The sequence below is a fragment of the Nocardia neocaledoniensis genome (assembly GCF_003182135.1).
Lineage (GTDB): Bacteria > Actinomycetota > Actinomycetes > Mycobacteriales > Mycobacteriaceae > Nocardia > Nocardia neocaledoniensis.
Genome location: NZ_QGTL01000002.1, coordinates 225,557 through 283,227, shown reverse-complemented (window position 1 = coordinate 283,227; position 57,671 = coordinate 225,557). Strand labels below are relative to the sequence as shown.

At 68.6% G+C, this 57,671-nt stretch carries 53 protein-coding genes and 1 tRNA gene (2 of these 54 running past the window's edge); 23 read left to right on the top strand and 31 right to left on the bottom strand.

All coding sequences use genetic code 11. The features are described 5' to 3' along the window. Both DFR69_RS05630 and DFR69_RS05625 read left to right on the top strand, forming a co-directional pair. Nucleotides 1-1,037: the 3' portion of an aryl-sulfate sulfotransferase gene (locus DFR69_RS05630; protein WP_110036368.1), read on the top strand. The gene continues 67 nt to the left of window position 1, outside the view; the window shows 1,037 of its 1,104 coding nt (coding positions 68-1,104); its start codon lies off the left edge, out of view; the stop codon is at nt 1,035-1,037. Next, nucleotides 1,025-2,329, top strand: coding sequence for a uracil-xanthine permease family protein (locus DFR69_RS05625; RefSeq protein WP_110036367.1), 1,305 nt, complete (start codon nt 1,025-1,027; stop codon nt 2,327-2,329). Before DFR69_RS05630 ends, DFR69_RS05625 begins: the two co-directional genes overlap by 13 nt. Here DFR69_RS05625 and DFR69_RS05620 read toward each other — a convergent pair. The 3 genes from DFR69_RS05620 to DFR69_RS05610 all read right to left on the bottom strand — a co-directional run bounded on the left by DFR69_RS05620 (nt 2,326) and on the right by DFR69_RS05610 (nt 6,205). Then, complete coding sequence (locus tag DFR69_RS05620; RefSeq protein ID WP_110036366.1) at nt 2,326-3,678, bottom strand: ABC1 kinase family protein; 1,353 nt, start codon at nt 3,676-3,678, stop codon at nt 2,326-2,328. The two genes, DFR69_RS05625 and DFR69_RS05620, sit on opposite strands and share 4 nt — an antisense overlap. A 43-nt stretch (nt 3,679-3,721) precedes the next feature. After that, the gene (locus DFR69_RS05615) at nt 3,722-4,594 is read right to left on the bottom strand and encodes a TOMM precursor leader peptide-binding protein (RefSeq protein WP_110036365.1); all 873 of its coding nucleotides are present in this window, start codon (nt 4,592-4,594) and stop codon (nt 3,722-3,724) included. A gap of 201 nt (nt 4,595-4,795) precedes the next feature. Further along, a complete protein-coding gene (locus tag DFR69_RS05610; protein ID WP_110036364.1) occupies nt 4,796-6,205 on the bottom strand; it encodes a zinc-dependent metalloprotease in 1,410 nt (469 codons plus the stop codon). 128 nt (nt 6,206-6,333) lie between these two features. On the opposite strand from DFR69_RS05610, the gene DFR69_RS05605 reads away from it, so the two are divergent. Beyond that, on the top strand, nt 6,334-7,359 hold the full coding sequence (locus DFR69_RS05605) for a YlbL family protein (RefSeq protein WP_110036363.1): 1,026 nt from the start codon (nt 6,334-6,336) through the stop codon (nt 7,357-7,359). Here the strand turns inward: DFR69_RS05605 and DFR69_RS05600 are convergent, their stop codons facing one another. Beyond that, nucleotides 7,360-7,938: a PPA1309 family protein gene (locus tag DFR69_RS05600; RefSeq protein ID WP_110036362.1), complete on the bottom strand. Its 579-nt coding sequence runs from the start codon at nt 7,936-7,938 to the stop codon at nt 7,360-7,362. It lies immediately after the preceding gene. Between the two features lie 159 nt (nt 7,939-8,097). Here DFR69_RS05600 and DFR69_RS05595 point away from each other — a divergent pair, with 159 nt between their 5' ends. Continuing rightward, nucleotides 8,098-11,079 (top strand): UPF0182 family protein, encoded by a 2,982-nt coding sequence (locus DFR69_RS05595; RefSeq protein WP_110036835.1) that lies wholly within the window; start codon nt 8,098-8,100, stop codon nt 11,077-11,079. 69 nt (nt 11,080-11,148) lie between these two features. Here DFR69_RS05595 and DFR69_RS05590 read toward each other — a convergent pair whose 3' ends face one another. After that, entirely contained in the window at nt 11,149-11,685 is a 537-nt protein-coding gene (locus tag DFR69_RS05590; RefSeq protein ID WP_110036361.1) for a transglycosylase family protein, read from the bottom strand. 363 nt (nt 11,686-12,048) lie between these two features. On the opposite strand from DFR69_RS05590, the gene DFR69_RS05585 reads away from it, so the two are divergent. Then, nucleotides 12,049-12,122 (top strand) — tRNA-Met (locus tag DFR69_RS05585). Nucleotides 12,123-12,169: 47 nt separating this feature from the next. Here DFR69_RS05585 and DFR69_RS05580 read toward each other — a convergent pair. From DFR69_RS05580 to DFR69_RS05560, 5 genes are all read right to left on the bottom strand, one after another. Then, nucleotides 12,170-12,427, bottom strand: a complete 258-nt coding sequence (locus DFR69_RS05580) for an HPr family phosphocarrier protein (RefSeq protein ID WP_110036360.1) — start codon at nt 12,425-12,427, stop codon at nt 12,170-12,172. A gap of 27 nt (nt 12,428-12,454) precedes the next feature. Beyond that, nucleotides 12,455-14,809: a PTS fructose transporter subunit IIABC gene (locus tag DFR69_RS05575; protein WP_110036359.1), complete on the bottom strand. Its 2,355-nt coding sequence runs from the start codon at nt 14,807-14,809 to the stop codon at nt 12,455-12,457. A 324-nt stretch (nt 14,810-15,133) separates the two neighbouring features. After that, complete coding sequence (locus DFR69_RS05570) at nt 15,134-16,120, bottom strand: 1-phosphofructokinase family hexose kinase (RefSeq protein WP_110036358.1); 987 nt, start codon at nt 16,118-16,120, stop codon at nt 15,134-15,136. Continuing rightward, entirely contained in the window at nt 16,117-16,884 is a 768-nt protein-coding gene (locus DFR69_RS05565) for a DeoR/GlpR family DNA-binding transcription regulator (RefSeq protein WP_110036357.1), read from the bottom strand. The genes DFR69_RS05570 and DFR69_RS05565 overlap by 4 nt, the downstream gene beginning before the upstream one ends. 249 nt (nt 16,885-17,133) lie before the next feature. Further along, nucleotides 17,134-17,358: a hypothetical protein gene (locus DFR69_RS05560; protein WP_146229202.1), complete on the bottom strand. Its 225-nt coding sequence runs from the start codon at nt 17,356-17,358 to the stop codon at nt 17,134-17,136. A gap of 104 nt (nt 17,359-17,462) precedes the next feature. On the opposite strand from DFR69_RS05560, the gene DFR69_RS05555 reads away from it, so the two are divergent. Together DFR69_RS05555 and DFR69_RS05550 are read left to right on the top strand one after the other, a co-directional pair. Continuing rightward, nucleotides 17,463-18,638 (top strand): alpha-hydroxy-acid oxidizing protein, encoded by a 1,176-nt coding sequence (locus DFR69_RS05555; RefSeq protein WP_110036355.1) that lies wholly within the window; start codon nt 17,463-17,465, stop codon nt 18,636-18,638. Between the two features lie 133 nt (nt 18,639-18,771). After that, nucleotides 18,772-19,536, top strand: a complete 765-nt coding sequence (locus DFR69_RS05550) for a DUF6319 family protein (protein ID WP_110036834.1) — start codon at nt 18,772-18,774, stop codon at nt 19,534-19,536. Nucleotides 19,537-19,557: 21 nt separating this feature from the next. Here DFR69_RS05550 and DFR69_RS05545 read toward each other — a convergent pair whose 3' ends face one another. Continuing rightward, on the bottom strand, nt 19,558-21,051 hold the full coding sequence (locus DFR69_RS05545) for a GGDEF domain-containing protein (protein WP_110036354.1): 1,494 nt from the start codon (nt 21,049-21,051) through the stop codon (nt 19,558-19,560). A 209-nt stretch (nt 21,052-21,260) separates the two neighbouring features. Between DFR69_RS05545 and galK the strand changes: the two genes are divergently transcribed. The 4 genes from galK to DFR69_RS05525 all read left to right on the top strand — a co-directional run bounded on the left by galK (nt 21,261) and on the right by DFR69_RS05525 (nt 25,523). After that, entirely contained in the window at nt 21,261-22,382 is a 1,122-nt protein-coding gene (gene galK, locus DFR69_RS05540; protein ID WP_110036353.1) for a galactokinase, read from the top strand. A 151-nt stretch (nt 22,383-22,533) separates the two neighbouring features. Further along, a complete protein-coding gene (locus tag DFR69_RS05535) occupies nt 22,534-24,252 on the top strand; it encodes a sodium:solute symporter family protein (RefSeq protein ID WP_110036352.1) in 1,719 nt (572 codons plus the stop codon). A 12-nt stretch (nt 24,253-24,264) separates the two neighbouring features. Continuing rightward, nucleotides 24,265-24,513, top strand: coding sequence for a hypothetical protein (locus DFR69_RS05530; protein WP_110036351.1), 249 nt, complete (start codon nt 24,265-24,267; stop codon nt 24,511-24,513). A gap of 44 nt (nt 24,514-24,557) precedes the next feature. Next, nucleotides 24,558-25,523, top strand: a complete 966-nt coding sequence (locus tag DFR69_RS05525; RefSeq protein ID WP_110036350.1) for a quinone oxidoreductase family protein — start codon at nt 24,558-24,560, stop codon at nt 25,521-25,523. 10 nt (nt 25,524-25,533) lie between these two features. On the opposite strand, the gene DFR69_RS05520 is transcribed toward DFR69_RS05525, so the two are convergent. Both DFR69_RS05520 and DFR69_RS05515 read right to left on the bottom strand, forming a co-directional pair. Then, the gene (locus DFR69_RS05520) at nt 25,534-27,114 is read right to left on the bottom strand and encodes an alkaline phosphatase D family protein (RefSeq protein ID WP_110036349.1); all 1,581 of its coding nucleotides are present in this window, start codon (nt 27,112-27,114) and stop codon (nt 25,534-25,536) included. A 7-nt stretch (nt 27,115-27,121) separates the two neighbouring features. Further along, complete coding sequence (locus tag DFR69_RS05515; protein WP_110036348.1) at nt 27,122-28,618, bottom strand: PepSY-associated TM helix domain-containing protein; 1,497 nt, start codon at nt 28,616-28,618, stop codon at nt 27,122-27,124. On the opposite strand from DFR69_RS05515, the gene DFR69_RS34760 reads away from it, so the two are divergent. Next, nucleotides 28,608-29,111 (top strand): hypothetical protein, encoded by a 504-nt coding sequence (locus tag DFR69_RS34760; protein WP_186817567.1) that lies wholly within the window; start codon nt 28,608-28,610, stop codon nt 29,109-29,111. The genes DFR69_RS05515 and DFR69_RS34760 overlap by 11 nt on opposite strands. Before the next feature lie 71 nt (nt 29,112-29,182). Here DFR69_RS34760 and DFR69_RS05505 read toward each other — a convergent pair whose 3' ends face one another. From DFR69_RS05505 to DFR69_RS05470, 8 genes are all read right to left on the bottom strand, one after another. Then, a complete protein-coding gene (locus tag DFR69_RS05505) occupies nt 29,183-29,743 on the bottom strand; it encodes a hypothetical protein (RefSeq protein WP_110036346.1) in 561 nt (186 codons plus the stop codon). Nucleotides 29,744-29,783: 40 nt separating this feature from the next. Beyond that, nucleotides 29,784-31,442 (bottom strand): acyl-CoA synthetase, encoded by a 1,659-nt coding sequence (locus tag DFR69_RS05500; RefSeq protein WP_110036345.1) that lies wholly within the window; start codon nt 31,440-31,442, stop codon nt 29,784-29,786. A gap of 104 nt (nt 31,443-31,546) precedes the next feature. Next, nucleotides 31,547-33,172 carry an acyl-CoA synthetase gene (locus DFR69_RS05495; protein WP_110036344.1) on the bottom strand — a complete coding sequence of 542 codons (1,626 nt, stop codon included), beginning with the start codon at nt 33,170-33,172 and terminating at the stop codon, nt 31,547-31,549. Nucleotides 33,173-33,268: 96 nt separating this feature from the next. Next, a complete protein-coding gene (locus DFR69_RS05490) occupies nt 33,269-33,769 on the bottom strand; it encodes an ArsR/SmtB family transcription factor (RefSeq protein ID WP_110036343.1) in 501 nt (166 codons plus the stop codon). 97 nt (nt 33,770-33,866) lie between these two features. Beyond that, entirely contained in the window at nt 33,867-34,502 is a 636-nt protein-coding gene (locus tag DFR69_RS05485; protein ID WP_110036342.1) for a hypothetical protein, read from the bottom strand. A gap of 104 nt (nt 34,503-34,606) precedes the next feature. Continuing rightward, the gene (locus tag DFR69_RS05480) at nt 34,607-34,984 is read right to left on the bottom strand and encodes a PIN domain-containing protein (protein ID WP_110036341.1); all 378 of its coding nucleotides are present in this window, start codon (nt 34,982-34,984) and stop codon (nt 34,607-34,609) included. Further along, on the bottom strand, nt 34,981-35,295 hold the full coding sequence (locus DFR69_RS05475; RefSeq protein ID WP_110036340.1) for a type II toxin-antitoxin system Phd/YefM family antitoxin: 315 nt from the start codon (nt 35,293-35,295) through the stop codon (nt 34,981-34,983). The genes DFR69_RS05480 and DFR69_RS05475 overlap by 4 nt, the downstream gene beginning before the upstream one ends. 39 nt (nt 35,296-35,334) lie before the next feature. Further along, entirely contained in the window at nt 35,335-36,321 is a 987-nt protein-coding gene (locus DFR69_RS05470; protein ID WP_110036339.1) for an AurF N-oxygenase family protein, read from the bottom strand. A gap of 178 nt (nt 36,322-36,499) precedes the next feature. On the opposite strand from DFR69_RS05470, the gene DFR69_RS05465 reads away from it, so the two are divergent. The 5 genes from DFR69_RS05465 (at nt 36,500) to DFR69_RS33840 (ending at nt 42,260) form a co-directional block, all read left to right on the top strand. Next, on the top strand, nt 36,500-37,462 hold the full coding sequence (locus tag DFR69_RS05465; RefSeq protein WP_110036338.1) for a DUF5996 family protein: 963 nt from the start codon (nt 36,500-36,502) through the stop codon (nt 37,460-37,462). Nucleotides 37,463-37,833: 371 nt separating this feature from the next. Beyond that, entirely contained in the window at nt 37,834-38,229 is a 396-nt protein-coding gene (locus tag DFR69_RS05460) for a hypothetical protein (RefSeq protein ID WP_208643913.1), read from the top strand. Between the two features lie 1,164 nt (nt 38,230-39,393). Then, the gene (locus DFR69_RS05455; protein WP_110036337.1) at nt 39,394-39,708 is read left to right on the top strand and encodes an HNH endonuclease signature motif containing protein; all 315 of its coding nucleotides are present in this window, start codon (nt 39,394-39,396) and stop codon (nt 39,706-39,708) included. Between the two features lie 48 nt (nt 39,709-39,756). Then, on the top strand, nt 39,757-40,797 hold the full coding sequence (locus tag DFR69_RS33845) for a hypothetical protein (protein ID WP_146229201.1): 1,041 nt from the start codon (nt 39,757-39,759) through the stop codon (nt 40,795-40,797). 560 nt (nt 40,798-41,357) lie between these two features. Then, nucleotides 41,358-42,260, top strand: coding sequence for a hypothetical protein (locus DFR69_RS33840; RefSeq protein ID WP_146229200.1), 903 nt, complete (start codon nt 41,358-41,360; stop codon nt 42,258-42,260). 388 nt (nt 42,261-42,648) lie between these two features. Here DFR69_RS33840 and DFR69_RS33835 read toward each other — a convergent pair whose 3' ends face one another. Further along, nucleotides 42,649-43,593: a HEPN domain-containing protein gene (locus tag DFR69_RS33835; RefSeq protein ID WP_146229199.1), complete on the bottom strand. Its 945-nt coding sequence runs from the start codon at nt 43,591-43,593 to the stop codon at nt 42,649-42,651. 945 nt (nt 43,594-44,538) lie between these two features. On the opposite strand from DFR69_RS33835, the gene DFR69_RS35065 reads away from it, so the two are divergent. After that, nucleotides 44,539-44,883, top strand: a complete 345-nt coding sequence (locus tag DFR69_RS35065; protein ID WP_244198104.1) for a tyrosine-type recombinase/integrase — start codon at nt 44,539-44,541, stop codon at nt 44,881-44,883. Between the two features lie 93 nt (nt 44,884-44,976). Here DFR69_RS35065 and DFR69_RS05445 read toward each other — a convergent pair whose 3' ends face one another. Further along, nucleotides 44,977-46,194 (bottom strand): acyl-CoA dehydrogenase family protein, encoded by a 1,218-nt coding sequence (locus tag DFR69_RS05445; RefSeq protein ID WP_110036335.1) that lies wholly within the window; start codon nt 46,192-46,194, stop codon nt 44,977-44,979. Between the two features lie 32 nt (nt 46,195-46,226). Next, nucleotides 46,227-47,621, bottom strand: a complete 1,395-nt coding sequence (locus DFR69_RS05440) for an acyl-CoA dehydrogenase family protein (RefSeq protein ID WP_110036334.1) — start codon at nt 47,619-47,621, stop codon at nt 46,227-46,229. A gap of 130 nt (nt 47,622-47,751) precedes the next feature. On the opposite strand from DFR69_RS05440, the gene DFR69_RS05435 reads away from it, so the two are divergent. Next, on the top strand, nt 47,752-49,170 hold the full coding sequence (locus DFR69_RS05435; RefSeq protein ID WP_110036333.1) for a glycosyltransferase family 39 protein: 1,419 nt from the start codon (nt 47,752-47,754) through the stop codon (nt 49,168-49,170). Between the two features lie 87 nt (nt 49,171-49,257). Here DFR69_RS05435 and DFR69_RS05430 read toward each other — a convergent pair whose 3' ends face one another. After that, entirely contained in the window at nt 49,258-50,019 is a 762-nt protein-coding gene (locus tag DFR69_RS05430) for an alpha/beta fold hydrolase (RefSeq protein WP_110036332.1), read from the bottom strand. 60 nt (nt 50,020-50,079) lie between these two features. Here DFR69_RS05430 and DFR69_RS05425 point away from each other — a divergent pair, with 60 nt between their 5' ends. Further along, complete coding sequence (locus DFR69_RS05425; protein WP_110036331.1) at nt 50,080-50,445, top strand: MerR family transcriptional regulator; 366 nt, start codon at nt 50,080-50,082, stop codon at nt 50,443-50,445. Nucleotides 50,446-50,479: 34 nt separating this feature from the next. Here the strand turns inward: DFR69_RS05425 and ftsX are convergent, their stop codons facing one another. From ftsX to DFR69_RS05400, 6 genes are all read right to left on the bottom strand, one after another. Next, the gene (ftsX, locus tag DFR69_RS05420; RefSeq protein ID WP_110036330.1) at nt 50,480-51,382 is read right to left on the bottom strand and encodes a permease-like cell division protein FtsX; all 903 of its coding nucleotides are present in this window, start codon (nt 51,380-51,382) and stop codon (nt 50,480-50,482) included. Beyond that, nucleotides 51,382-52,071, bottom strand: coding sequence for a cell division ATP-binding protein FtsE (gene ftsE, locus DFR69_RS05415; protein ID WP_110036329.1), 690 nt, complete (start codon nt 52,069-52,071; stop codon nt 51,382-51,384). The genes ftsX and ftsE overlap by 1 nt, the downstream gene beginning before the upstream one ends. Before the next feature lie 71 nt (nt 52,072-52,142). Further along, nucleotides 52,143-52,328 carry an Rv3103c transmembrane domain-containing protein gene (locus DFR69_RS33830; protein WP_146229198.1) on the bottom strand — a complete coding sequence of 62 codons (186 nt, stop codon included), beginning with the start codon at nt 52,326-52,328 and terminating at the stop codon, nt 52,143-52,145. Next, on the bottom strand, nt 52,315-53,172 hold the full coding sequence (locus DFR69_RS05410; protein WP_110036328.1) for a mechanosensitive ion channel family protein: 858 nt from the start codon (nt 53,170-53,172) through the stop codon (nt 52,315-52,317). Before DFR69_RS05410 ends, DFR69_RS33830 begins: the two co-directional genes overlap by 14 nt. Before the next feature lie 140 nt (nt 53,173-53,312). After that, nucleotides 53,313-54,431 (bottom strand): peptide chain release factor 2, encoded by a 1,119-nt coding sequence (gene prfB / locus DFR69_RS05405; protein ID WP_110036832.1) that lies wholly within the window; start codon nt 54,429-54,431, stop codon nt 53,313-53,315. Between the two features lie 53 nt (nt 54,432-54,484). Next, the gene (locus DFR69_RS05400) at nt 54,485-55,342 is read right to left on the bottom strand and encodes a helix-turn-helix transcriptional regulator (RefSeq protein WP_110036327.1); all 858 of its coding nucleotides are present in this window, start codon (nt 55,340-55,342) and stop codon (nt 54,485-54,487) included. 138 nt (nt 55,343-55,480) lie between these two features. Here DFR69_RS05400 and DFR69_RS05395 point away from each other — a divergent pair, with 138 nt between their 5' ends. From DFR69_RS05395 to recQ, 3 genes are all read left to right on the top strand, one after another. After that, nucleotides 55,481-56,071: an NADPH-dependent FMN reductase gene (locus DFR69_RS05395; RefSeq protein ID WP_110036326.1), complete on the top strand. Its 591-nt coding sequence runs from the start codon at nt 55,481-55,483 to the stop codon at nt 56,069-56,071. Nucleotides 56,072-56,275: 204 nt separating this feature from the next. Continuing rightward, a complete protein-coding gene (gene hisN, locus DFR69_RS05390) occupies nt 56,276-57,061 on the top strand; it encodes a histidinol-phosphatase (RefSeq protein WP_110036325.1) in 786 nt (261 codons plus the stop codon). 96 nt (nt 57,062-57,157) lie between these two features. Further along, on the top strand, nt 57,158-57,671 hold the 5' portion of the coding sequence (gene recQ / locus DFR69_RS05385; RefSeq protein ID WP_222596500.1) for a DNA helicase RecQ. 1,478 nt of this gene lie beyond the right edge of the window; the window shows 514 of its 1,992 coding nt (coding positions 1-514); it begins with the start codon at nt 57,158-57,160; the stop codon falls past the right edge of the window.

Below are 57,671 nucleotides of genomic sequence, written 5' to 3'. Positions count from 1 at the left end.
CGGGCTACACCCTCTACGCGCCGCTGGCCGGGAACGGCCGGGTCGACCTCGTCGCGCTCGACGGTACGATCGCGCACCAGTGGCAGTTGCCGTACCGGCCCGGCCGCCACGCGCGCATCCTCGCGGACGGCAGCCTCGCCTACAACGGCACGACACTGGCGCGCGAACCCCTGTTCGCCATGTGGCGCAAGTACTCCGGCGGCTCGATGGCGCGCTACGACCACGCCGGCGCGCAACTCAGCGAGTTCCGCGACGACCTGCAGCACCACGACGCGCACCACTACGACGACGGCAGCGTGCTCTACGCCGCCGTCCAGGCCCTCACCGGCGCCGACGCCGCGCGCATCCAGGGCGGAGTGCCCGGCACCGAAGCCGACGGCGTCGTGTGGTCGGACGTGATCCGCGAGGTCGGACCCGACGGCGCGTTGCGGTGGGAGTGGCGTGCCGTCGACCATCTCGATCCCGCGGAATTCGCGCTGCAACCACACTATTGGCGCGAGCACTGGCCGCTGATCAACAGCGTGCATCCGCTCGGCGAGCACACGGTGACCGCCAGCCTGCGCAGCGTGTCGGCGGTCATCCTGATCGACCGGCGCACCGGCGAGGTGACCACCCTCGCCGACCGGAACACGCTCGCCCAGCAGCATCACGCCACCCCGCTCGCGGACGGCAAGATTCTCGTGTTCGACAACGGCACCTTCCGCACGGGGGAATCGGTCACCTACAGCCGGGTCGTCGAAATCGACCCCGCCACCAAGGCGGTCGGCTGGAGCTATCAGGACTCGCCGCGCGAGGCGTTCTTCACGCCCTTCATGGGTGGCGCGCAACGCCTGCCCAACGGCAACACCCTGATCACCGAGGCCGCCTTCGGGCGGATCTTCGAGGTGACGCCGCAGCGGCGGATCTGCTGGGAATACGTGGTCCCCTCCTTCACCGAATATCCGGATCCCGACACCGCCCAGGTGTTCCCCGGCATCTCCAACGCCATCTTCCGCGCCTACCGCTACCAGGAACAGGAGCTCCCGTGGCTGCGGTGAGTGCGGCCGTGGTCGCGCCGGTCGACGAGATCCCGCCCGCTGGACGGGCTTTCGCCGGAGCGCTGCAACACCTGGTCGTGATGATCGCGATGCCGCTCACCTCGGTCCTGCTGATCAGCCGCAGCCTGCACCTCGACGACGACGCCGCCCGTGCCCTGCTCTGCGGTGCCCTGCTGTTCAGCGGCATCGGCACCGTGCTGCAGTCCTCCGGTCGCTACGGCCTCGGCGCGGGTCTGCCGTTCGTGATGCTGCCCGGCGGCGCGGCGGTGGTGCTGTTCATCCAGATCGCGCAGACCTACGACCCCGCGACCGCCACCGGCGCGGTGCTCATCACGGCGGTGGCGGGCATCGCGCTGGTGCCGGTCGCGCGCAGGCTGGTCCGGTTCATCCCGATGGTGGTGATCGCCGCGATGATCCTGGTGATCGGGGTCAATCTGGTGAAGGTCGGCGCGAATCTGATCACCTCGGCCGACGACCCGACACCGCTGCGGTCGGTCACCATCGCCGGCGCGACGATCGTGGTCACCATCCTGGCTCACCGCTTCCTGCCCGCGGGCTGGCGGCGCGTGTCGGTGCTCATCGGGATGGGTGCCGGGACCGCGCTGGCCGCCGCGCTCGGCCGGTTCACCTTGCAGCCCGGGGACGCACTGGTGCAGTTGCCCGATCCCTTCCTGTTCGGAACACCCCACTTCGATCTGCTGGCGGCGGTGCCGCTGCTGGTCTTCAGCATCGGGTCCATGGCCGAGGCCACCGGTCAGACGGTGCTCAACGCCAAGGTCGTCGACAAGCAGATCGACACCGCGCCCACCGTCGGGCGCACCATCCGCGGCGACGCGGTGACCTCCCTGCTGTCTGGTCTATTTGGTGGCCCCACCATGGTGACGAGCGGGGAGAACATCGGCCTGATCCGGCTCACCGGCATCCGGAGCCGCTACGTCACCGCGCTGACCGGCCTGCTGCTGATCCTGGCCGCGTTCGTGGCACCGGTCGGACGCATCGTGAACTCGCTGCCCGGCGCCGTGGTCGGTGCGACGGCGGCCATCGTGTTCGCGACCGTCATCGCGTCGGCGGTCGGCCTGTTCCGCCAGGTCGACCTCGACGACGACGCCAACCTGCTCACCGCCACGGCGGCGCTCACCGCCGGCCTGCTCCCGATCCTGGTGCCCGGCCTGTATCGCGGCTTCCCTGACGATCTGCGCCTGCTGCTCGGCAGCGGGGTCACGATGGCCGCCGTGGCCGGTGTCGCCGTCCACGTGCTGTGCACCGTGCGCAGGCGCGAGTCGCCGGGCTAGGAGGCCTGCTCGGCGCGGAAGCCGGGGACCCAGGTGCGGACCAGGTTCATGAAGCCGAGTTCCGCGTCGAGCTGGGCCAGGATGCCGACCGAACCGCCGAGAACCCGGAAGATCATCAGGTACTCGGGCGGAAGCTGCAGTGCGCGAGCCGTTTTCATCTCGGGGCTGTTGAACTCCGAGGCGGTGCCGGCGACACGCTGCATCCAGGCGCGGGTGAAGTGGAAGGTGTCGGTGCGGATCGGGTCGCTGAACGGGCGCAGGTACGCCGCGATCTCCTCGTGGGTGACCGTGCGTCCCGGGATCACCCAGCCGTGTTCGTAGAGCAACTCGGTGAGCGCGGCGTGGTCCTCGGCCACGGCCAGCGCCAGCATCCGGCCGAGCACCTCGGGGAAGCCGTCGGGCATCGGCGCGCAGGCGCCGAAATCGAGGACGGCGAGCTTGCCGTCGGCCATCACCAGGAAGTTGCCGGGATGCGGATCGCTGTGCAGCAGGTTGGCCTTCTCCGGCGACGAGAAGTGGAAGGTGCCCATCAGCTCGGCGATCCGGTTGCGTTGGGCCCGGGTGCCTTCGGGGTCCTCGTTGCCCGCGGCGATGAGCGCCGAGACCGGGGTGCCCTCGAGCCATTCGGTGACGATCACCTTCGGCGCGCCCGCCACCACGCGCGGGATCACGATCTGTGGGTGCCCGTCGAAGGCGGCGGCGAAGCGGCGCTGGTAGGCGGCCTCGTTGCGGTAGTCCAGTTCCTCCTCGGTGCGCTCGGTCATCTCGGCCAGCAGTGGCTTCACGTCGGCGCCGGGGATCACCGAGGAGATCAGCCCGGTCATCCGGGACAGTGTCTTCAGATCGGCGCGCAGCGCCTCGTCGGCGCCGGGGTACTGCACCTTCACCGCGACCGGGCGACCGTCCGACCACTCCGCCCGGTGCACCTGCCCGATGCTGGCGGAGGCGGCGGGGGTGTCGTCGAAGGACTGGAACCGTTCCCGCCACTTGGTGCCGAGCTGCTGGTCGAGCACGCGGTGCACGGTCTCGGCGGGCATCGGCGGCGCGGCGGCCTGCAGCTTGGTGAGGGCCTCACGGTAGTGCTCGCCGAATTCCTCGGGGACCGCGGCCTCCATCACACTGAGGGCCTGCCCGAACTTCATCGCGCCGCCCTTGAGCTCACCGAGGACGGTGAACAGCTGCTCGGCGGCCTTCTGATTCAGGGTGGCGTTGATCTGCTGCTTGTCACCGCCGACCAGCTTCTTGCCGAACCCGACGGCGGCTCGTCCGGCGATGCCGAGGGGAATTCTGGCCAACTTGGCATTGCGGCTGGAACCGCGGCGCACGATCTCCGACACGCTACCCATCATGGCCGAACCTGGCCGTCGTGTGCCATGGGAATGCTCACACCGCTCATCGGCCCGTCCCCGATCCGGCCGCGGCGAGGGTGCGACAGCCACAGTCCGGGTGTGGCGGCCAGGGCCTGCGCTGCACCTCGTGGGTGTCCAGATCCAGTTCCACGGTCGCGTCGAGCGTCCCGGGGCGCCTGCGCGGCGAACACGCGACGATCGCCTCCAGTTCGCCCATGGCCAACGCGGTGGTCGCCGCGATCCCGGCCGGTGACGCGTGGCCCGTCCGGCCGAGCAGTTGCGCGGCCAGATGCGGCCAGTCGGCGTCGAAGCCGGTGCGGGTCAGATCGGCACAGCGCAGGCAGCTCGTCTCGCCGGGCAGCACCAGCGGACCGACGATCCCGACTCCGTCGCGGACCCGGACCTGCAGGTGCGGGATCCGGCGCAGCACCAGATCCACCGACAAGCGCGGGTCGACCATCAGCGCGTCGGTGAGCACCACCAGATCCGCGCCGGCCCCGATCGGCGTCTCGGGCCGGTACTCGCGCGAGCGGGCGGGACGCAATCCCATGCGCCGCAGGCCGATCGCCACCGCGTCGGAGAGCGGGCCGAGGCCGTGCACGGTGACGGCACGGACCCTGCCCTGTTTTCGTTCGGGTTGCAGGAGCAGCCCGGCCTCGTCGATCGCGGTGAGCAGGGCGAGGGTCAGATCCGGGGGAATCCCGAATTCCCCGGCGCGCCAGATGATCTGCGGGCGGGACTGCAGACCGTCGAGCAATCGGAGGAACGCGAGCACCGTGCCGGTGTCGAGTTCGGTGGTCTCGAGCAGCAGGGCGCGTTCGGGATCCCAGCCCAGTTGCACCGTGCCCGACGGACGGACGAGCGTGGTCACCCGGGGGTTCAGCATCGGTCCGCGCAGCGGCGTCGTGGTGGTCATGCCCCGAGTATCACCGGCTCGACGGGGTCGACAGCCCGCGAAAAGTGGGGTTGTCCACAGGGTTTCGGCGTGTCGGACTCGTTGGGTGAACCTGTGGACAACTCGGACTCGGCCGGTCGGCGCGGAGTGTCGGCCCGCTTCGCGACCGCCGGAACCGTGTCGTGTCGCTCCGCCGCGAAGTTTTCCGCGGCGGGCCGGTGATCAGGACTTGTCGGTGTCGGTGTCGGAATCCGGTCCGGACTCGCCCCGCTCGGCCGCGTCCCGCTCGCGCGCCTCGGTCTCGGCGAGCTGCGCCAGCGGATCGTCGAAAGCGCCGGTGCCACCGCCGATCACGGAGTCGATGAAGCCGGCGGGGGAGTCGAGGTCACTGGAATCGGGCAGCAGATCGGGGTGCGCCCACACGCCGTCGCGCCGATCCATGCCCACGTCGGTGGTGAGCCTGCGCCACAGGGCCGAGGCCTCGCGGACCTTGCGCGGGCGCAGTTCCAGGCCGACCAGGGTGGCGAAGGTCTGCTCGGCCGGACCACCGGTCGCGCGGCGACGGCGCAGGGTCTCCGAAAGCGCGCTCGCCCCGGGCAGCCGCTCGCCGACCGCGTCGGACACCACCACGTCGACCCAGCCCTCGATCAGCGCGAGCAGCGTCTCGAGGCGTTCGAGCGCCTGCTTCTGCTCGGGCGTGGTCTGCGGTTCGAAGGTGCCCTGCGCGAGCAGTTCCTCCAGCTTGGACGGGTCGCTCAGCGACATCGGGTCGATGTTCTGCGCGGCCTCCTCCAGCGCGGAGAAGTCCATCTTGATGCCACGCGCGTAGTCCTCGACCGCGCCGAGCACCTGCTGACGCAGCCACGGCACGTGCGCGAACAGTCGCTGGTGGGCGGCCTCCCTGGCCGCGAGGAAGACCATGATCTCGCTCTCGGGCTGCTCCAGCCCCGCGCTGAACGCCGAGATCGCGGTGGGCAGCAGTGCCGCGGTACCGGCCGGGCCGAGCGGCAGCCCGATATCGGTGGAGGTCAGCACCTCCTTGGCCAGCTGGCCGAGGGCCTGGCCGAGCTGGGAGCCGAACGCCAGACCGCCCATCTGACCGAGCATGCCGACCATCGGCCCGGCGAACTGCTTGGCCTCCTCCGGCAGCTGCGCGGTCCACATGCCCGAGATCTGCTCGGCCACCGGATCGCACAGGCGCTTCCAGGTGGGCAGCGTCTCCTCGATCCAGTCGTTGGCGGTCCAGGCCACGGTCTTGGTGGCGCCCGCGGGCAGGACGGTGGCGCCGTCGAGCCAGAGTTCGGCGAGGTGAGCCGCGTCCGCCACCGCGGACGCGGTCTTGTCCGTCACGGGCGCGACGGTGGCGCCGAGCTGCTGACGCGCCAGGCGCTTGGCGACGTCGTAGTTCACCGGGCCGCCCTGCGCGCCGCCGGGCCCCATGCCCTGGCCCATGCCGCTGAGCATCTGACCGAGCTGGGTCAGCATCTGACCCAGCTGCGACGGATCGAAGCCGCCCGCGCCCGCCGCCCCGAACCCGAACGGATCGTTTCCGCCGGGACCGTTCGACTCGTCGCGACGCTTGCCCGACTCGTCGTCGTCGCGGTTCGAGAAACCGAAGGGGAGATCGCTCATGCCTCTAACGTTACGCGGGACCCCCGGGGCCTCGGTGTTCGCGCTTCGCGAAATCGACGCGATCCGGCCGGTGGGCAATTGCGTGCCACTCCCGTCGGTGACGATAGGTGATCACTACTGTGGGCGGAGTGAATCGTCGGATCCTCACCCTGATCGTGGCCCTGGTACCCGTGCTCGTGCTCGGTGTCGTCGGCAGCGTGGTCACCGTGCCGTTCGTCGCGCTCGGCCCCGGGCCGACCTTCGACACCCTCGGGGAGGTGGAGGGAAAGCAGGTGGTCGACGTCACGGGCGCCCCGCTGGATCCCACGACCGGACAGCTCAACATGACCACGGTCTCGGTGCGCGACGGGCTCAACCTGTTCGAGGCGTTCGGCTTCTGGGCCAGCGGTGACCACGGTCTGGTCCCGCGCGCCGAGGTCTACCCGCCCGGTGTGTCGCGCGAGGAGATCGACAAGTCCAACCAGCAGGACTTCAAGGATTCCGAGAGCGACGCCGAGGTCGCCGCGCTGCATCACCTGAAGCTGCCGACCGTGGTGCTGGTGCGCTCGCTCGGCGAGGACGGTCCGGCCAAGGAGGTCCTGCAGGTCGGTGACGAGCTGATCAGTGTCGACGGCATTCCGATCACCGCGCCCAAGGACGTGGTCGACATCGTCGCCACCAAGGCGCCCGGCGACACCGTCACCGTCGTCTACCGGCGTGGTGACGCCGAGCAGACCACCCCGATCACCCTCGGCACCCGCCCGGACGACTCGGCCAAGGCCTACCTCGGCATCACTCCGGGGGAGGGCGGTCGCCCGCCGCTGCGGGTGGAGTTCAACCTCGCCGACATCGGCGGTCCGTCGGCCGGGCTGATGTTCAGCCTGGCGCTGATCGACAAGCTCTCGCCGGGCGAACTCAACGGCGGCCGCTTCGTCGCGGGCACCGGCACCATCGATCAGGAGGGCAAGGTCGGCCCGATCGGCGGCATCCAGTACAAGATGATCGCCGCGCGTCAGGCCGGGGCCGAGACGTTCCTCGTGCCCGCGGACAACTGCAACGAGGCCCGCCAGCGCGCGCCGGAGGGCCTGCGCCTGGTGAAGGTCGACACCCTCGACAGCGCGATCACCGGCCTGGCCGACATCGACGCCGGCCGCGAGCCGGTCAGCTGCGGCTGATCACTCCAGGGTGTGGTGCAGGGCCTCGACCAGGCCCGGCGCCAGATTCGGGTAGGTGCGCAGATCCAGGTCGCCGAAGCCGTCGTCGTCCTCGGGGCGGATCTGCAGCAGGCACAGTGACGCGCCCTGGCGCAACACGCCCGCGATGAGTCGCGCGTCGCGGCGGCCCGGATGGGCGTGCGCCGCGGCACGCCCGGCCGCGTCGGCGGCATCGTCGTCGGCGAGCAGCGGGACCAGTGCCTCGTCGAGGTCGCTCTCCGCGTCCGGCGGGAGCACTACGATCTCCTGGACCAGCACGCAGCCCTCGACGGCCGGCGGCCAGGTGGTGGTGGCGAGGAACTCGTCGAGCGCCATCGAGCCGCCGGTGATGTCGTCGGGGAAGGCCTCCTGCGCGATGGGGGTCAGCTCGCTGCCGTCGTCCAGCTGGTCTTCCAGCGCGGGTTCGGCCGCGACCAGGTCGGCGGTCGGCACCAGGGCGAACATCTGGGGCGGGTTTCCCCAGCCCTCGGCGTCGGCGAACTCGACGACCTCGCGCACACAGCGGGCGAGGACGACTTCGGCGTGCTGGTCATCGGTCACCCGCCCATCCAATCATTTTCGGCCCAGGCGCTTGCACGGTGTCCGATTTCCGTAGAGTGGGCGCCAACGGTCCGGCAACGGACCACCCGCAACATCGGACTGCGGTGTCTGCGCCGATCAACCGGCGCCGAAACCGCCGGACCCTTGGAGAGTGGCACCGTGGGCATGCGGCCCCCCACCGGATTACCGTCGTTGTCCCGACGCAGCCGAGTGCTGCTGGTGACAGCAGTCGTCCTCGCGGCGCTGTTGCTGCTCGGGCCCCGCCTCACCGACGCCTATACCAACTGGTTGTGGTTCGGCGAGGTCGGTTACCGCAGTGTGTATCTCGGCGTGGTGATCACGCGACTGGTCCTGTTCGCCGTGGTGGCGCTGTTCGTCGGGCTCGTGGTGTGGGGCGCGTTGCTGCTCGCGTACCGCTCGCGTCCGGTGTTCGTGCCGGTCGCCGGGCCCAACGACCCGATCGCGCGCTACCGCACCACCGTGATGAGCCGGCTGCGGCTGTTCGGCATCGGCATCCCGGTGCTGCTCGGCCTGCTGTCGGGTCTGGTGGCGCAGTCGAATTGGGCCACCGTGCAGCTGTTCCTGCACGGCGGTGACTTCGGCGAGCAGGACCCGCAGTTCCACCTCGACGTGGGCTTCTACGCCTTCGATCTGCCGTTCTACCGGATGGTGCTGAACTGGCTGTTCGTCGCCGTGGTGATCGCGTTCTTCGCGAACCTGGTGACCCACTACGTGTTCGGTGGCCTGCGGCTGGCCGGGCGCGAAGGCGCGCTGACCAGGGCGGCCCGCATCCAGCTCGCCGTGATCGCCGGAATCTTCGTGCTGCTCAAAGCGATCGCGTACTGGTTCGATCGCTACGACCTGCTCTCGAGCACCCGCAAGGCGCCGACCTTCGGCGGTCCGTCGTTCACCGACATCAACGCGGTGCTCCCGGCCAAGCTGATCCTGCTCTCGATCGCGGTGATCTGCGCGATCGCGTTCTTCGCCGGCATCGTGCTGCGCGATCTGCGGGTGCCCGCGATGGCGGCGGCGCTGCTGGTGCTGTCCTCGATCCTGGTCGGCGCGGTCTGGCCGATGGTGGTCGAGCAGTTCTCGGTGCGCCCGAACGCGGCCGACAAGGAGAGCCCGTACATCGAGCGCAACATCATGGCCACGCGCCAGGCGTACGGCATCACCGACGACAAGGTCGAGTACCAGGACTACCGGGGCGAGAGCCAGAAGAGCCCGCTCGAGGTCCCGGCCGACGCCGCGACGATCGGCAACGCGCGGCTGCTGGATCCGAACATCCTCTCGCCCACGTTCACCCAGCTGCGTCAGCTGAAGAACTTCTACGGGTTCCCCGAATCGCTCGACATCGACCGCTACACCCTCAACGGCTCCACCCAGGACTACATCGTCGCCGCGCGTGAGCTGCATCCCGAGGCGCTCTCGGGCAACCAGAAGGACTGGATCAACCAGCACACCGTCTACACCCACGGCAACGGCTTCGTCGCCGCGCCCGCCAACCGGGTGAACAAGCCGCAGTCCGACGCGCAGAGCGCCGCGGGCGGCAGCGACTCCGGCTACCCGCTGTTCATGGTGAGCGACCTGTTCACCAAGCAGGAGGACCAGCAGATCAAGGTGGATCAGCCGCGCATCTACTACGGCGAGCTGATCTCCCAGTCCGATCCCGACTACGCCATCGTCGGCGCGACCGAGGGTCAGGCGCCGCGCGAGTACGACTCCGACACCGCCTCCTACACCTACGAGGGTTCCGGCGGCGTGCCGATCGGCAACTGGTTCAACCGCCTGGCCTTCGCGGCCAAGTACGCCGAGCGCAACATCCTGTTCTCCTCGGCGATCAGCGACAACTCCAAGATCCTGTACAACCGCAATCCGCGCGAGCGGGTGCAGAAGGTCGCGCCCTGGCTGACCACCGACGGCAACGCCTACCCGGCGGTCGTCGACCAGCGCATCGTCTGGATCGTCGACGCCTACACGACGCTGGACAAGTACCCCTACGCCGAGCCGACCTCGCTCGACGGCGCGGTCGAGGACAGCATCGACAAGAAGACGGGGCGCGTGATCCCGCGCAAGGAGGTCAGCTACATCCGCAACTCGGTGAAGGCCACCGTCGACGCCTACGACGGCACCGTCACCCTGTACGAGACCGACGCGAACGACCCGGTGCTCAAGGCGTGGCGCGGGGTCTTCCCGGACGCGGTGAAGTCCGAGAGCGAGATCTCGCCCGAGCTGCGCGCGCACTTCCGGTACCCGGAGGATCTGTTCAAGGTCCAGCGCGACATGCTCACCAAGTACCACGTGGACAACCCGCGCGAGTTCTTCACCAACAACGCGTTCTGGTCGGTGCCCAGCGATCCCACGATCGAGGGCGGCACCTTCAACCAGCCGCCGTACTACGTGCTGCTCGGTGACAAGACCACCAACAAACCGGTCTTCAACCTGACCTCGGCGATGGTCGGCTACAACCGGCAGTTCCTGTCGGCCTACATCTCGGTGCGCTCGGACCCCGACGGGTACGGCAAGTTCACCGTGCTGCAGTTGCCGACCGACTCGCAGACCCAGGGCCCGCAGCAGACGCAGAACTCGATGACCACCGCCGACGCGGTGTCGCGGGAGAAGACCCTGCTGTCGAACTCGAACAAGATCCGGTACGGCAATCTGCTCACCCTGCCGGTGGCCGACGGCGGCATCCTCTATGTCGAGCCGTTCTACAACGAGCGCAACACCGGGTCGTCGACCTTCCCACAGCTGCTGCGTGTGCTGGTGAGCTACCGCGACGCGGCGGGCAGCGTGAAGGTCGGCTACGCGCCGACGCTGGCCGAGGCGCTCAACCAGGTGATGCCGGGGGCGGGCGCGCTGGCGACTCCGTTCGGCGGCGACCCGGCGCTCAAGCCGAAGCCGGGCGCCACGCCGCCGGTCGAGGGCACGACGCCGCCGCCGAACGGCGGAACGACCCCGCAGCCGGAGACCACGCCACCGGCGGGTTCGGCGGCGCAGGAAGCGGCGGCGGCCGAGCTCAGCCGCAAGATCGAGGCGGTCCGCACGGCCATGCGCACGGGAAACTTCACCGATTTCGGTAAGGCGCTCGAGGAACTGGACGCCGCGGTGCAGGCCTACCAGGACGCGGGCGGCCGGTAACCGCACCGACCGAACGAAGAAAAGCCCCGCCGTCCGGCGGGGCTTTTCTCGTGCAGGGGGAACGGTGGATCAGCCGCCGATGGAGGCGATCAGCGGGGCGTTGGCATTGAGCAGGTCCTGGTACTGACCGGCGACGCCGTACTGCTCGGCGAGGGACTGCCCCGCGGCCTTGGCCTGGTCGACGGCGACCTGGAGGTCGGTCTTGGCCTGGGCGGGCAGCTCGACGGCGGGCTCCTCGACGACCTCGGGCTCGGGCTCGGAGGTGCCGGCCTGCAGGTACTGGCCGCAGTGCGGCCAGGCGCCGATGCCCTGGGTGGCGAGCACGTTCTCCGCGACGCGGATCTGCTCTTCCTTGCTGGCGTTGTGCGCCGAGCCCTGGCCACCGTTGGCGGCCCAGGTGCTCTGCGAGAACTGCAGGCCACCGTAGTAGCCGTTGCCGGTGTTGATACCCCAGTTGCCGCCGCTCTCGCACTGGGCGACGCCGTCCCAGTTGTGGTTCGCGGCGGAGGCGGTGCCGGAGGCCAGGCTGAACGGAACGGCAACCAGGGCGCCGGTGATGGCGGCGACGCCAAGGGCGCGGGTGCGGAATTTCCGGGTTTCAGTCATGGGGGAGACGCTAACCAACAAATCCGCGACGATCACATCTTGATAACGGCCGCACTTTATGATTGGAACAGACGTCTTTTCGATGTTTACGCAGGATAGCGGCGGGGAATACCCCAATCCTGGTCAGTCTGTTATTGGTCCGTTATGTGCGTGAGATCACGCAGAAATAGTGACACCGGTCACCGGAATTCCGCGAGCCCACTCGGCGCACTCTCTCGACCGTCGCCCTGTGACGACGCGCACATTCTCGGTCCGAATCGACTCCCCTGTCTCGCCGAAGATCGCCCGCGCACCCCGAAAAACCGATGCTGACCTCGCGATTTGGCATCCGAGCCAACCGGTGTGTAATGTTGTATTCACCGACGCGGGGTGGAGCAGCTCGGTAGCTCGCTGGGCTCATAACCCAGAGGTCGCAGGTTCAAATCCTGTCCCCGCTACAAACGAAAGGCCCGGAACCATCAGGTTCCGGGCCTTTCTTCTTATCTCAGGCGTCGAGGTCGCTGGCGACCATTTCGGCGATCTTGTCCAGCGTCGGCTGGTCCTCGCTGGCGATCACCACCTCGGCGCCCTGACCGGCGCCGAGGGTCATGATCATCAGCGCCGAGCCGGCGTCGACCGGGTCGCCGCCGGTCAGGGCGATGGTGACGGGGACCCCTGCCGCGCCGACCGCTTCGGCGATCAAGGCGGCGGGACGGGCGTGCAGGCCGACCGAGGAGCCGACGGTGACGGTGGTGCTTGGCATGGGTTTTCTCCTTGTTGTGCGGATGGATTACGCGGTGGTGAGAACGGGGGACGCGGACTGCCTGCGGGTGAACTCCTTGGCGAGGGTGACGCACACCGCGGCGACCGCGGTGCCGACCAACAGTGACACCACGAACCAGACCAGGGGCTGGATCGCGAAGAACACGAAGATGCCGCCGTGCGGCGCGCTCAACTCCACGCTGGTCGCCATCACCAGGCCGCCGGTGACCGCGCCGCCGACCATCATCGACGGCAGCACCCGCAGCGGGTCGGCGGCGGCGAACGGGATCGCGCCCTCGGAGATGAACGAGGCGCCCAGCAGCCACGCGGCCTTGCCGTTCTCGCGTTCGGCCTCGGTGTACAGACGCGGGCGCACGGTGGTCGACAGCGCCATCGCCAGTGGCGGCACCATGCCCGCGGCCATCACCGCCGCCATGATCCGCAGCGAGGCGGGGTCGGTCACCGACAGGCCGGCGACGGCGAAGGCATAGGCGGCCTTGTTGACCGGGCCACCGAGGTCGAAGCACATCATCACGCCCAGGATGACACCGAGCGCGATCGCGGAGGTGCCGGACAGGCCGTTGAGCCAGTCGGTGAGCCCGTTGGTGACGGCGGCGAGCGGCTTGCCGAGCAGCACGAACATCGCCACACCGACGATCAGCGAGGCCAGCAACGGAATGACGACGACGGGCATCAGGCCGCGCGCCCAGGTCGGCACCGGCAGCTTGCCGACCCACAGGGCCGCGAATCCGGCGACGAGTCCGCCGACCAGACCGCCGAGGAACCCGGCGCCGACGAACACCGCGATCGCGCCCGCCGTGAAGCCCGGCGCCAGACCCGGCCGGTCGGCGATGGCGAAGGCGATGTATCCGGCGAGCGCCGGGACCAGGAAGCTGAACGCCAGTGAGCCGATCTGGAACAGGACCGCGCCGAAGTAGGTGGCGAGGCCGCCGTCGGGCAGATCGGTGATCGAGTTGTTCAGCACGATGTCTTTGGCGCTGTCGGAGATCTCGTAGCCGCCGAGCAGGAAGCTCAGCGCGATCAGCAGACCGCCCGCGGCGACGAACGGGATCATGTAGCTGACGCCGGTGAGCAGGATCTGCCGCAGACGCGACCCCCAACCCAAGCCCTTGGCGGCGGCCTGCGACGGCGCCGGAACCGTTCCGCCCACCGTCGCGGCACCGGCGGAGGTACTGGCCGTGACCGCCTCGGCGATCATCGTGTCCGGCTCGTTGATCGCCCGCTTGACCCCGGACTCGACGACCGGTTTGCCGGCGAACCTGCCCCTGTCCTTCACCCCGACATCGGTGGCGAAGATGACCGCGTCGGCGGCCGCGATGACGGCGGGATCGAGCTTGTCGCCGCCACTGGAGCCCTGCGTTTCCACGACGACGTCCACCCCGGCCCGCTCACCGGCGGCGACGAGCGAGTCGGCGGCCATATACGTATGGGCGATGCCGGTGGGGCAGGCGGTGACGGCGACGATCTTCCGCCGCGATCCGGATGCGGTGTCCGACGTTCGCCCACCCTCTTGCTGGGCTTCCGCTGCGGATGATGTTCCAGCGGGCACACTCCCGGTGCCGGTGCCAGGCGTGGCGCCTGCGGACTGGCCGCTCGCCCCCGTGACTCCCGTAGCACCCGTCGCCGCGCCCCCGCCCACCGTCGCGTTCGAGTCAGCGGCGACGGCGTCGCCGGTCACGGCGTTACCGGTGTCTGTGCCGGCGCCGCCGTGCTCCGAGGCGGCCTCGCCCGCTGCAGGCGAGCCGGCCGCCGTACCCGCCGTGGAGGCGGCAGCCGTACCGCCCGAGCCCGCGGCCGCCGCACCCGAACCGGCTGCCGCGCTCGGCGAATCAGCCGCAGCGTCGCCTGAGCCGGCTGACGTGCTGGGCGAGCCGGCTGCCGCGCCGGATGGACCCGCCGCAGCGGCAGGCGGGTTGATGACGCCGTCGACCAGCACGACGACCTCCGCCGGAGTCGACGCCGCCCGCAGATCGGCGACGAAGGCCGGGCGCACGAGGGCCCGCGCCAGCGACGACAGCAGCTTCATGTGCTCGGCCCCGGCACCTTCCGGTGCGGCGATGAGGAACACCAGGTCGGCGGGTCCGTCGGGCGCGCCGAAGTCGACCTTCGGCGACAGCCGCGCGAAGGCGAGGGACGCGGTGGTGACGGCCGCCGATCGGCAGTGCGGGATGGCGATGCCGCCGGGGAGTCCGGTGGCCGACTGGGCTTCGCGGTCCAGCGCCGCCCTGGTCACCCCGGCGGCGTCGGACGCGCGGCCCGCGGTGGCGAGGGTGTCGGCGAGGGCGGTGATCACGGCGTTCTTGTCGGCGCCGAGGTCGGCGTCGAGGGTGATCAGGTCGGTGGTGATGATCGAATCGGCCATCGTGGTGTCTTTCGGGAGTGGGAAGTGAAGCGGTGGGCGATGTTTCGGCGGATGCTCAACCGACCCGCGGAACTGCTCGGCGAATCCCGGCGGCCGGCTCCGGCATCGCCCGCGCTCTGCGGCGCCGACGCTGTTCGCCGCGGGCCCGGAGAGTCCTGACCGCGATGCGGTCGCTCGCCAGGCGGTGGCGCGCGCCGGTGACTCGGTGTGGCGCGTGCCTGTCGCGGAGACGAGAGCGTGCGTGCTCGCCGCGGCGGGCGCCGGCCTCGTCCCGTACTGCCGACTCGGGGGCCGGGGAGTTCTGTGCCGTCGCCGCGGGGGAGTTCATGCCGACGGCCGATCGGAGAGAGCCAGCGGACGGGCGGTGACGGCGTCGAGGGCGATATCGGCCGGGCCGGGGAGACCGGTGCCGGGCAGCGCGGTGGCGGCGCTGCCGTAGGCGACCGCCGAGCGGAGACGGTCGGCCGGGGTGGCGCCGGATTGCTCAGCGAGCAGATACCCGGCCAGCGCGGAATCTCCCGCGCCGACGGTGCTGCGCGGCACGATGGGCGGGGCGGCGGCGAACCAGGCGCCCTCGCCGGTGACCAGTACCGCGCCGGCCGCGCCGAGCGTCGCCAGTACCGCGCCCACCCCGCACTCGAGCAGCCGCGTAGCTGCTGCCGCGGCGGCGCTCGGCTCCTCCAGCGCGACCGGGTCGAGGCCGGTCAGCTGCGCCAGTTCGTCGGAGTTAGGTTTGACGAGATCGGGTGCGGTACCGGCGTTCTCGCCGAACAGCGCGAGCAGCGGCGCGTCGGAAGTGTCGACCGCGATGCGGGTGCGTCCCGCGCCATCGGACGTCCCGCCGAGTGCGGACAGAGTGGTGACGAGCTGGGCGTACCACTCGACAGGCGCTCCCGGCGGCAGTGAGCCGGAGAGCACGATCCACGAAGCGCCGGCCGCCAGTTCGACGAGCAACGCCGTCAACTCGCCCAAATCGCGTTCGGTCAGCGGCCGACCCGGTTCGTTGATCTTCGTTGTCGTGCCGTCGGTTTCGGCGATGGTCAGGTTGGTGCGCGGCGCGCCGGGCACCGGCACCGTCCGGAACGCGATCCCCGCGGCGCGCAAACCGCTCACCACGGGATCGTCGTCGGCGCCGGGCAGGACGGCCAGGGTCCGCGCACCGCCCGCGGCGACGACCCTGGCGACGTTGACGCCTTTGCCGCCCGGATGGGAGGTGACCCCCGCCGCGCGGTGCACCTGCCCGCGGCGCAACGGTTCGGTGAGCGTGACCGTGCGGTCGACGCTCGGGTTCGCGGTCAGTGTGACGATCATGCGAGCACCACCTCGATTCCCGCGGCGGTCAGATCCGCGTGCGCGGCGGCCGGGATGTCGGTGTCGGTGACCAGGACGTCGATGTCGCCGGTGCCGCCGAAGCTGACGAAGTCCTCGCGGCCGATCTTGTCCGCGTCGGCCACCACGACCACCTGGTCGGCGGCGGCGATCATCGCCCGCTTGACGGCCGCTTCCTCGGGATCGGGCGTGGACAGGCCGTGCCGGACGGTCAGCGCGTTGGTGCCGATGAAGGCGACGTCGACGCGCAATTCGCCCAGGAGTCGCAGCGTCTCGGCGCCGACGGCGGCCTGGGTGACCCCGCGCACCCGCCCGCCGAGCAGCTGCACCCGCACCCCGGGAAAGCCGGTGAGCCGGGTGGCGATGGGCAGGGAGTTGGTGACGGCGACGAGCTCGAGATCGCTCGGTAGCGCCGCGACCATCCTGGCGGTGGTGGTGCCCGCGTCGAACACCACGCTGCCGCCCGCGCGCGGCAGGAAACGCAGGGCGGTATCGGCGATGCGGTCCTTCTCCTCGGCGCGGGTGGTGTCGCGTTCGGCGGTGCCGAGCTCGATCGTGGTGAGCGCGCCCGCGCCGACGGCGCCGCCGTGGACGCGCCGGATCAGTCCGAGGCGGTCGAGCACGGCGAGGTCGCGGCGCACGGTCTCGGTGGTGACCCCGTATTGATCGGCCAGCTCGGCGACGGAAACCCGGCCGCGATGGCCCACCAGGGTGGCGATCGCCTGCTGACGTTCCTCGGCGTACATGGGTCCTCCGGGCTCATGAGAATGTTTACTCATGTTGTTTTATGCCCGTTCGTGTGGCTTTGTCAATGATTTTTGGTGAGGCGAGTCACAATCGTTGCGGAGGGATATGGTCGCGATCCGCCGACGGAATCATGCCGAGGTACTGGAGACCCAGCTCAGAGCAGGTTCAGGGCATGGTGAAAGCGGCGCCCTCGGTTGGCGGCACCGTGTGGGAAACCAGATCGAGCTTCAGCCGGGCGGAAGTGGTCCTCAGTCGACGCCGAGGTCCGCGGTGAGCGGGTCGCGCAGCGCGCCCTCGGCGGCACGTAGTCGGTCGGTGACCGAGGTGAGCAGGTCCATCGAGTCCTGCGACAGACCGCAGGCGAGCAGGGTGAGATGACGGACGGCGCCGCAGGTGATGCGCTGCGCGAGTAGCACGTCCGGGTCGGCGGGTGCGGCCGAGTGTTCGACGAGGGTCACGACAGGGGCACTCACAATCTCGGAACGTGCTGCTGGGATCGCTGTCTACTTACGAGTATGACGCACCTTACATCGCCCCTGCGGTCCGCGAACCCAAGCTCGCGTGCGAGAGTTCAGCAATGAGTCAGTTCGCCGACTATCAGAACGAGATCTACCTGGCCGCGCTGGGCGGCATCCAGCCGGAATTCCCGATGGACTTCGCCACGCTGGAGCGCAAGGCGACGGCCGCGCTGCCCGAGACCTTGCTGAACTACATCGCGGGCGGCGCCGGTGACGAGCTCACCCAGCGGCGCAACGCCGAGGCCTTCGGCGACTGGGGCCTGGTGCCGCGGATGCTGGTCGGCGCCACCGAGCGCGACCTCACCGTCACCGCGTTCGGGCACACCTTCGCCAGCCCGCTGTTCCTGGCGCCCGTCGGGGTGATCGGCCTGGTCGGCGAGAACGGGCACGGCGACATCGCCCTCGCCCAGGCGTCGGCGAAAACCGGTGTGCCCGCGATGTTCTCGACGCTGATGGAGGACCCGCTCGAGGACGTGCGGCCGCACGCGGGCGACACCCCGGCGTTCTTCCAGTTGTACACGCCGAAGAACCGCGAGCTCGCCGAGAGCCTGGTGCACCGCGCCGAGGCCGCCGGCTACGCGGGCATCACCGTCACCCTCGACACCTGGGTGCCCGGCTGGCGGCCCCGCGACCTGGCCTCCGGCAACTTCCCGCAGCTGCGCGGGCACGTGCTGAAGAACTACACCAGCGACCCGGTCTTCCAGGCGATGGTCGGTTCCGACGACCCGAAGATGATTGTCCTGCACTGGGTCTCGACCTTCGGGCACTCCCTCACCTGGGACGACCTGACCTGGCTGCGCTCGCTCACCGATCTGCCGATCATCCTCAAGGGCATCTCCCACCCGGAGGACGCGCGCAAGGCCATCGACTTCGGCGCCGACGGCATCTACTGCTCCAATCACGGTGGGCGGCAAGCCAACGGCGGCCTCAGCGCACTCGAGACGCTGCCCGCCGTCGTCGCCGCGTGTGACGACCGGGTGCCGGTGCTCTTCGACTCCGGCGTGCGGTCCGGCGCCGACGTGGTCAAGGCGCTCGGCCTCGGCGCGAGCATGGTCGGCATCGGCAGGCCGTATGTGTACGGGCTGGCGCTGGGTGGTGTGCGCGGTCTGGTGCATCTGCTGCGCGGCTACGCCGCCGAGGCGGATCTGCTGATGGCGGTGAACGGTTACCCGGACATCGCCGCCGTGCGCGCCAACATCCGGCCGACCACCTTCGGCAACGCCTCCCGCGGCTGATTCCCGGACGGTCCGGATACCCGTTACCCGACGGGTTTTCGGGCCGTGACGGTGGGCTCGACCGGAACGTGTCGGTGGCGTGCGGCATCATCGGGGCACACGCAGCAGACGCACCAACCTCCCGGAGTCCACGATGTCCTCGCCGAGCACCAAGTCCGCATCCCGCCGATCCGCCCAGCAGGTACTGTCCGAGGCCGAGCTCGCGCGCATCGCGGGCGAGCTGGCGGAGGGCAAACCGCCGATGGTGTGGTTCACCGCCGCCGCCGTCGGTGTCGCCGAGGGCAAGTCGGGCAAGGTCGTCGCGCTCGGCGATCCGGCCGACGGCGACTTCCTGCAGGTACGGCCCACCGGTTCCAAAGATGTGCTGTCGTTCGGACCGAGCGAGGTGACGCTGACCAAGCCGGCCCGCGCGACTACCGTAGCGCCGGGCGGCTCCACGCGAACCCGCCCGGACAACGTCCCCGAGCAGAGCAATCGAAAGGACACCACCGTGACCCAGCCGTCGACCCAGCCGAGCGCGGCCGCGACGCCGCCGGCGCCTCGGTCGCTCGCGCCCGTTCCCGACGAGCCGGCGGCCGCGCCCAAACCGGCGGCGCCGCGGCCCGCCAAGGCCACCGCGGCGCGCAAGCCCAAGGCGCCAGAGGTGACCGTCACCCTCACCGGCACCGCCGACGGGGAATGGACCGTCGACGTGGTCAACGGCAAGAAGCGCAGTGTGAAGGGGCTGGCGGTGAGCAGCGCCGCCGTCGCGCAGGCCGCCAAGATCCTGCATCCTGAGGTCGAAGAGGTCGTCGACGGCATCCTGGAGGCCGCCCGTGGCGTGCAGCAGGCCAAGGTGGCCCAGCTGCAGGCCGAACTGGAGGCGGCCAAAAGGCTGTTAGCTGAACTCGGCGACTAGTGTCGCGGCCCACCGGCGCGGCTACACCGCTGTGCTGGTGGGCTTTCCGGTGCTGCGCAGCGCGCGGTGCACCGTGGCGTGCGGTGGATCGTCGTGGAATGCCAGGCCGAGGCGGTACTCCTTGGCGTGATACATGGCGGCGTCGGCCTCGCGCAGCAGGTCGTACACCGTGGAATCGGTCGGTCGCGAGGTCAGGCAGGCGACCCCGATGCTGGCGGTGATGGGGATCTCGCCGCAGCTCAGCTCGAACGGGCGGATGAAGGCACCGAGCAGCTGCTGGGCGAGGACGGCGGCTTCGGCGCGGGAACGCGCGGCCAGGATCACGAACTCGTCGCCGCCGTAGCGGGCGGTGATGTCGGCGCGGCGGGCGGTGCGGCGGATGCGGGCGGCGGCCGCGGCGATCAGCTCGTCACCCACGGCGTGTCCGTAGCTGTCGTTGACCATCTTGAATCCGTCGAGGTCGATGAACAGCAGGCACAACGGCTTTCCCGCCCATTCGTGCCGGTGCCGCTGGGGCGCGCGCAGCAGCGCGGACCGGTTGTACAGGCCGGTGAGCAGATCGTGGTCGGCCTGGTACTGGGCCCGCCGTTCGCTGCGCAGGCTGCGGGCGATGGCGCGTTCGCTGCGCACCAGCACTCCCACCAGCAGCAGGGTGAGCAGCAGGCAGATCACCACGCGGTCGCCGGAACCGAGATCGGCGCCGACCGCGCTGATCAGCGAGGCGGCCACCAGTGCCACCGCGATCACCCCGGCCCGGCGCCGGGACCGATGCGGATGCACCTCGTCGGTCTCCTGCATCGCGGCCATGGTGGGATGCAGCGCCGCGGCCCCGGCCAGCAGGTAGGCGCACTGCTGGAGAACCAGAGCGAACCCGCCGCCGTCGAGAGTGCCTGCGGCGGAAAGGCTTTCGATCAGGCCCGCGCCGAGCACCGCGATCAGCCCGGCCTGGAGCAGGCGCAGCGAGATCTCGGTGCGCACCACGGTGGCCAGCGAATGCGCCAGCATTGTCAGCAGCAGCGCCTCGATCAGCGGGTAACTCGCGGCCAGCAGCGTGTCGACGCCGAGGGGGCGGCGCAGGATCGGGGAGATCAGGAACGTCCAGGCGGCCAGCAACGCGCTGAAGCCGATGAGCATCGTGTCCAGCCAGAGATCGCGGGCGCTGCCGAGACGGCGCGGCCGCAGCCAGCCCACCGCGGCCAACGCGAGACACAGATACGCCGCCAGGGTGACCACGTCGTCGGTGGGATGCCAGGCCGAGTGCACGCCGAGTTCCCGGATGGCGGTGCCCACGGCGAACAGCGGGACCGAGAAGGCCAGCAGATACCAGGGGAGTCGCTGCGTGGGCCGGTGCCGGTAGAGGCCGAGCCCGATCATCGCCAGACTCCCCGCGACGATGACGACGAGCAGCAGGAACGACAGCCACCGCGCGCCCAGCAGTGGCGTGAGCAGCACGGCCGCGACCGCGGCGAGCAGGATTGTGCGCCGGCTCCGGTGCGGTGTTTCGCCGATGGTCATCAGCCCCCCTTGATCCGCTGCGCACGTGCCGAGCGCCGCCGATCGAACGTAGAGACGCTCAAAACCTTTACAACTCAGTCGATCATGACACGATCGGCGACCGATGTCGTGCCCTTGTCTGCAAATTCCGAATACCGATTCGGTACCCGCTGTCCAACCGGACCCGGCGGCGGTGTGTGCTGGGGACGACGAGTGGAGAGGAGTCAGGGGTGGACAGGTGGATCGCGCCCGGCCGGGTGAACATCATCGGCGAGCACACCGACTACAACGACGGGTTCGTGCTGCCCATCGCCTTGTCGCTCGGGGTGGTGTGCGCGGCCGAACGCACGGGCGACCGGCTGGTCCGGCTCACCTCGGCCCAGCGTCGCGGCGAGCGCGTCGAGGTCGGCGTCGAAGACCTCGCGGCACAGCGTGAGCAAGTCCCCGCTTGGGCGCGCTACCCGCTCGGCGTCGTGCATGAGTTCGCGCGGGCGGGTCATCGGGTCGACGGGGTGCGCCTCGAGATCGACGGCGCGGTGCCGATCGGCGCCGGGCTGTCGTCCTCGGCCGCGCTGTGTTGCGCGGTGACCGTGGCGCTGCGCGATCTGTTCGCGCCCGCGCTCACCGCGCGCGAACTCGTCGCGATCGCCAGGGCCGCGGAGAACGGTTTCGCCGGCGTGCCGACCGGCATCCTCGACCAGTCCGCATCGATCCTGTGCACCGCCGGGCACGCCCTGTTCCTCGACGTGCGCGCCTACACCGCGCCAGAGGGGCCGAAACCCGGTGCGGTCGAACAGATCCCGTTCGACCTGTCCGCCGCCGGACTCGCGCTGGTCGTCGCCGACACCGGTCACCCGCACGACCTCGCCGACGGGGGGTACGCCGAGCGCCGGGCGCAGTGCGAGGCCGCCGCGAAGGCGCTCGGCGTGTCCGCCCTGCGCGATGTCGCCGAGGCGCAACTGCCGCGGCTGACCGACCCGCTGTTGCGGCGCCGCGCCACCCACGTGGTCACCGAGAACGCGCGGGTCCTCGCGGTCGTCGACAAGTTGCGCGCCGGCGCCGATCCGCGCGCCATCGGCGCCCTGCTCACCGCCTCGCACGAGTCCCTGCGCGCCGACTTCCAGGTGTCGGCGCCCGCCCTCGACCTCGCGGTGACGGCCGCGCTGGGCGCGGGCGCACACGGCGCCAGGATGGTCGGCGGCGGGTTCGGCGGCAGCGTGCTCGCCCTGGTGGACCAGGCCGATACGGCCGCCGTCACCGCGCGGATCGCGGAGCGATTCGCCGCGGCGCGGCTGCCCGCGCCCAGAGTCTTCACCGTCGAACCGGCCGCGGGCGCGCGCCGACTCGGCTGAACAGATGTTGCGTAATCCCGATTCCGCCTGTGACGCACGGCACAATCGTCGACAGTAGAACCATCCGGAAAGTTCGGCGGGCGACGCGGGCCCGCGCCGTTCCCGACGACGCGGGGCGTGCCGCCCGGTGCCAGGCCAGGAGGGACACGCTGTGCCACTTGCCGTTTCCACCGTCACGCTCGACGCCTCGTCGACCCTGCGGCTCGACGCGGAGCCCGTCGACTACGCGCTGGTCGCCCTGTATTTCGTCTTCGTCCTCGGGATCGGGCTCATCGCCCGGCGCCGGGTCTCCACCAGCGTCGACTTCTTCCTCTCCGGTCGTTCGCTGCCCGCCTGGGTGACCGGCCTCGCCTTCATCTCCGCCAATCTCGGCGCGGTCGAGATCATGGGGATGTCGGCCAACGGCGCCCAATACGGCTTCCCGACCTTCAACTACTTCTGGATCGGCGCCGTCCCGGCCATGCTGTTCCTCGGCGTGGTGATGATGCCGTTCTACTACGGCTCCAAGGTGCGCTCGGTGCCGGAGTTCATGCGCAGACGGTTCGGCACCGGCGCGCATCTGGTGAACGCGTTGAGTTTCGCGCTGGCGCAGGTGCTGATCGCCGGAGTGAACCTGTACCTGCTCGGCACCATCCTCAACGTGCTGCTCGGCTGGCCGCTGTGGATCTCGGTGATCGTGGCCGCGGTCATCGTGCTCTCCTACGTGACCCTCGGCGGGCTCTCGGCCGCGATCTACAACGAGGTGCTGCAGTTCTTCGTGATCGTGGCGGCGCTGCTGCCGCTGACGCTGGTCGGCCTCCACCGGGTCGGCGGCTGGGACGGGTTGAAGGACAAGGTGACCGCCTCGCCCGGCGGCGCCGACCAGCTGCAGACCTGGCCGGGCAACGCGATGAGCGGCTTCACCGACAACTTCGCCTCCATCATGGGCATCGTGTTCGGCCTCGGCTTCGTGCTCTCGTTCGGCTACTGGACGACGAACTTCGTCGAGGTCCAGCGCGCGCTGGCCACGCATTCGATCTCGGCGGCCCAGCGCACGCCCATCATCGGCGCGTACCCGAAGATGTTCATCCCGTTGATCGTCGTCATCCCCGGCATGATCAGCGCGGTCCTGGTGCCGCAGATGATCGAGTACAAGCAGCAGGTCACCGCGAATCCGGACTTCACCGGCGACGTCACCTACAACCAGTCGCTGCTGTTCCTGATGAAAGAGGTGCTGCCGAACGGGCTGCTCGGCGTGGGCCTGGCCGGGCTGCTCGCGGCGTTCATGGCGGGCATGGCCGCCAATGTCTCGGCGTTCAACACCGTGTTCAGCTACGACCTGTGGCAGCAGTACGTGCGCAAGGGCCGTCCCGACGGGTACTACCTGAAGGTCGGCAGGCTGGCCACGATCGGCGCGACCGTCGCGGCGATCTTCACCGCCTTCATCGCGGGCGGGTTCAGCAACATGATGGACTACCTGCAGACGCTGTTCAGCTTCTTCAACGCGCCTCTGTTCGCGACTTTCATCCTCGGCATGCTGTGGAAACGGATGACGCCGACCGCGGGCTGGGTGGGTCTGGTCAGCGGCACGCTGGCGGCGGTGTTCGTCTTCGTGCTCAACGAGACCGGGGTGACCGAGCTGTCGGGTCAGGGCGCGAGTTTCGTGGCCGCCGGTGTGGCGTTCGTCGTCGACATCACCGTCAGCGTCGCGGTCACCATGGTGACCACGCCGAAGCCCGCCGCGGAGCTGGTCGGCCTGGTGTACTCGGAGACCCCGAAGGCGCTGCGCACCGACCCCGACGCCGACACGCTGCCCTGGTATCAGCGGCCGGTGCTGCTGGCCGGGATCGCGCTGGTGCTGGTGATCGCGCTCAACATCGTCATCGGATAAGGAGTCAGGGCAATGCTTTTCGACATCCGCACCATCATCGGCGCGCTGCTCGGCTGCTACGGCGTCGTCCTGGTGATCACCTCGCTGGTACAGGACAGCGCCGAGCAGGCGGCCAAGACCGGCGGCCTCGACGTGAACCTGTGGGCCGGTCTCGGCATGCTCGGCGTCGCCGTCGTCTTCATCGGCTGGGCCGCCCTGCGCCCGGTCCAGGTGCCTGCGCGACCCGATCTGCCCCTGGACGAGTTCACGCCCGACGCGTGAGGCGTGCCGACCGGCCGACCGCCGGCCCGGGTAGCGTCGCAGGCATGTCGAACACCATGCGCGCACTGCTCACCGGCACCGGCGCGCTGCGGGCCGCCTCGGTGCCGGTACCCGTAGCGACGGCCGATCAGCTGCTGATCCGGGTCGCGGCGGTGTCGTTCAACAATGCCGATCTCGACGCCGACGCGAGCGCCGACGGCGTCGAGCGGGTCGCCGGGTACGAGTTCAGCGGCGAGGTGATCGCCGCCGGGGACGACGCAGGTGCGGGACTGGTGGGGCAGCGGGTGATGGGAACCGCGCCCTCGGCGTTCGCCGAGTACGTCGTGGCGCATCGCCGCCACGTCGTCCCGGTCCCCGGCGCGGTACCGGCCACCGAGGCCGCCGCGCTGCCGGTAGCGCTGTTCACCGAGCACGGCGCGCTGACCGTCGCCGGGCTGCGACCCGGCGAGTCCGTGCTGGTGACGGCGACCTCCTCGGCGCTGGGGCTGATCGGCGCTCAGGTCGCCCGGGTGCTCGGCGCGGGGCGGGTGCTGGGCTCGACCCGTTCGCCGGGCAAACGCGCGCTGCTCGAACGGGCCGGCGTGGATGTCGCGCTCTGCGCCGACGGCGCGGATCTGGCCGACGAGGTGCTGGCCGCCACGCGGGGCGCGGGCGCGGAGGTGGTGCTCGACCACATCGGCGGCGCCATGCTCGCGGTCGCGATCGAGTCGGCCGCGCTCGCGGGCCGGGTGGTGAGTGTCGGCAGGCTCGGTGGCGCCGAGGCCACCATCGATCTGTTCGCGCTGGCGCGCCGTCGCGTCGGCGTGCACTCGGTCTCCTACGGTTTCGCCGTGCCGGCGGTCATCGGCGAGCAGCTCGACGCACTCGGGCCGGTCGTGCTGCCCGCCGTGGCCGACGGGCGGATCAGCGCGACCGTCGACAGCGTGTACCCGTTCGGCGAGGCCGATACCGCCAGGCAACGGCTGCGCGGCGGTGCGGCGGAGGGCAAGGTCGTGCTCACGCTGGAGTGAAGTCGCCCGGTCACGCCTCGACAGCGCCCGGAACACCGTCCTGGACAACGAAACTCGCACGGGTGGTGATGGGTGCGCCGGGGCGCGTCACATAGGGGACGACGCGGAAGTCGGTGCGCCACTGGCGATGATCGAGTTCCACGCGGGCGTAGCCGCGCTGGCGATTGTGGAACTTGATGTCGGGGTTGGCGGCCAGCAGGGCACGGCCACCGTCGGTGACATCGGCGCCGTCGCCGCCGGTGGAGATCGAGGTGCCGGTGAATTCGGTGGCGACGACCGGTGATTCGGACACGGTGTAGTCGCGGCGCAGGTCGGCGACGTAGTTCTCGTGCCGGTCGCCGGTGATCACCACCAGGTTCCCCGCCGCGCGGTCGGCGGCCGTGCCGAGCACAGTGTTGCGGTCGGCGATGTAGCCGTCCCACGCGTCGGTGCCCAGCAGCAGGGCGGGGCCGGGATCGTAGTCCGACTGTGCCATCGCGACCTGATTGCCGAGCACCTGCCAGCGCGCGGGCGAACCGGCCAGTCCATCGACGAGCCAATCCCTCTGCGCCGCACCGAGGATGGTGCGGTCGGCGGCGTAGCGGTCGGCGCAATCGAGCACCGCGCTCCCGTCGCCGCAGGCCTGCGGCGTGCGGTACTGCCTCGTGTCGATCATCGTGAACTCGGCCAGATCGCCGAATCCGTAGCGGCGGTGCAGGTGCACCGACGGGCCGACGGGCAGCTGCGCCAGCCGCATCGGCTGGTGCTCGTACATGGCCTGGAAAGCCGCTGCCTTCCGGCGGCGGAACAGCGGCGGCAGCCGGTACACGTCCACGCCGAGGCCGGGGCGATCGGCGGCCCAGTTGTTGTCGACCTCGTGGTCGTCGAAGGTGACCAGCCAGGGGAACCGCGCGTGCGCCGCCTGCAGCGGGATCTCGGCCTTGGCCTGGGCGTAGCGCAGCCGGTAGCCGGTGAGGTTCACGGCCTCGTCCTCGAGCTGGGGTGGCAGGCTCGCGCCGCGCCGGGCGAGGACCCAGGAGGATTCGTAGATGTAGTCGCCCAGATGTACGACCAGATCGAGGTCTTCGGCACTCAGATGCTCGTAGGCGGTGTAGTAGCCCGAACTCCACGACTGGCACGACGCGAACGCGAAACGCATCCGCGCCGTCGGGCTGCCCGCGGCGGGCGCGGTGCGGGTGCGGCCGACGGGGGAGATCGTGGAACCGGCCCGGAACCGGTAGTAGTACCACCGGTCCGGAGCCAGTCCGGCGATCTCGGGGTGCACGCTGTGCCCGAGCGCGCGCGTGGCCACCGCCGAACCCCGCGCCACCACCTTGGCGAAGCGCTCGTCCTCGGCGACCTCGTAGTCGACGGTCACCGGGTTGATCGGCATGCCGCCGTAGCCGTCGGGGGCGAGCGGATCGGGCGCGAGCCGCGTCCACAGCACCACGCCGTCGGGCGTCGGTTCGCCGGAGGCGATGCCGAGGGAGAACGGGTCACCGAGCGTGCGCGGCGCGGGAAACCGCGCGCTGCTCACCGCCGACACTCCTACCGCCGCCGCGACCGATCCGGTCACGCTGTAGCGCAGGAGTTGTCGGCGGGACAGCGTCATGTGTGCATTACACAGGATGCTCGGCGCGGGCCGCCAACCCGAGCGCCACGTCCACGAGCAGGAACGCCAGCAGACTCAGGCCGAGCAGCGGCAGGAACCAGCCCACCAGCAGGGCGGCGGCCACCAGCGGGACCGTCAGCCACGGCGAGGTCCGGCGCAGCACCCCGCGCCGCGGCGGCGTGCCGACGAGACGACGGCGGGCGCCGCGGGTGGGCCTGCGCTGCCACCACATCAGGTAGCCGAGCACGATCATCGCGACCAGGCCCAACGCCACCGCGAGCAGCAGCAACTGGTTGGGCAGCCCGAACAGCAGGCCCATGTGGAAGGCGATGCCCCAGTTGGTGAGCTTGGCCATCAGCGGCCAGTCCGCGTAGGCGAGCGAGTCGGTGACGGTGCCGCTCGCGCCGTCGACCGCGACGCTGTCGATGGTGTAGGTGCCGGGTGCGCGGACTTCCTTGACGCCGAACGCCTTGTCCGGTGTCGCCGGGACGGCGATCTCGGCACCCTGGGTGATGCCGTTGGCGCGGGCGGTCTCCCAGACCCCGTCGAGCTGGGCGATCCGGGTCTGCTGGTCGACGACCGCGGGCGCGACCTGCCCCGCACCGTGGTGGTCGCCTCCTGTCGGCTGTGCGGGGGCAGCTCCCGAGCCGTGGTGATCACCGCCGGCCGACGGTGCTGCCGCGCCGGGCAGCCCCACGCTCACCGCGGGCGTGGTCCAGCTCAGCTCCTCCCGCAGTTTCGTGACGTTCTCCCCGCCGTACGCCGACCAGGTGACACCCGTCGTCGACAGCAGCAGCGCCACCGGCAGCAGCCAGAAGCCCAGGGCGCCGTGCCAGTTCAGCTTGCGTCGCTTGGGCTCGGACAGATCCGGCGCTGCCAGCCAGGCCGCCGACCGCCGCGCCCGGCGCTTGCGCACCCGATGCACCCACAGGACCAGGCCGAACAGCGCGATGACCCACAGCCACGACGCCGCCAGCTCGCTGTAGACGCGGCCCGGCTCGCCCAGGTGCAGGCTGCGATGGAACTCGCTGATCCACGCGCGCAGCGGCAGGGCGCCGCTGCTGCCGTAGACGACGGCTTCGCCGACCGGTTGCGCGGTGTGCGGGTCGACGAACACCGAGAGCCGCTCGGAATCGCCCAGCGCGGGATCGTTGAACAGGACCCGGGTGGTCTCGCCCTCGCTCGGCGCGGGCGCCACGGCCACCAGGGTCAGGTCGGGTTTGCTCGCGACGGCCGCGCCGACCTGCGCCGACAGCGTCTGCTCCGGACCGGAGGTCTCGACCCGGAGCAGATCGCGGGAGACGAAGCCCTCGATGGTCGGCGCCATCGCGTACAGCGCGCCGGTGAGCGCGGCGATCAGAATGAACGGGGCGACGAAGATCCCCGCGTAGAAGTGCAGCCGCAGGGCCAGGGGATACAGCCGCTGGCCCCGCCGTGCGCGGGCGGGTGGAGTGGGTGGTGCCGAGGTGGTTTCCTCGGCCGAACGAGTGTCCGTGATGCTCATGATGATTCGTTTCTGCAGATCGGAACCCGGTGCGCACGACCATCGCGACGCGCGTGTCAGCGACAGCGGCGGCTACCGCAGCTACCGCAGCTATGGCAGCTATGGCAGCTATGGCGGCGACCGCGGCGGCTACAGCAGCGACGGCGCCGACCGCAGCGACGGTGGCTACGGCCGTGACGGTGCCGATGGCAGCGATGGCGGCTACCGCAGCGGGGCGCTAACGGCAGCTACCGCAGCAACCGCGGCCCGACGCGAGTTGTCCGGGCGTCGGCTGCGGGCGAGCCGTGTTCGCCGCCAGCTCGACAGGCCACAACTGCGAAGCCCGCTGTGGACCGCGCCGCTGTCGCGCGCATGGCCGCCGACACCCGTCGTAGCCAGGCATGACCACGCGGTGTGGCGACCGGATGCGCGGCCAGTGGTGTCGCCACGCGCCGCGGAGATTCACGGCGCGCGGTGTCGGCCGGGCGTCACGGGCTCCGAAGGCAGCGTGTGACGCGGACCGCCGGAGGATCGGCCGTCGCTGACGGAGCGCACGATGATGCGTGCACCGGGTGAGGGAAAGGATCAGAAAGAGATCGCGAGCGGGGGGCCGCGAGTGCGCAGCGTGGCGGCGGCGAGGATCCGCAGGATGACGCGGTCCCGGTGGGCCAGGCGCAGCGGCGCGGGGGCGGGAATCCGGGGCGAGCGGTAGCGCAGGGGGAGCAGCCGGGCCAGGGCCGTGCCACCGATCCGGTACGCCGCCTCGACACCGAGGATGACCACTGCCGCGACGACCGCCGCGATCGTGTGCGCCAGCAGCATGCCGAGCCCGAGGGAATCCTGGGCGTGGTGCCCGTGCCCGGACCAGCTCATCGTCGTGTGCCCGAGCAGCTGCCCGGCCAGCAGCACTACGGCCAAGCCGACAGTGCCCGATCGCAACGGCCCGAAGCCGCTGACGAGCGCGCCGACCACCGCGGCGACGGCGGCCAGCAGGACGAAGGTCGTGCTGCCGGGCAGCGCGCCCCCGGAGGCCACGCCGTGCGCGGCCAGCGCGAGCGCCCCCGACATCGAGCCCGCGCAGCCGCCGCGCAGCCGCGCGCCGAGGGCACGCGGCGGCGCGGCGGCGCGCCGGAACTCGATGATCACCGGCTGATGATAGACGACGGCGGGAACCGTCCTCCCCGGATCAACTCTCCTGGACGTCCATCTCGATCAGCGGCTTGCGCAGCAGCTTGCCGGTCGCGTTGCGCGGCAGCTCGTCGACGAAGATCACCTCGCGCGGCACCTTGTACCTGGCCAGGTTCTCCTTGACGAAGTCCTTGATCTCCTTCGGGTCGCGCGCCGACTCCGGGCCCGGCACCACGATCGCGCGCAACCGCTTGCCGTAGTCGCGGTCGTCGACCCCGACCACCGCGGCCTCGAACACGTCGGCGCGGCCCGCGATCAGGTTCTCCACCTCGAGCGGGAAGACGTTCTCGCCGCCGGAGACGATCATGTCGTCGTCGCGGCCGTCGATGTAGAGCAGCCCGTCGGCGTCGAAATGGCCGACGTCGCCCGAAGACATCATGCCGTCGACGATCTCCTTGGTGCGGCCGTCGGTGTAGCCGGTGAACGCGAAGCCGTTGTCCACGAAGATGGTGCCGGTGACATTCGGTTCGGTGATCGGCTTGCGATCCTCGTCGAGCAGCACGATGCGGATGCCCACGGGCGCCTTGCCCGCGGTGGTCGGCGACTTGCGCAGGTCGGCGGGGGTCGCGACGGTCATCACCGCGCACTCGGTGGAGCCGTAGAGGTTGTAGAGACTGTCGTTGAAGTAGTCGAGCGTGCGGGTCACCACGTCGGGCGCGATGGCCGAGCCGGCCGCGAAGATCACCTTGATCGTCTTCGGGTCGTACTTCGCCAGGATCTGCTCGTCCAGATCGAGGATGCGCTGCAGCATGGTCGGGACCACGACCAGCGAATCTGCCTGGTACTTCACGATATTGGCGAGCGTGCGCTCGGGATCGAAGCGGCGCTGCTGGAAGATCACCCGATTGCCCAGCGCCAGCCCGAGGGTGAACTGCGACAGGCCGGTGCCGTGGAAGATCGGCGCCGCCATGATCATGGTGCCGTTGTTGGGCAGCGGCACCCGGTCGACGAACTGCGCGGAGGCGAAGGGGCTCACCTTGTCGCGCGGGGCGCCCTTGGGGGTGCCGGTGGTGCCGCTGGTCAGGATCACCATGCCGCCCGGCTTGGCGGGCGGGGTGAGCGGGGTGACCGAGCGACCGGCGCACAGCGATTCGACGGTCGGGATCGCCGGGTCGACACCGTCGGCCTCGTCGACCCAGGTGAGCACCCGGGGGATCTCGGCCGGGATCGCGCTCATCAGGTCGACGAACTCGCTGTCGTGCAGCACCGCCTTGACCTTCTCGCGCGCGGCCACGTCGGCGAACTGCGGCTTGGCGAACCCGGTGTTCATCAGCACCGCGCGCACGCCGAGCTTGCCCGCCGCGAGCAGGCTCAACACCATGCCGCGGTGGTCGCGGGCCAGCACCGCGACCACATCGCCCTCGTTGATCCCGGAGGCCCGCAGGCCCCGGGCCAGCGCGTTGGACTGCTCGTCGAGCATGCCGAAGGTGAGTTCACCGCGCTCGTCGACGATCGCGCCCGCGTCCGGCCGCGTCTGCGCGGCGTGCATCACCACGCCGGCGAACGGGCCGAACTTCGAGACGTTGCGGAAGGAACGGGCGGCGTGATCCAGGCGCAGCGGATTGAACAGCTTGCGATCCATCATCACTTTGACGCCGAGCGCGAAATCACCGGCGCGCCGGGCCGTGCCACCGATCGCGGGCAGAGACAGAGACATCGAACAGCCTTCCGGCAGACCGATCCCACGACGAGGCGCGGGGCCGGACCGCGTCATCGAGATCCAGTGCTGGTGCTAACAATAGCAAGCATCGGTGGCTGGGATCACTGTGAAACCTCATAGTCCACCAGCACCCGGCGCAGGATCTTGCCGGTCGCGTTGCGGGGGAGCTCGTCGAGGAACACCACCTCACGCGGCACCTTGTACCTGGCCAGGTTCTCCTTGACGTGCGCCTGCAGGTCCTCGGCGGCTGTGCTGTGTCCCGGTTCCAGGACCACGAAGGCGCGCAGTCGCTTGCCGAATTCCACATCGTCGACGCCGACGACCGCCACGTCGAACACGTCGGGCCGCTCCACCAGGAGGTTCTCCACCTCCTGCGGGAAGACGTTCTCGCCGCCGGAGACGATCATGTCGTCGTCGCGCCCGTCGACCATGAGCAGGCCGGAGGCGGTGAAGTGGCCGACATCGCCGCTGGACATGAATCCGTCGATGATCTGCTTGTTCCGGCCGTCGGTGTAGCCCTCGAAGGGCGCGCCGCTGCGCACGAAGATCCGGCCCGCGGTCTCGGGCGTCTCGACCCGCTGGTCGTTCTCGTCGTAGAGGCGGACTTCGCAGGTGATCGGCGAGCGCCCGCAGGTGCCCGGCGCCTCGGCCAGCTCGGCCGGGTTCGCGATGGTCGCGATGGCGACCTCGGTGGAGCCGTAGAGGTTGTAGAGCACCGGCCCGAACGCCTCGGTGGCCTTGATGCACAGCTCGGGCGAGAGCGCCGACCCGGCGAACAGGATGACCTTCAGCGAGGACAGGTCGTACTTCGCGCGCACATCGGCGGGCAGTTCGGTCATCCGGTGCAGCATGGTCGGCACCGCGACCAGCATCTCCACCTTGTGCTCGGCGATGGCGGCCAGGGTGGCCTCGGCGTCGAAGCGACGGCGCATGACGATCTTGTTCGACAGGATCGTGCCGACCAGCCAGGTGCCCAGGCCCGTGCTGTGGAAGATCGGCGAGACGATCATCATGGTGCCGCGCTTGGGGAAGGGCACCCGGTCGACGAACTGCGCGGTCGCCATGGGCGTCACCTTGGTGCGCGGTGCGCCCTTGGGCAGGCCGGTGGTGCCGCTGGTGAGGATGATGAACCCGCCCGGCTTGCTCGGCGCGGGCAGCGGGTCGGTGGAGTTGCCCGCGATGAGATCGTCGAAGGTCGTCGCGCCCTCGGGGATCGCGGTGCCCTCGTCGACCCAGGTGAGGAAGCGGGGCAGCTCGGCGGGCAGCGCGTCGAGCAGGCCGAGGAACTCGCTGTCGTGCAGGACCGCGCGCACGTGCTCGCGCTCGCAGACCTCGGCGAACTGCGGCTTGGCGAAACCGGTGTTCATCAGCGCGATCCGCGCGCCCAGCTTGCCCGCGGCGATCATCGACATGATGAGTCCGCGATGGTCGCGGGCCAGCACCGCGATCACCATGCCCTCGCCGATGCCTGCGTCGTGCAGGCCGCGGGCGATGGCGGTCGACTGGTCGTCGAGTTCGCGGTAGGTCAGTTCACCCCGCTCGTCGGCCAAAGCGATCTGCTCGGGCGCGACGCGGGCGGAGTGCCGGACGAGGGTGGCCTGCGGGCCGTAGATCTTGGATTCCTTCATGGTCCGCAGCGTCTCGAGCGGCTTGGTCGGATCGGTGACGCCGCGCGAGCGCAGGACCCCGAGTGCCTTCACGGTTTCGAGCAGATGGGACACGTTCACTCGGGCTACCTCCACAGCGTCGATCTCTGGAACCCAACGGTATCAGTAGGTGTGCCTCACATCACAGTATTAATCGGTCATTTCGGGCAAAAGTCACTATCGCTGCGCGCTGGCCAGGGCCGCGAGCAGCGGGATGAGCCGGCCTTCCGGAACCTCGAAGCGGCCGAGGCCCGCGGTCTGCAGCCAGCCGACCGCGGCCAGCTGGCGCAGATGCTGATAGATGTCGGCGGAGGAACCCAGCTCGGAGATCGCGGCGAGATCGGCGGCGGTCCTGCGCCCGTACACGATCTCGCGCAGCAGCCGCAGCCGGACCGGGTTCGCCAGGGCAGCAAGGCAATTGGCGACCTCGGTGGTCCATTCCTCGCCGACGATGGTGTCGATCGGGAACTGCGCCTGCCAGTCGAAGCGCTCACCGGTCGGCAGGTGCAGCGCCCCGGCCATCAGCACGCCGCCGTTGCGGACCGCGGCGGCGTCGAACTCCTCCCGCAACCGCGCCACCGCCCACGGCAGCTGCGCGCCGTCGCCGCCCTCGGGCCGCGCGTCTTCGAGGGCGGCAACCCGCCGTTCCAGTTCTTCGAGTCGGTCGACCAGATCCACGCGGTCAACCTACGCCACACCGAACGCCTCGCGCTGCTTCCGCGACGAGCGCGCGCCCCGGAACCTCGCGGATTCCGGGGCGCGCGGCCGAATGGGACTAGCGGGTGACGGCGCCGAAGGACGGCTGCTGGATGTGGCCGAGCTGGTAGGCGTACCCGTCCGGGTGCGCCTCGTCGACCGGCACCGACCAGCGGTGCCACAGGCTGCCGTACACCGCGGCGACCACCAGGCCGCCGCCGGTGTCCAGCGGCGCGGTGCGGATGGTGGTGTCGACGGGCACGTCCTGGTGCTCGGTCAGCACCGCCGTGCCGCTGCGGCCGTTGGACAGGTTCAGCCACATCACCTCGAGCTTCGCGCCGCCCTGGTTGGGCGAGATGGTGCCCGGACCGCCGAAGAAGCCCATGCGGAAGCCGTCGATGTCGAGGGCGATGCCGGAGCCGTAGACGCCGGGGCCGCCGCCGTTCTGGCCGATGTCGGAGGTCGCCGGGATCTGGAACGGCTGCGCGGGCAGCGCGACGTCGACGGTGCCCTTGTCGACCAGCTGATCGAGAGCGGCCAGTGCGCCCGGGTTGCCCGCGACCGAGGTCCGCAGCTGTGAGACCGCCGCGGCCACGTCGACCGTGGACTGGGGTGCCGGCTCGGCCGCGGCCTGGCCGGCGAAGACGAGGGCGACGGCGGCCGAGGCGGCGGCCATCGCGGTGGTGAGGCGACGCGTGAAACTCAGATGATGCATAACCAGCTCTCCTCGAGTGTTCCTGGTACAGCTTTGTCTGGTGAATCGTTCGCTCCGGTCGGCCTGCGGCGACCGACCTCGTTGTGCACCGTAACCGACGGCGCTCACGGCATCGGCGCGACCTGTACTTTGTAGCCGCGATAGAGCTCGGGCTTGGCGGTGAGTACCGGCATGTCGAGGTTCTGCGCGGTGAACACGACCGGGGCGATGAGCGGCCATTCGGTGTGATCGTCGGCCATCGGCACGGTGGTGCCGGTGCGGATGGCGGTGGCCGCGTCGAGTTCGGCCCAGCGCACGGCGACACGGTTGTCGAGCAGGCGCCCGAGCTCGTCGATGTTGTCGACGGCGCGCATCGCGGCCATCAGGCTCACCGTCGGCACCACCATGATCCGGCGTTGCTGGGTGAACTGCCGCATGATCACCTGCCCGAACAACGGCGACAGCGCGAGGGAGGTGAGCGCGGTGTGGTCGGCGACGCTCACCGGGTGCTCGCGCCCGTGCCGTCCAGCGCGCTCATGAGTTTGTCCAGCTTCGCTTCCGCGTCGGCGATGTCGGCGGCGGAATGCGACTTGATCCGGTCGTCGAGACCGCCGAGGATCTGTTGCCGCAGATCGTCGTTGAAGTACGCCGGGGGCAACGCCCCGTGCCGCAACACCTCAGCGGGCACCACCGCGACCAGCTCCTTCCCCTCCCGCGTCACGATCACGGGTCGTCCGCTCGCGGACACCCCGTCCAGCACACTACCGAGCTGCCCCCGCAGTTCGGTCAACGGCACAGTTTCGTAATCGGCCATATTCCACTGTACATCGGGGTGTACACCCGTGTCGCCGGTTCAGGCGGCCTTGCGGGCCGGTTCGCTGCGGTACCTGGTCACCGGGCCGTCGATGCCGAGCAGGCGCCAGGTCAGCTTGGCGACCGGGTTCATCAGGCCGCTGTTGGTGGCCAGCGCGCGCACGTCGCCGAAGATGTTGCGCATGGTGGTCTGCGATTCCGCGCCGCCCCAGTACGCCTCCCGCATCACCTCGGCCGGGATGTCGAACTTCTCCACGAACTCCTTCGGCGGCGTCATGATCATGTCCAGCATCACCCGCATCGCGACCGGGAAGGCCACCGACAGCACCGATTTCGCGATCGGGTTCATGCCGGGGACGTTGCGGCGCAGGTATTCGTGGGCGAAGGAGATGTGCCTGGCCTCCTCGGCCACATGGATCTGCATCACCCGCTGCACCATCGGATGCAGATCGACACCGGCGCGCAGCAGCGACTTCTGCAGGTGATCGATCGGCTCCTCACCACCGAGGATCATCGTGAAGAACAGCTCGGGGAAGTACTTCACCGCGGGCCAGATGGCCATCGTCAGCTTGCGATCGATGCTGCCCATGCCCACCACATCGCGATAGCCGATGCGGTTGATCATCTCCTGGAACATCATCGTGTGGTTGCACTCTTCGGCCGCCTCGTGGGTGACGTACCGGAACTCCGGATCACCGTTGGGCACCGAGACCAGATACTGCATCAACCCGCGGATCAGCAGCTGCTCGAAATCCAGGCCCACCTTCGCGATCCCGGCCTGACGCCACATCCCCATCGCGATCCGGCGCTCCACCGGCTGGGCCTTGTACCAGGGGTGGCGGCCCAGCGGGTCCTCCTCCGGCATGATCCAGCGCGGATCGTCGCTGTGCACGGCGAACTCCGGCGAATCCCAATCGATGTCGACATAGGGATCGAAATGCCGGTTCACCGAACCGTCGGACAGATTGCGCAGGATCTCGTGGTACTCGGGATCGGTGGCGGTGTTCTTCGTCGTGGTCGACAGCATCGGCGATGTCTCCTTCGTGGGGTGGCGCAGGTCTCACGTTATATGAGACTCGCGGTCCCACACAACTGGGTGGCGCCGAATTTCCGGCTGCTGCGCGGTCTACCTGCGCCGACGTACGATGAGGCAGCGCGAATCGGTTCGGACGGTTGACCAGTCTGTCTAGGAAACGAGGATTGCGATGGCACAGCTGACCCCCGCGAAGGCCGTCTGGCCCAGCCTGCGCGTCGACTCCTGGGCCGATACCCGCGACACACTGCACATGTGGACGCAGATCATCGGCAAGCTGAAGATGGAGGGCACGCCGCTGGTCAACCACTGGTGGAACGTCACCTTCGCGGTCAACGCGCGGGGGTTGTCGACCGGTGCGATCCCCGTCGACGGGCGGCTGCTCGACATCGAATTCGATTTCCACGACCACGAACTCGTCCTGCGCACCAGCGACGGTCGCCACGCCACCGTCGCCCTGCGCCCGCGCACGGTCGCCGACTTCTACGCCGAGCTCGGCCACGTGCTCGGGCGTCTCGCGATCGTGATCGACATCGAGGCCTCACCCAACGAGGTGGACCCCGCGATCCCCTTCGCCGAGGACACCACCCACCATTCGTACGACGCGGGCGCCGTCGAACTCTTCTGGCAGCAACTCGTCCAGATCGAACGGGTCTTCCAGCTGTGGCGCGCCGGATTCGCCGGGAAGACCAGTCCGGTGCACGTCTTCTGGGGCTCGCTCGACCTCGCCTGCACCCGCTTCTCCGGCCGCACCGCGCCGACCCACCCCGGCGGCGCCCCCAACTGCGCCGACTGGGTCATGGAGGAGGCCTACTCCCGCGAGTGCGCCAGCGCCGGGTTCTGGCCCGGCGGCACCGAAGGCACCTTCTACGCCTACTCCTACCCGGCCCCCGAGGGCTACTCGTCCCAGCCCGCCGGCCCCGTCGGCGCCGAATGGGACGCCACCCTGGGCGAATTCGTCCTGCCCTACGAGGTGGTCCGCGAGAGCTCCGACCCCGACGCCACCCTGCTCCACTTCCTCGACGCCACCTACGCCGCAGCCGCCGACCTCGCCTCCTGGGACCGCAAACTCCTCGACATCAACCCCCACCGCCTCGACCGCCGCATCCACCACGACGACACCACCGCGATGTGATCCCGCCCTCAGGTGTTCCAACCCGGTAGGTCGCCGTCGCGATGCGGCCCCAGGTGATGCCGGTCAGCCCAGCGATGATGTCGAAGACGAAGTCCTCGCACCGGTGCCGTCACCGACCGTACGTTCACCGTTGCGGAACGGGCGGGCGCTGGATACGTTGACGCGGTGATTCTTTCCACTGAGAAGGGCGCCGTGCGCCTCGGTCGGTGATCCCCCGCAGGCCCCAGGCCCCCGGTGGGCGCTGTCGTGGGGGTACTGGGTCGATCACCCGAGATCGGAAGCGCTCGCCGCGCAACCGATGGACAGCGATCAGCGTGATTGGATTCGAATATCGGCCCGGACCGCCCGGACCTCTCGACGTCCCCCAAATCATGCCCAGCATCGATACCATCCCGCTGACCGATCTCATCGACACCTTCGAAACCAGCGTCGGTATGGAGCCTGTGGGCGGCCGTTACGGTGGCCTCGTCCCACTGTATGTCCCGTTCGAGTCGGCGATGGAACATTTTCACGGCTCCTCGCCCCTCACCACGGGACAGAGAACTCCCGTACTCGCTTGCAGCTGTGGGGATTTCGGCTGCTGGCCGCTGTCGGCGCGCATAACCTCGACCGGCGACCTTGTCGTGTGGGACCACTTCGAACAGCCGTATCGCGCCCCTCGTGACTGCGCCGCTTTCGGCCCCTTTCTGTTCGACCGCGAGCAGTACGACAATGCTGTCCGGGGCCTTGACGCAGCCATCGCCGCCGCCGTTCCAGGGTCTCGATGACGTCGAAGTCAGGAATCGTACGCACCGATGCGCAGCGCACTAGACGGGAAACAAGAATCCGGTGCGAGTCATCATGTCGACTCGCACCGGATTTCCTTGTCTACCAGCTCACTTCAGCTCGGCGCTGGTCTTTCCGAGGACGCGGCGAGCCACGATCAGCTGCTGGATCTGCTGGGTATCTTCGAAGATATCGAGGATCTTGCGGCCGGTTTCGCCCATGCTGGCGAAAGCTGCCAAAAACAGCCTATGAGCTGCCGATACACCTCTCGGGAGTTCTCGGCACTTCTGGGTACTTTTGGTGCGCGACGGCCTGTGGACGGCCCGGGGGGACGGATGACGGGACGGCTGGCCCACTTGACCTTCGGTCCAGCCGGTGGATGAAATCACGGGGCCAGAAGCATCTTTCGGTGGTTCGCCGATCGGCACTGACATCGGGGTTGTTCGACATCGTCGTAGTGTGTGTCCCGTTCCGGTCCCGCGAAAAGTCCGAGGTGGGCGTCCGCGGCTGAGATGTCAGACCGGATTCGTAGTCTGAGCTATGGCGGTCCAAGTGGAATCGCCAGCACCGCGAGGGGGACGAAGTGAAGACCTGGGCGCTACTGTCGAAGCTGGGAGAGCAACGACGGCTATCCGGATGAGCTCGGATCGACCTACGTCTACGACAGCGGTGTTGCCAATCACCCCCAGGTCAGTGTCGGGGACATGGTGGTCCTTCGTGATTCCACCTCGGTCCACGGTGTTTCGTGCATCGACCGGATCGACTCCGACCCGGGCATCAAGGTTCGGTATGTGTGCCCGATGTGCAAAAGACCGGACAGGTGCCGCGGACGACCAGGACGCCGAAGTACCTCTGCCGCCACAAGGGGTGTCGCCACGAGTTCCCCGAACCCCTTCGGCTGGAACTCCCCGTTACACGTTACGTAGCCACAGTGCACAGTGGCAAGCGTTGGACGGCGCACTGTCGTTCAGTGCGATCGAGTCGCTCCTGGACGGCGCGCAGCAAAATGCGGTACGACGGTGCGATCCGCAGGGTCTGAGCAAGCTTCTAGACGGACTCGCGGTGCCGCTGCCTAAGACCCCACCGCCTCGCTCAACGCCACCGAAGGGTGGCCGGCGGCAAGCGTTGGTACAAGTTCGCAAAGGGCAGGGCAGTTCCGCAGAGGCTTGTTGGAACGGTACGGACTGCGATGCGCAATCACCGGACCCTATCTCGCCGCCGTGCTGCAGGCAGCCCACCTGCGGGGCTTCACCGAGCACGAGACACACGATCTGGACGAGGGCCTTCTCCTGCGAACTGACCACCATCAATTGTTCGATGCCGGACTGATGGCCATCGAGCCCACAACTCGCTCAGTGACGCTGGCGCCTTCACTCGACGGGTACCCGGACTATCAGAAGCTCCGCGGCCTCGTAATCGACGAGGGACCGTACATTCCGGCCCTCAGCGACCACTACCACTCCGCCACGGATGCCTGGTGATGCGGCAGACCCCACTTGGATAGCCCAGGGCGCAACTAGACTCGCCCGGTGCTGAAAAAACCATCCGAGGGGAACGTGACCTTCCTTGCCCAGAAGCAGCCCGTCGATGAACGTGGTCGCGCGATGTATGCGGTGGCCCGCTCGATCATCAGGGCACAGCTGGACCAGCTCACCAAGGAAGACCTCGAAGATCTTAACCGTGATCGCAAAGACGTGACCCTGCGACAGTTGGCTAAGCTGTCACGGCTAGATCGCGACAAAGGCATGCGAGGCGACGGATTTGAGTGGGCCGTGCACGAAGCAGTTCTGGGCGAGGAGCCGACCGTCCTTGAACCGATCGCTGACGCGATGGGGCGTGCTTCAAAGCGCTTCAGATCTATGGACAAGCCCACCTCGCTACTTTTCGGGTATGAGCGCGCAAAATATCTGGGATTTATGGATGCAATTGTTGAAAACGCCGACTCGGAAGCAGTTCTATTACCGGACGGACGAGGGCGGCCTTACTTGTTCGATGGCCCTTGGATTAGACATGCCGCGCAAGGAGTTATAGCTGAGCCTTTCCTTGGGGAGCGGATAACCAAGGTTTGGAAGACTGATCTATTTATTTCAGATGAGTCTCGGCACCGTCACCTCGCGGCTACAATCAAGAGCAATCATCGCCAACTCGAAGGCGGGCCGGGGCTACGCTTGGCGATCGTCCCGGAGAGTAAAGACTTGTCGGCTGGTGTGCGATATAGTCATGCACACCAACTTTGGCAGGTTACACTTCCGGATCCGAATGGCTTCATGGGAATATTCAACGACGCCTACGCAAGCGTCGCTGAAGCGATTTTCACCCTCGGAAAACACGAACGCGGGCCGTATTTTCTTAAGCCCACACCTATGGGTCAGCGATTGCAGGCGCAGCTTGAGAAATTCAAGAACGCCACAGTGCTGGAGATCGAAGATGCGCTGAATGCGGCTGCGCAACAGGATTTGGTCGGTGTTGAAAACAGACTTGTTTCGGTCGATGCCCCATCTTGGCTGCATCTCAACGCGGCTCGCACACCGGTAATTGCAGCTAAACCGTCGTTCGAGAAGCTGGACTAGGCATCCTGATGGTCGTGGCACTACGCACCTCACCTTGAAGTATGGAGAAATCAACCCCGGTCTCACGCACGACACTCGCTTTCAAGTCGACTGCCGTTCGGCCTTGGGGCGTGTGCTGACGTCCGTACCCCTACATGAAGTGCTGGAATGCTTCCGTGGGGGTCCCGCCATGTCTGGGGCCGTACGGGCGAGTTGTGGCACCGGCGTGACAGTTTTGGTCGTGGCCGGGCTGGGGCTCGCGGCCGACCACCGTCGCGATACCCCGGGTGGACGGATGACGGGACGGCTGGCCCACTTGAACCCCAGTCCAGCCGGCGGGCGAAACGCCTGGTCAGAAGCAACTTTCGGCGGTGCTCCGATCGGCACGGACATGGGGGTTGTTCGGGATCGTTCGTAGCGTGTGTTCCCGTTCTGGTCCCGCTGCGGTCCCGCCAACTACCTGGCGAACCGGAGGTGTCGCCCGTACATGTTCAATCGTTGTTGCCACACTCGGTCTAGCTAGTCTCAGTGGTCTACGCTCGCATCTTGTCATCTCCATCTACTGAACCCAGGAGGCTTCGGTGGCCGAGTCCGGCATTAAAGATCTTGTTCCATTTTATGCCGCACTTCTCATTCAACCTACCAACAGGCACGAGGGATCATTTTCCTATAAGATCATTCGCGAGTTAACAATCGCTGAAGCAGACGAAATATTTTCCGCATACCGCGCACTCGACGAGATACTCAATGTGAGCGTTTTTGCGTACGTGAGAGAAACTCTGAGGAAATTCTTACACACGATACAGGACGATGTCGGCGACATGGAGGGGGCTTCGTCCACCGTGGATGAGCCCGATCTGATAGTAAAACTGGGCCTTCGCATGAGAACGGCAGTGTTGGCACTATGCTCATCGCTCCATTTCCATCAGGAGCACAACTATAAGCAGGTAATCTTGAAGTTCGGCGAAGGAAGTCCGCAACATAAGAAGATGCAGAAATACTTCAATAGGCTGTTTGAGAGATGCCCAGAATACCGACTCCTGTACCACTTGAGGAATACCATGGTCCACTATGCATTGGATGTCATCAAAATCAACGCTGGCTCCAAAGAAGTAGGCGGTGAAGCGAAGGGGTGGACAGACCCTCTGGTTGACCTGAAGTCGATGCTTGAACTGAATACTGAAATTGGCGAAAAGTACCGAATCCAGCTTGCCGCCATGCCGGATGATCCAAGCGTAGTAGAGCTCGTCACAAAGACAATGCCATTGCTATTCGAGACAGATAAAATGGTTGTGCGAATAATTCATCCGGAAGCTGATAAAGCCGTCAAGGTGCTTTCCGATTTCGACGCCTTGTTCGCAGATGAGATTGGCGCAAGAGCCCTATCAACCGGCAAGGTAGTCAATCCTGGATCGTCATTTCAATTTCAGTACTCAGCATTCGCGCACAACGTCCTTGAGGCGGCGCGGCGCGGCACTGTTTGAACGTTCGGATGGTTTGCAACAGCGACGCCTACCAGAAAGGTTGTGATGCTCCAAGGTCGCAGGAGCATCGATCGCTCGTCCTTGGACTCGATGCAGACCCACCGCGCAATCCCGCTCACGTTACACAGCCCGAGTTCCGCCGCAGGAACCCGACGAGACCGCCGAACTCGTTCGGCAGCCTCTCCGCGCAGGTCGGCTCACTTTCAAGTCGAATACCCGATGTGCGCCGCCAGCCTGCCGACGCCCGTACCCTACGTGAAGTTGCGAAATACTTCCGTAGGGGTTCCACTGCGTCCGACGCCGTATGGGCTACTTGTGACACATGCGTGGCACCGGACGCAGCACGTGCACGGTCGGCGCTTTACCGTCCAGGGCACATTGCCCGAGGCTACGAGACGATAATCTTGTGGAGGAGCTCAACGACGAACCGGTGCAGCTCTCCGTACTCGCTCCTGAGCTGCTCATGATCTGGACGGCTCATATTGCCGTGGACAATATTGCTTCGAATCTTATAGACGTTTCCAAAGTAGGTCGATGGGTCGACACCACCGTATATGTTGTCACCCAGTTTGGCCGCCAGCCTACGACCGGCTGCGCCGATGGTCTCCACTTTCCCCCGACTGAGATGGCCAACAACCTCTGTACGCTCCTCGTCACTGAGGTCGCTGTCGCGAACAGCATCCTGAAAAGAAGTGAGCAGTTCACGGACGACTTTCGACTGGTCTGCCCGTTTGATCAGCGCTTCCACCGCTGTAACCAGCAGTACGTACTTCGTCTCTGGGTTTTCAGCGAACCTTGATGCATGCAGGAGACTCAGCGCCAGCGTTTGACGTGCCGACATCTGGGATGCTCTTGGACCTACCTCGCGAATCGCGGTTAGCAACCCCTCAGACGATCGGCCGACTGCGAGATCAGCGGTGAACGCGGAAAACCCAAAGGTCGCGTCGTCGGCCGGAACTGGATAGACCTGCAAGCCATGCCGCTGCTTGAGGATCACGATATCGTCTGGTGAGAATTCTCGTTGACTGAGCGGGATTCGGAGGGGGCGAAGTTCAGCCTCATCGCCGATATCGATGCCGATCGAGCGATCCGAGCACGCCATGAGTAGCTGACGCCGCCAACTCTTACCTGCGCGTATGGCCTCGTTCTCCGTAGCATAGGGCCCGCCTTGGATCAGGAGGTGCGTGGCATCTTTGAACGGTTTAGACTCGTCGATTGGACGAATGATCACCTCTGTCCCTGACTGGGAGTACAGCACGAGCCGTGGACCATCCGTTGTCAGGGACTCGCCGGGCGCAAGCAATATCGTGTTCCGAAAGTTGAACTGAGTCACGCACAGATACTTTCACGAGCGTGAGACTGCAAGTCAGCCGGAACTTTTGGCCCTGCGCTGGGGCTGGGGTGCACACACCGGGGCTGGCTCACCGCCCGCCCCATAGGGCCTGCCTGTCATGCGCAGAGGCTCACAGGTCAAGGGTGGCGAACGCCATCAGCGCAGCTGACGCCAAGGGTGCCTTTGAGGTGTGAGGGGCGCGGGAACACAATGCAGGCCAACCCAGACCAGGGCCACGCGGCCACCGGTCGCGATACCACCGACTCACCGCGGATTCTGTTCGGCAACCGGGTTGGTGCCCTGCCATCCCGCGTGGGGAAGGTGTCCACGCGGGCGGCAGGGGTTCCGGCGAGTCAGTGCGCCGGGGTCCGGGCTGGGATCGGCGTCGTTGGCGATCCACTGTCCGACGTCGTTGTCGGTGCCCGGAAGGGTGAAGGGGCCGAAGCCCCCACGGGCGAGCCCCGCCCTCGCTTCGACGTCCCCAGCGCCTGGTACCTCGACGACCAATCCGGCCGACGTGGCAGAGGCACCCTGACCCGCCCGCGGGGGCTTCGGCCCACCACGCAACGTGCCGAGCGACTTCGCTTGTTCGCCGCTTGGACCGGGACCACAGCCGGTCGACCGGCACGATGCCGGCCGATTCGTTGCCAGGTCGCGGGAGAGACAGCCGGGGACGGCCGACGTCGTGCCCAGCACTGCTCGGTCGGAGCCTGACGCGGCCAGATAGGTGAAGGGGGCGTTCTGCCACGTCGCCGAAGCGGTGCCGACGCGCCCAACGGGCCACGGCGGGCCGGAGCGCAGCGGAGGCCTGGCCGTGCTGCGCGGTGCCGCGCGGCGGCAGCGCTGGGCGGCGCCAGCCGCCCCCTTGATGCGATCGACGACCACTTGAAGTGTTTCCCCGCGTCCACGGTGACGTTGCCGTGGGGCGCTGCTGATGGCGATCCGGTGGCTGTGCCTCTGCTGACCACTAACAGCAGGGGAGAGGCGATGTGCGGCGACCTGTTCAGCAAGATCGTGTGGAAGCCGGCATTCGCCAAAGCGGATCTCGAATACGTGAATCGGGCAGACGGGATGCACTCGGGCCTTCGGCACCTCTATGCCTCGAAGCTTCTCTCTCGTGGCGTCTCGGTCAAGGAGCTCGCCGACTACCTCGGCCACGAGGATCCGGGGTTCACCCTCCGCGTGTACACACACCTACTCCCGTCCAGCCACGAACGCGCCCGCCAGGCCGTCAACGAGTCGGCCCACATCTGGGAGCTTCCTCCCGTCAACGGCCTGGAAGCGGCCTGAGAGGCCATGCACCCGAATCGGCCGGGCCAGGGAAACAAGAATCCGGTGCGAGTCATCACGTCGACTCGCACCGGATTTCTGTTGTCTACCAGCTCACTTGAGCTCGGCGCTGGTCTTTCCGAGGACGCGGCGAGCAACGATCAGCTGCTGGATCTGCTGGGTGCCCTCGAAGATGTCGAGGATCTTCGAGTCGCGGCCCCACTTCTCCAGGAGCAGGCGCTGGGAGTAGCCGAGGGTGCCCGCCAGTTCGACGGACTTGAGAGTCACGTCGGTGCCGGTGCGGCCCGCCTTGGCCTTGGACATCGAGGCCTCGAGCGAGTTCGGCTTCTTGTTGTCGGCCATCCACGCCGCGCGCAGCGACAGCAGGTAGGCGGCCTCGTAATCGGCTTCCAGGCGCAGGAATTCGGCGGCCGCGGCGTGCTGGTTCATCGCGGGGGTGTCGTAGGAGATCTCGACACCGGCGTCGGTGAGGATGGTGCGCAGCTCCTCGAGCGCGGCGCGCGCGACACCGACGGCCATCGCGGCGACCATCGGGCGGGTGTTGTCGAAGGTCTGCATGACCCCCGCGAAACCCTTCTCCACGTTGACTTCCGGCGAGCCGAGGATGTTGTCGGCGGGAATCCGGCAGTCCTGCAGCAGCAGCACGGCGGTGTCGGAGGCCTTGATGCCGAGCTTGTGCTCGAGCCGCGCCACCGACAGACCTGGAGCGTCGCGCGGCACGACGAACGACTTGATCGCCGCGCGGCCCAGGCTCTTGTCGACCGTCGCCCACACCACGATGTGGGTGGAGCGCTCGCCCGCGGTGACGAAGATCTTCTCGCCGTTGAGCACCCACTCGTCGCCGTCGAGCACGGCGGTGGTGGTGACGGCGGCGGAGTCGGAACCGAACGAGGGCTCGGTGATGGCCATCGAGGCCCACACCTTGCCGAACCGCTCCAGCTGCTCGTCGGTGGCGACCGCGGCGATCGCGGCGTTGCCCAGGCCCTGGTAGGGGATCGTCAGCATCAGGCCGACATCGCCCCATGAGGTCTCGAGCGCGTTGAGCAGCGCGGACATGTTGCCGCCGTTGGCATTGGCGACGATGTCGGTGGTGCCCGCGTCGTCACCGCGACCGCCCGCGGCGCCGCCGATCTTCTGGGTGCCGGAGTCGGCGAGGCCCTCCACCATGGCGGCCATGGTGTCGAGCTCGACCGGGTACTCGTGCTCGGCGAGGTCGTACTTGCGGGAGATGGGGCGGAAGATCTGCGCGGCGACCTGGTGGGCCTGGTTCGCGCTCGCCTTCAGCTTCTTGGGGAGTTCGAGGTTGATCATGGAATTCTCCTGGGAATCGAAGACGGACGCGACTAGACCAGCACCACGCCCTCGGCGACGCCGACGGCTCGAAGGTCCCGGTACCAGCGCTCGACCGGGTGTTCCTTGGTGAAGCCGTGACCGCCGAGCAGCTGCACGCCGTCCAGGCCGATCTGCATGCCCTTGTCGGTGGCCAGCTTGCGGGCCAGCGCCGCCTCGCGAGCGAACGACAGACCCTGTTCGGCGCGCGACGCACCCCGCAGCGTCACGAGGCGCAGGCCGTCGAGCTCGATCGCCATGTTGGCCACCATGAACGCGACCGCCTGGCGGTGCGAGATGGGCTCGCCGAACGCCTCGCGCTCGTTCACGTACGGGATCACGTAGTCGAGCACGGCCTGGCCGGTACCGATCGCCAGCGACGCCCAGCCCAGCCGCGCGAGCTGCACGGCGTCGGCGTACTCCTCGGCGCGGGCCTTGGCGTCACCGTCACCGAGGACAGCCTCGGCGGGCACGGCCACGTTGTCCAGGATCAGCCGGCCCAGACCCGCGGCGCGCAGACCCATGCTCGGGTCGGCCTCCACCGACAGGCCCGCGGTGTCGGACTCGACGATGAACAGCGCGGGGCGCCCGTCGAGTTCGGCGGCCACGACGAACAGCTCGGCATCGGCGGCGGCCGGGACCAGGCTCTTCACGCCGTTGAGGCGGAAGCCGCTGGGGGAGCGGGTGGCCTTGGTCTGCAGGGCGAACGGATCGAACAGCGCGCGCGGCTCGGCGATCACGACGGAGGCCTGCGGCACGTTCTCGCCGGTGAAGGCGGGCAGGTAGGTCTGCTGCTGGGCGTCGGAGCCCCACTGCGACAGCGCGACGGCCACGCCGCTCGGCGCGAGGATCGGCAGCGCCAGACCCATGTCACCGTGCGAAAGGGCCTCGGCGACCAGGGAATTGGTGACGGCGCCACGCTCGCTCGCCGCGCCTTCCAGTTCCTCGGGCACGTTGATCAGGGTGATGCCGAGTTCGGCGGCGCGCTCGAGCAGGTCGCGCGGCGCCTTCGCCGCGTTGTCGGCGTCGTAGGCGGCCGGGCGCAGGATCTCGCCGGCGAAGTCCTTCACGGTCTCGACGATCATCTGCTGCTCGTCGGACGGGGTGAGGTCGAAGTAGTCCTTGGTCTTGGCCTCGTTGTAGGGCAGCCGCTTGGGCTGGCCGCCGCCGGTGACCTTGGCGAAGGAACGGGTGGCCGCGCCCAGCGTCCGGAAACCGGTCTTGGTGCCCTCGTAGGCGACGCGATCGATGGGCTTGCGCAGGTTGTACTTCTCGGCGAGCTCCGACCCGGTAATGGTCGTCAAAGCGCGCATCGCGGCGCCCATCCAGTCCCGCTTGGGCTGGCTGAGGCCGACCGCGGACGTGTCGTTCGGACGTCGCTTCGTCGCGCTGTCTCGAGTGCTCATCATCACCTGATTTCCTCGGCTGTCGGGGCGCTTGTGACCCCAGCTATCTTACTCCTCGGTAAGACTATCTTACTCTGGAGTAAGAAGCTCGTCGACGCCAGCGAAATCCGCGAATCCGTGTCAGTCTGGACGAGTGACCGTGATCGCGTCGGTTTTCGCCGTAGTTCTGCTGGTCACATCCTCGCGCTATGGGTACCACCGGGACGAGATGTACTTCCTGGCCGCAGGTCGCCGCCTGGATTGGGGCTATCCCGACCAACCGCCGCTGACACCCGCGCTGGCGCGTCTGATGGCGGCCGTTGATCCGGATTCGCTCTGGGTCCTGCGTCTACCCGCTCTCGCCGCCGCCACGCTGGTGGTCGTCTGCGCGGGTCTCATGGCCGGGGAACTGGGTGGCGGTCGCGGCGCGCGAGCACTGGCCGCGGGGGCCGTGGCGAGCGCGGCGGTGGTGCAGGGCGCCGGGCACCTGTTCGGGACGACGATCTTCGATCTGGCCGCGTGGTCGCTGATCTGTCTTCTCGTCCTGAAGCTGCTGCGTCCGGCGCCGGACCCGCGGTGGTGGCTGTTGATCGGCATCGTCGTGGGAATCGGCCTGTTGAACAAGGCCCTTCTGATCGTCCCGGTCGCGGCGCTGGCGCTCGGGCTGCTCCTCATCGGTCGTCGAAAACTATTCGCCAACAGGTACTTTCCGCTCGCTGTCGGCCTCGCCGCGCTCCTCGTGCTGCCGTACCTGTGGTGGCAGGCCGGGCACGGGTGGCCCCAATGGGAGCTGAGCCGCGCGATCGCCGGCGGCTCCTCGGGGACCTCGGATTCCCCGATCATGTTCGTACTCCTGCAGTTCGGGCTCTTCGGCCCGCTGCTCGTGCCCCTGTGGATCTACGGAGCATGGCGCCTGTGGCACTCGGCCTACCGCGCGTTCGTGCTGACCTACGGCGCGCTCTTCGTCCTCTTCCTGCTCGCCGGCGGCAAGGCGTACTACCTCGGCGGCATGTACCCGGTGCTCCTCGCCGCCGGGTCGGTGGGCCTCGCGTCGATCCTCGGCGACAAACGAAAGCTCTGGGCGGCAGTAGGTTCGGTGATCGCGCTGAACGCCGCGATGTCGGCGGTGCTCTTCCTGCCGATACTCCCGGTCTCGGACTTGCCCGACTCGCCGGTGCTCGCGGTGAACTACGACGCGGGCGAGACCATCGGCTGGCCCGAGGTCGTCGCCCAGGTGGCGGCGGCCCGCCCACCGGGCGCGGAGATACTCACCGCGAACTACGGCGAAGCGGGCGCGATCGAACGCTACGGCCCCGATTACGGCCTGCCGACGCCGTTTTCAGGTCACAACGCCTATTGGTGGTGGGGCCCGCCTCCTGACTCCGCGACCACGGTCCTGACCGTCGGCATCGACCAAAACCGACTCGCCGAGTTCTGCGCCGCGGTCGAACCCGTCGGCGTCCTGGACAACGGCCTGGACCTCGACAACGACGAACAGGGCGCCCCCCTGACCCTCTGCCGCCCCCGCGCCCCCTGGTCCACCCTCTGGCCGACCCTCCGCGCCCTGGGATGACCTGTCGGACACGTGATCACCACGCTCTCAGGTAAGCATCGGCCGAGAAGCGCACGCCACCACGGCGTGGTGATCACCTGTCCAGATCTAGAGGTTGTGCTTGGTGAGGAAGTCTGTGAGGTGGGTGGCCCAGGGAGCGGGTTGTTCGAGCATGACGACGTGGCCTGCGTCGAGTTCCACATATTCGGCGCCGGGGATCGCGGCCGAGAGGACGCGGGAATTGGCCGGGGCGACGAGTAGATCGGCGGTCGTGTTCACGATCAGGGTCGGCACCGCCACACCCGCGAGGTCGGCGGTCGTGTCGACCGTCTCGACGAGGGCGGCCTGCTGCCTCGTGCCGCCGGGGATCGCGGCTGCCGTTTGGGCGACCATTTCGTCGAGCACGGTCGTGGGCAACGCGTTGACGAACTCCGCCGAGAACCCGGTGAGCAGGACCAGGCGGGCGAAACTCTCGTACGCGCCGCGCGCGAGGAGATCCTGCCAGGCCTGGACCGCGAGCTTGGCGCGGTTGTCGGGCGCCGCGAGACCGGCGGTGAGCACCAGGCCGGTGACTCGCTCCGGGTGCCGGGCGGCCGCGCGCACGGCGACCGCGGTGCCGAGCGAGAAACCGATGATCGTGAAGGTCTGCACGCCGGCGTCGACGGCCGCGGCGACCAGGGCGTCGGCCAGCGCGTCGAGGTCGAGCGGGGTGTCGTCGGCGGGATAGTCGGAGGCGACCACCGTGTGGTCGGCGGCCAGCAGGGGGAGGATGCCGCCGAAATTGCTGTCGATGGAGCCGCCCGCGCCGTGCGCGAGCACGATGCCGGGGCCGGAGCCGTGGACGGTGGTCTGCAGGGGAATCGTTGCCATGGGACGGAGGTTAGGGATTCACATGGGTGTCAAGGTCAAGGCGAACGTGCGGGTGATCACATGCTGATCGGCGAACTCGCGCACCGCACCGGCGTCAGCACGCGGCTGCTGCGCTACTACGAGGAACAGGGTCTGCTCCAGCCGCGTCGCGACCCGAACGGGTATCGCAGCTACGCCGACACGGCGCCGCGGGTCGTGGCGAAGATCCGTGAGCTGCTCGCCGCCGGACTCACCACCGACGACATCGCCCATCTCCTGCCGTGCGCCGAATCCGACGGGCCGGTGCAGGCGTGCGAGATGTCGGTGCGGATCATGTCCGAGCGCAACGCCGAGCTCGATCGGCGGATCGCCGACCTGGACCGTCAGCGCCTCGAACTCACCGCCCAGCTCGGCGCCTCACTCGCGACGAGGGCGGAGACCCGATAGCGGGTCCCCGCCCTCGCGGCGCATCGAGCCGGAGCTACTCCCGTACGTAGAAGCGCAGGGTGAGATAGGCGGTGACCGCGGCGAAGACGATGCCGATCGGCGCGATCGTCAACGCCACGACCGCGATGTCGTCGCCGGTGATCCGCGGGAAGACATTGCTGTCGAACAGCGGGCCCAGCGCCCGATCGATCACCAGCGGCCTGGCGATGACCAGCCCGAGGATCGCCAGCACCGAGCCGACGAACGCCGCCGCCACCGCCTCCAGGAGGAACGGCAGCTGGGTGTACCAGCGCGTCGCGCCGACCAGCCGCATGATGCCGACCTCGGTGCGCCGCGTGTACGCGGCGATCTGCACCATGTTCAGCACCAGCAGCATCGCCGCGAGCGCCATCACCAGCGCCAGCCCGAACGCGGCGTTGCGCAAGCCGTCGAACAGGCTCACCAGCCGGTCGACGAACTCCTTGTCGTTGGCGACGATCCGCACGCCCTGCCTGGTCGCGAAGCTGTCGTAGATGTGCTGGTACTGCTCGGCGTCGGTCATCTTCACCCGCAGCGAGGCGGGCAGCGGCGAATCGGCGATGTACTGCACCATCTCCGGCTGATCGGCGAACAGTTCCTTGGCCTCCTCCAGCGCGTCGGCGCGGTTGAGGAACTGCACGCTCTCCACGCCGGAGGTGCCCTTGAGGTCGGCCAGCAGCGACTTGCACGGCTCGGCGGCGCAGTCGGGATCGCTCTCGGAGACCGCGTCGTCGAGGTAGAACCGCACCTCGAGCCTGCCGATGAAGAAGTTCTCGGTCTTGTCGGCCATCCGCACCGACAGCATGCCGCCGCCGAGCATCATCAGCGAGACCGCGGTGGTCAGGATCATCGCGATGGTCATCGTCAGGTTGCGGCGCAGACCGTCGACGACCTCGGTGAACAGGAAACTCAGTCGCATTATCGCCCCACCCCGTAGACACCGGTCGCCTCGTCACGCACGAGTCTGCCGTGGTCGAGTTCCACCACCCGCCTGCGCATCGAGTCGACGATGTGGTTGTCGTGGGTGGCCATCAGCACGGTCGTGCCGGTGCGGTTGATCCGTTCCAGCAGCGACATGATGTCGGCACTGGTGTCGGGATCGAGGTTGCCGGTCGGCTCGTCGGCGAGCAGGACCAGCGGCCGGTTGACGAACGCGCGCGCGATCGCGACCCGCTGTTGCTCACCACCGGAGAGCTCCGAGGGCAGCCGGTTGCCCTTGCCGCCGAGCCCGACCATGTCGAGCACCTCGGGCACGGTCCGCTCGATGAACTGACGTCGCTTGCCGATCACCTCGAGCGCGAAGGCCACGTTCTGCTCCACGGTCTTCTGCTGGAGCAGACGGAAATCCTGGAAGACGCACCCGATGCGCTGTCGCAGCTTCGGTACCTTGCGCCCCGGCAACCGGTCGACGCGGAAATCGGCGACCCGTATCTCGCCCGCCGTCGGCGTCTCCTCCTTGAGCAGCAGTCGCATGAAGGTCGACTTCCCCGAACCGGACGGGCCGATGATGAAGACGAATTCGCCCTTGTCCACCTCGACGGAGACATTGTCCAGCGCGGGTCGCGTCGACGTCTTGTACGACTTTGTCACGTTGCGCATGGTGATCACGGGGAGCCAGTGTAGCCAGCGGCCATGCCCGTGACCTGGCCGCGACGGTGTCGGCGAGGCGCGGGTCGTGTCTAGGGCGCGGGGTTCACCCAGGTCGGGACGGCATTGAGCAGCGACACCGGCCCGGCGTCCTTGGCCTCGGTGGGTTTGACGAACACATAGACGACGAACGTGGACACCCAGGTGGCCATGAGAATCGCCGTGGACTTACGCAGATTCACCGACTTGCGGAGATCCACCGTCTTACGAAGTTTCACTGATTCCTTCCTTACGCAGGGCGGCCGCGACGCGCACCCGCAGCTCGCGCCCCACCTCGAACTGCTTGCCCGGCAATGTGCGGGCAACCATCCGGATGTTCATCACATCGAGGGACAGATCCTCCACACCCATCACCGACGGCTCGTCGAGCAGCAGGGGCTTGAGCCTGCGGTCCTGATAGGCCTTGGTGCAGACCTCGTGCAGCACCTCGTTGATCTTGGTGATGTCGGCCTGCGCCGACACCGGCACGTCGATCGCGGCGCGCGCCCAATCCTTCGACAGATTGGTCACTTTCACGATCTGCCCGTTCGGGACGGTGATGACCTCGCCGTCGGAGTTGCGCAGCGTGGTGATGCGCAACGTCACGTCCTCGACGGTGCCCTCGGCCGGATCGGCCGAACCGGTGACCGCGATCTGCACCACGTCACCGAAGCCGTACTGGCGTTCGGTGATGAGGAAGAACCCGGCCAGGATGTCCTGGACGATGCGCTGGGCGCCGAAACCCAGCGCGGCGCCGAGCACCGCCGCCGGGGCGACCAGGCCCGTCACCGCGAAACCGAGCCTGCGCAGCACCTCCATGCCGACCAGCACGTAGACGATGGTCAGCACCACCCAGGTGATCACCTGCGCCAGGGCGTGCCGGTGCTTGGCCGCCTCGGTGCGGACCAGCGCGTCGCTCGAGTGGAAACCCGCGTCGATCTTGGTGGTCACCCGGTCGCGGACGAAGGCGGCGAAGCGGCCGAACAACACCGCGCCGACCACCAGCAGCACGATCTCGAGGCCGCTGGAACGCAGCCAGCCGGTGATCTCCGGGGCGGTGTTGATCGCGAGGACGCCGCTCACCGCGTCGACCCGGCCGGGCGTGGACGGGGCTGGCGCTGGCACAGTTCCGGTTCGTTCGAACACACACCAGAAAGGTTACAGCGCGGTCACGGTGCCCGGTCAAACGCGAGGAGTGTCACACCGGGCGAGCGAACAGGTGGCTACGCGTCGGCCTGTTCCCGCATGCGCCAACGGATTCCGGATTCGATGAAGCCGTCGATGTCGCCGTCGAGCACGGCCGAGGGGTTGTTGACCTCATAGTTGGTGCGCAGGTCCTTCACCATCTGATACGGGTGCAGGACATAGGAACGCATCTGGTTGCCCCACGACGCGCCCTCGTTGGTCTTGAGCGCGTCCATCTGCGCGCGCTCTTCCTGGCGCTTGCGCTCGAGCAGCTTGGCCTGCAGCACGCGCATGGCCGAGATCTTGTTCTGCAGCTGCGATTTCTCGTTCTGACAGGTCACCACGATGCCGGTGGGGATGTGCGTCAGGCGGACCGCGGAGTCGGTGGTGTTGACCGACTGGCCGCCGGGGCCGGACGAGCGGTACACGTCGACGCGCACGTCGCCGTCCGGGATCTCGATGTGGTCGGTGGTCTCGACCACCGGCAGCACCTCGACCTCGGCGAAGGAGGTCTGGCGGCGGCCCTGGTTGTCGAACGGGCTGATCCGCACGAGGCGGTGCGTGCCCATCTCCACCGACAGCGTGCCGTAGGCGTAGGGCGACTTCACCGCGAAGGTGGCGGACTTGATCCCGGCCTCTTCGGCGTAGGAGGTGTCGTAGACCTCGACGGTGTACTTGTGCCGCTCGGCCCAGCGGATGTACATGCGCATCAGCATCTGGGCCCAGTCCGCGGCGTCGACGCCACCGGCGCCGGAGCGGATGTTGACCAGCGCGTCGCGCTTGTCGTACTCGCCGGAGAGCAGCGTGCGCACCTCCATCGCCTCGATGTCGACGCGCAGGGTGGCCCGCTCGGCGTCGGCGTCGGCGGTGGCCTCCGCGGCGGCGGCGCCCTCCTCGGCCTCGGCCAGTTCGTAGAGCACCGGCAGATCTTCGAGGCGCTGACGCAGTTCCTCCACCCGGCGCAGTTCGCTCTGGGCGTGCGAGAGCTCGCTGGTCACCTGCTGGGCGTGGTCCTGGTTGTTCCACAGCTCGGGGTCGGCCGCCTGGTGCTCGAGCTCGTCGATGCGACGGCGTAGCTCCTCGACATCGAGAACCGACTCGACCGTCTTGAGCGTGGTGTCGAGTTCGGCGAGATCGGCGATAACGTCAGGATGCACGATGTCCAAGGTTACCGGTCGCCTCCGACACCGCGAAACACGCGCCCCGCAGGTCAGCTCGCGATGGCGCGCAAGCCACCGGGGTGACGCCCGACGAGGCGGTCCAGCGCGGTCGCGCTCGCCTCGTCGGCGGGCAGCAGCACGTACAGGGATTGGTCGTCGTCGATGGACAGATCCAGCGACTCGTAGGCCAGCCGCAGCGTGCCCGCCTCGGGATGGCTGATCCGGTTGATCCCGCCCGACGGCGGCAGCCCCGGCAGCGCGGCCAGCCGGTCGGTGAACGGGGTGCCCGCGGTGACGGTGAGCTCGTCGACCAGCGCGGCCACCAGCGGATCGGCGCGATACGGGCCCTGCTTGAGCGAGGCGACCAGCTTGTCGGCGGCGTCGTCCCAGTCCGGATACAGCTCGCGCGCGCCGGGATGGGTGAACACGAAGCGGGCCAGATTGGCGGGTTCGCCCTGCTCGAACAGGCCGCTGGGCGACATCAGCTTGCGATAGCCCTCGGTGCAGGCGAGTACCTCGGTGAACCGGTTGGTGATCGCGGCGGGCGCCGGATCCAGCTGCGCGAGGATGGCGCGCACCGTCGGGCGGACGGTGCGGTTGGGCCCGTTCTCGGCGGCGCCGCAGCTGAACCCCGACACGCCCTTGGTGAGCTGGTGCAGGTGCACGCGCTCGCGCGGGCTCAACCGCAGCGTGTCGGCCAGCGCGGAGAGCACCGGCGGCGAGGGATGCCGGTCGCGGCCCTGTTCGAGCCGGATCAGGTACTCCACGCTCACCCCGGCCAGCATCGCGACCTCGGCGCGGCGCAGGCCGGGCGTGCGCCTGCGCGGGCCCGCGGGCAGGCCGACCTCGGCCGGCGAGACCGCCTCGCGGCGCGTACGCAGGAACAGCCCGAGTTCGTTGTCGCTCACCCGTTCGACGGTACCCAGTGCGGCGCGCCGGAGAGTGGCCGTGGCACTACCACTCTCCGCGTGGTCTCCCTGCCCGGCTCGCGGGCCGCGAAGGTTGACGCATCGGCCGAGGGGCCGAGCAACGACAGAGGAGACGACATGTCCGCACAGCCACTGAAGCTCGCGATCATCATCGGCAGCGTCCGTGAGGGCCGGTTCGGTCCGGTGGTCGCGAACTGGATCGCCGAACAGGTCGACGATCGCTTCGACGTCGACATCATCGACCTGGCCGAGGCCGAACTGCCCGCCGCCCTGCCTCCGGTGCCGCCCGCCTTGGACCCCGACATGCCGCGCCCGGCGGGCATGAGCGACCTCACCGAGCGGCTGGCCGCCGCGGACGCCTATCTCGTGGTCACCCCCGACTACAACCGCAGCTACCCGGCCGCCCTGAAATCGGCCATCGACTGGCACTACACCCAGTGGGACGCCAAGACGATCGGCTTCGTCGGTTACAGCGGCGCCTCCGGTGGGCTGCTGGCGATCGAGCACCTGCGGCAGGTGTTCAACGAGCTCAACGCCCACACCGTGCGCAACTACGTCTCCTTCCCGCGCTACTACCTGCTCTTCGACGAGAGCGGGCGGCTGCGCGAACCTGCGGAGTTCGAGGAAGCGGCGCGGGCGATGCTCGACCAGGTGCACTGGTGGGCGAGCGCCCTGGTGACCGCGCGGTCGGCACAGGTGGCCGCCTGACCGGCACGGCGGCGTGACCGATCGTGCTGTCTCGCGTTCGCAGCGAGGCAGGGCCTGCGCGGCGCCGAGAGCTTCGGCCGAGCGGGCAGGTCGCCGCCGAGCTTCGGCCGCACGGGCATGCGGTCTCGCCGCCGCGGGGACGCGGCGCGCGTTCGGCACAGCACTGCCAGGGGCATCGGGCCGCGTGCCAAATAGACTGAGGCGGTGGCTGCTTACTCCGCTGACCTGGACCTCGCCCTGCGACTGGCCGACGAGGCCGACGCGATCTCGAAGGTGCGCTTCGGCGCCGTCGACCTGAAGGTCGACTCGAAGCCGGACCTCACCCCGGTCTCCGACGCCGACCTGGCCGTGGAGCAGGTGATCCGCCGGGTGCTCGGCGCCGAACGCCCCGGCGACGCCGTGCTCGGCGAGGAGTTCGGTGGCGACGCCGAGTTCACCGGCAGGCAGTGGGTGGTCGATCCGATCGACGGCACCAAGAACTTCGTCCGCGGCGTCCCGGTCTGGGCCAGCCTGATCGCCCTGCTCGTCGACGGTGTGCCGGTGGTCGGCGTGGTGAGCGCGCCCGCGCTCGGCAGGCGCTGGTGGGCCGCGGCGGGTTCGGGCGCGTGGGCACAGGTGCACCCGGGCGCCCCGAGGCCGATCACGGTGTCGGCGGTGGGCGACCTGGACTCGGCGAGCCTGGCGTTCTCCAGCCTGTCCGGCTGGCACGAGCGGGGACTGCGAGAGAAGTTCATCGATCTCACCGACGCGGTCTGGCGGGTCCGCGGCTACGGCGACTTCTTCAACTACTGCCTGGTCGCCGAGGGCGCGGTGGACATCGCGGCCGAGCCGGAGGTGTCGCTGTGGGACCTGGCCGCGCTCGACATCCTGGTCCGCGAGGCAGGCGGATCGTTCACCGCCCTGGACGGCCGTCCCGGCCCGCACGGTGGCGACGCGGTCGCGAGCAACGGACTGCTCCACGACGAGGTCCTTACCAGGTTGCGGCCCTGAATTCGGGTTGTCCACATGTGAGGGAATCCCGGTGAACGCCGTCGTCCGGTCTGCCGGACGGGCTGCGTGACCGGCTCGCGCTCGTAGGATGGCCCGGTGAGCAATTCCGGCGCCACAGCACCCGATGTCGAGGACTTCCCGCCCGAGGACTTCCCGCCCGACGACGCGTACCCGTCCGACGGCGGCTACGTCTCCGAGCACGATTTCGACGACACCGGCGGCTTCCACTTCGACGACCTCGCCCCGGCCACCCCCGGCCGCGCGGCGGCGCCCGCCCGTCCCGAGACGGCCGAGGAGGTGTTACGCCGGGTCTTCGGCTACGACAGCTTCCGCGGTGACCAGGCGGCGATCGTCGAGCAGGTCGTCGGCGGGGGTGACGCGCTGGTGCTCATGCCCACCGGCGGCGGCAAATCCCTGTGCTACCAGGTGCCCGCGCTGGTGCGTCCCGGTGTCGGCGTGGTCGTCTCGCCGCTGATCGCGCTCATGCAGGACCAGGTCGACGCGCTCAGCGCCCTCGGTGTGCGGGCGGGCTTCCTCAACTCCACCCAGTCGCCGGATGAGCGCAGGACGGTCGAGGCGCAGTTCGTCGCCGGCGAACTCGATCTGCTGT

Coding starts and splice junctions, on each gene's coding strand:
- DFR69_RS05620 (WP_110036366.1), bottom strand. CDS start 3,678: ATGATGGGTAGCGTGTCGGAGATCGTGCGCCGCGGTTCCAGCCGCAAT.
- DFR69_RS05615 (WP_110036365.1), bottom strand. CDS start 4,594: ATGACCACCACGACGCCGCTGCGCGGACCGATGCTGAACCCCCGGGTG.
- DFR69_RS05610 (WP_110036364.1), bottom strand. CDS start 6,205: ATGAGCGATCTCCCCTTCGGTTTCTCGAACCGCGACGACGACGAGTCG.
- DFR69_RS05590 (WP_110036361.1), bottom strand. CDS start 11,685: ATGACTGAAACCCGGAAATTCCGCACCCGCGCCCTTGGCGTCGCCGCC.
- DFR69_RS05580 (WP_110036360.1), bottom strand. CDS start 12,427: ATGCCAAGCACCACCGTCACCGTCGGCTCCTCGGTCGGCCTGCACGCC.
- DFR69_RS05575 (WP_110036359.1), bottom strand. CDS start 14,809: ATGGCCGATTCGATCATCACCACCGACCTGATCACCCTCGACGCCGAC.
- DFR69_RS05570 (WP_110036358.1), bottom strand. CDS start 16,120: ATGATCGTCACACTGACCGCGAACCCGAGCGTCGACCGCACGGTCACG.
- DFR69_RS05565 (WP_110036357.1), bottom strand. CDS start 16,884: ATGTACGCCGAGGAACGTCAGCAGGCGATCGCCACCCTGGTGGGCCAT.
- DFR69_RS05555 (WP_110036355.1), top strand. CDS start 17,463: ATGAGTCAGTTCGCCGACTATCAGAACGAGATCTACCTGGCCGCGCTG.
- DFR69_RS05550 (WP_110036834.1), top strand. CDS start 18,772: ATGTCCTCGCCGAGCACCAAGTCCGCATCCCGCCGATCCGCCCAGCAG.
- DFR69_RS05545 (WP_110036354.1), bottom strand. CDS start 21,051: ATGACCATCGGCGAAACACCGCACCGGAGCCGGCGCACAATCCTGCTC.
- DFR69_RS05530 (WP_110036351.1), top strand. CDS start 24,265: ATGCTTTTCGACATCCGCACCATCATCGGCGCGCTGCTCGGCTGCTAC.
- DFR69_RS05525 (WP_110036350.1), top strand. CDS start 24,558: ATGTCGAACACCATGCGCGCACTGCTCACCGGCACCGGCGCGCTGCGG.
- DFR69_RS05520 (WP_110036349.1), bottom strand. CDS start 27,114: ATGACGCTGTCCCGCCGACAACTCCTGCGCTACAGCGTGACCGGATCG.
- DFR69_RS05515 (WP_110036348.1), bottom strand. CDS start 28,618: ATGAGCATCACGGACACTCGTTCGGCCGAGGAAACCACCTCGGCACCA.
- DFR69_RS05500 (WP_110036345.1), bottom strand. CDS start 31,442: ATGTCTCTGTCTCTGCCCGCGATCGGTGGCACGGCCCGGCGCGCCGGT.
- DFR69_RS05485 (WP_110036342.1), bottom strand. CDS start 34,502: ATGCATCATCTGAGTTTCACGCGTCGCCTCACCACCGCGATGGCCGCC.
- DFR69_RS05475 (WP_110036340.1), bottom strand. CDS start 35,295: ATGGCCGATTACGAAACTGTGCCGTTGACCGAACTGCGGGGGCAGCTC.
- DFR69_RS05470 (WP_110036339.1), bottom strand. CDS start 36,321: ATGCTGTCGACCACGACGAAGAACACCGCCACCGATCCCGAGTACCAC.
- DFR69_RS05465 (WP_110036338.1), top strand. CDS start 36,500: ATGGCACAGCTGACCCCCGCGAAGGCCGTCTGGCCCAGCCTGCGCGTC.
- DFR69_RS05460 (WP_208643913.1), top strand. CDS start 37,834: ATGCCCAGCATCGATACCATCCCGCTGACCGATCTCATCGACACCTTC.
- DFR69_RS05445 (WP_110036335.1), bottom strand. CDS start 46,194: ATGATCAACCTCGAACTCCCCAAGAAGCTGAAGGCGAGCGCGAACCAG.
- DFR69_RS05440 (WP_110036334.1), bottom strand. CDS start 47,621: ATGATGAGCACTCGAGACAGCGCGACGAAGCGACGTCCGAACGACACG.
- DFR69_RS05430 (WP_110036332.1), bottom strand. CDS start 50,019: ATGGCAACGATTCCCCTGCAGACCACCGTCCACGGCTCCGGCCCCGGC.
- DFR69_RS05425 (WP_110036331.1), top strand. CDS start 50,080: ATGCTGATCGGCGAACTCGCGCACCGCACCGGCGTCAGCACGCGGCTG.
- ftsX (WP_110036330.1), bottom strand. CDS start 51,382: ATGCGACTGAGTTTCCTGTTCACCGAGGTCGTCGACGGTCTGCGCCGC.
- DFR69_RS05395 (WP_110036326.1), top strand. CDS start 55,481: ATGTCCGCACAGCCACTGAAGCTCGCGATCATCATCGGCAGCGTCCGT.